The organism is Vibrio sp. 1F255 (assembly GCF_041439145.1).
Taxonomy (GTDB): Bacteria; Pseudomonadota; Gammaproteobacteria; order Enterobacterales; family Vibrionaceae; genus Vibrio; species Vibrio crassostreae_C.
The window spans coordinates 57672-115342 of sequence record NZ_JBGONQ010000008.1; the positions used below are offsets into that span (position 1 = coordinate 57672).

General features: G+C 45.9%; 54 protein-coding genes (1 of these 54 only partly in view). 28 read left to right on the forward strand and 26 right to left on the reverse strand.

Going from position 1 to position 57671, the window contains the following annotated elements; all coding sequences use genetic code 11:
• On the reverse strand, positions 1–748 hold the 5' portion of the coding sequence (locus ACED41_RS06995; protein WP_016767972.1) for an anaerobic C4-dicarboxylate transporter. Its footprint begins 560 nt before the window's first position; only the first 748 of its 1308 coding nucleotides appear in the window; the start codon lies at positions 746–748; its stop codon lies off the left edge, out of view.
• A 180-nt stretch (positions 749–928) separates the two neighbouring features.
• A complete protein-coding gene (gene aspA, locus ACED41_RS07000; protein WP_019821539.1) occupies positions 929–2380 on the reverse strand; it encodes an aspartate ammonia-lyase in 1452 nt (483 codons plus the stop codon).
• Positions 2381–2664: 284 nt separating this feature from the next.
• On the opposite strand from aspA, the gene ACED41_RS07005 reads away from it, so the two are divergent.
• On the forward strand, positions 2665–3189 hold the full coding sequence (locus ACED41_RS07005) for an FxsA family protein (RefSeq protein WP_004729712.1): 525 nt from the start codon (positions 2665–2667) through the stop codon (positions 3187–3189).
• Between the two features lie 193 nt (positions 3190–3382).
• Here the strand turns inward: ACED41_RS07005 and trmL are convergent, their stop codons facing one another.
• The 4 genes from trmL to ACED41_RS07025 all read right to left on the reverse strand — a co-directional run bounded on the left by trmL (position 3383) and on the right by ACED41_RS07025 (position 6708).
• Positions 3383–3862 (reverse strand): tRNA (uridine(34)/cytosine(34)/5-carboxymethylaminomethyluridine(34)-2'-O)-methyltransferase TrmL, encoded by a 480-nt coding sequence (trmL, locus tag ACED41_RS07010; RefSeq protein WP_009844716.1) that lies wholly within the window; start codon positions 3860–3862, stop codon positions 3383–3385.
• A gap of 83 nt (positions 3863–3945) precedes the next feature.
• Positions 3946–4563, reverse strand: a complete 618-nt coding sequence (locus tag ACED41_RS07015; protein ID WP_102320305.1) for a superoxide dismutase — start codon at positions 4561–4563, stop codon at positions 3946–3948.
• 76 nt (positions 4564–4639) lie between these two features.
• On the reverse strand, positions 4640–6019 hold the full coding sequence (gene cpxA, locus ACED41_RS07020) for an envelope stress sensor histidine kinase CpxA (protein ID WP_371724708.1): 1380 nt from the start codon (positions 6017–6019) through the stop codon (positions 4640–4642).
• Complete coding sequence (locus ACED41_RS07025) at positions 6019–6708, reverse strand: response regulator (RefSeq protein WP_017061163.1); 690 nt, start codon at positions 6706–6708, stop codon at positions 6019–6021. Before ACED41_RS07025 ends, cpxA begins: the two co-directional genes overlap by 1 nt.
• A 178-nt stretch (positions 6709–6886) precedes the next feature.
• On the opposite strand from ACED41_RS07025, the gene ACED41_RS07030 reads away from it, so the two are divergent.
• From ACED41_RS07030 to pfkA, 3 genes are all read left to right on the forward strand, one after another.
• Positions 6887–7396, forward strand: a complete 510-nt coding sequence (locus tag ACED41_RS07030) for a CpxP family protein (protein WP_371724709.1) — start codon at positions 6887–6889, stop codon at positions 7394–7396.
• Between the two features lie 164 nt (positions 7397–7560).
• Complete coding sequence (gene fieF / locus ACED41_RS07035) at positions 7561–8469, forward strand: CDF family cation-efflux transporter FieF (RefSeq protein WP_050649603.1); 909 nt, start codon at positions 7561–7563, stop codon at positions 8467–8469.
• A gap of 317 nt (positions 8470–8786) precedes the next feature.
• Positions 8787–9749, forward strand: coding sequence for a 6-phosphofructokinase (gene pfkA, locus ACED41_RS07040; RefSeq protein ID WP_017061160.1), 963 nt, complete (start codon positions 8787–8789; stop codon positions 9747–9749).
• A 149-nt stretch (positions 9750–9898) separates the two neighbouring features.
• Here pfkA and tpiA read toward each other — a convergent pair whose 3' ends face one another.
• The gene (tpiA, locus tag ACED41_RS07045) at positions 9899–10669 is read right to left on the reverse strand and encodes a triose-phosphate isomerase (RefSeq protein ID WP_371724710.1); all 771 of its coding nucleotides are present in this window, start codon (positions 10667–10669) and stop codon (positions 9899–9901) included.
• A gap of 249 nt (positions 10670–10918) precedes the next feature.
• On the opposite strand from tpiA, the gene ACED41_RS07050 reads away from it, so the two are divergent.
• On the forward strand, positions 10919–11266 hold the full coding sequence (locus ACED41_RS07050; protein WP_050632402.1) for a 5-carboxymethyl-2-hydroxymuconate Delta-isomerase: 348 nt from the start codon (positions 10919–10921) through the stop codon (positions 11264–11266).
• A 45-nt stretch (positions 11267–11311) separates the two neighbouring features.
• Complete coding sequence (locus ACED41_RS07055) at positions 11312–11740, forward strand: DUF805 domain-containing protein (RefSeq protein ID WP_048605424.1); 429 nt, start codon at positions 11312–11314, stop codon at positions 11738–11740.
• A 62-nt stretch (positions 11741–11802) separates the two neighbouring features.
• Here the strand turns inward: ACED41_RS07055 and ACED41_RS07060 are convergent, their stop codons facing one another.
• From ACED41_RS07060 to glpX, 3 genes are all read right to left on the reverse strand, one after another.
• A complete protein-coding gene (locus tag ACED41_RS07060; RefSeq protein ID WP_371724711.1) occupies positions 11803–12150 on the reverse strand; it encodes a DUF3135 domain-containing protein in 348 nt (115 codons plus the stop codon).
• A gap of 122 nt (positions 12151–12272) precedes the next feature.
• Positions 12273–12893, reverse strand: coding sequence for a metalloregulator ArsR/SmtB family transcription factor (locus tag ACED41_RS07065; RefSeq protein ID WP_017063674.1), 621 nt, complete (start codon positions 12891–12893; stop codon positions 12273–12275).
• Positions 12894–13091: 198 nt separating this feature from the next.
• Positions 13092–14099 carry a class II fructose-bisphosphatase gene (glpX, locus tag ACED41_RS07070; protein ID WP_017061153.1) on the reverse strand — a complete coding sequence of 336 codons (1008 nt, stop codon included), beginning with the start codon at positions 14097–14099 and terminating at the stop codon, positions 13092–13094.
• Between the two features lie 324 nt (positions 14100–14423).
• On the opposite strand from glpX, the gene zapB reads away from it, so the two are divergent.
• Positions 14424–14666: a cell division protein ZapB gene (gene zapB, locus ACED41_RS07075; protein WP_008219652.1), complete on the forward strand. Its 243-nt coding sequence runs from the start codon at positions 14424–14426 to the stop codon at positions 14664–14666.
• Positions 14667–14764: 98 nt separating this feature from the next.
• Here zapB and rraA read toward each other — a convergent pair whose 3' ends face one another.
• From rraA to hslV, 4 genes are all read right to left on the reverse strand, one after another.
• Positions 14765–15283, reverse strand: a complete 519-nt coding sequence (rraA, locus tag ACED41_RS07080) for a ribonuclease E activity regulator RraA (RefSeq protein WP_017061152.1) — start codon at positions 15281–15283, stop codon at positions 14765–14767.
• Between the two features lie 73 nt (positions 15284–15356).
• Positions 15357–16274 (reverse strand): 1,4-dihydroxy-2-naphthoate polyprenyltransferase, encoded by a 918-nt coding sequence (locus ACED41_RS07085; protein ID WP_017061151.1) that lies wholly within the window; start codon positions 16272–16274, stop codon positions 15357–15359.
• Positions 16275–16429: 155 nt separating this feature from the next.
• Positions 16430–17770 carry an HslU--HslV peptidase ATPase subunit gene (gene hslU, locus ACED41_RS07090; protein WP_371724712.1) on the reverse strand — a complete coding sequence of 447 codons (1341 nt, stop codon included), beginning with the start codon at positions 17768–17770 and terminating at the stop codon, positions 16430–16432.
• A 58-nt stretch (positions 17771–17828) separates the two neighbouring features.
• On the reverse strand, positions 17829–18377 hold the full coding sequence (gene hslV / locus ACED41_RS07095; protein WP_004729692.1) for an ATP-dependent protease subunit HslV: 549 nt from the start codon (positions 18375–18377) through the stop codon (positions 17829–17831).
• Positions 18378–18675: 298 nt separating this feature from the next.
• On the opposite strand from hslV, the gene ACED41_RS07100 reads away from it, so the two are divergent.
• Complete coding sequence (locus ACED41_RS07100; protein ID WP_017061149.1) at positions 18676–18936, forward strand: hypothetical protein; 261 nt, start codon at positions 18676–18678, stop codon at positions 18934–18936.
• Between the two features lie 108 nt (positions 18937–19044).
• Here the strand turns inward: ACED41_RS07100 and ACED41_RS07105 are convergent, their stop codons facing one another.
• The 3 genes from ACED41_RS07105 to priA all read right to left on the reverse strand — a co-directional run bounded on the left by ACED41_RS07105 (position 19045) and on the right by priA (position 23153).
• On the reverse strand, positions 19045–19584 hold the full coding sequence (locus ACED41_RS07105) for an SPOR domain-containing protein (RefSeq protein WP_017061148.1): 540 nt from the start codon (positions 19582–19584) through the stop codon (positions 19045–19047).
• Between the two features lie 122 nt (positions 19585–19706).
• Positions 19707–20711 carry a DNA-binding transcriptional regulator CytR gene (cytR, locus tag ACED41_RS07110; RefSeq protein ID WP_017061147.1) on the reverse strand — a complete coding sequence of 335 codons (1005 nt, stop codon included), beginning with the start codon at positions 20709–20711 and terminating at the stop codon, positions 19707–19709.
• Between the two features lie 240 nt (positions 20712–20951).
• Complete coding sequence (priA, locus tag ACED41_RS07115) at positions 20952–23153, reverse strand: primosomal protein N' (RefSeq protein WP_102429021.1); 2202 nt, start codon at positions 23151–23153, stop codon at positions 20952–20954.
• Between the two features lie 333 nt (positions 23154–23486).
• Between priA and rpmE the strand changes: the two genes are divergently transcribed.
• Both rpmE and ACED41_RS07125 read left to right on the forward strand, forming a co-directional pair.
• Complete coding sequence (rpmE, locus tag ACED41_RS07120; RefSeq protein ID WP_004737142.1) at positions 23487–23705, forward strand: 50S ribosomal protein L31; 219 nt, start codon at positions 23487–23489, stop codon at positions 23703–23705.
• Between the two features lie 334 nt (positions 23706–24039).
• A complete protein-coding gene (locus ACED41_RS07125) occupies positions 24040–25329 on the forward strand; it encodes a malic enzyme-like NAD(P)-binding protein (RefSeq protein ID WP_017061144.1) in 1290 nt (429 codons plus the stop codon).
• A gap of 166 nt (positions 25330–25495) precedes the next feature.
• On the opposite strand, the gene metJ is transcribed toward ACED41_RS07125, so the two are convergent.
• Positions 25496–25816 carry a met regulon transcriptional regulator MetJ gene (metJ, locus tag ACED41_RS07130; protein ID WP_004415993.1) on the reverse strand — a complete coding sequence of 107 codons (321 nt, stop codon included), beginning with the start codon at positions 25814–25816 and terminating at the stop codon, positions 25496–25498.
• 208 nt (positions 25817–26024) lie between these two features.
• Here metJ and ACED41_RS07135 point away from each other — a divergent pair, with 208 nt between their 5' ends.
• The 3 genes from ACED41_RS07135 to metF all read left to right on the forward strand — a co-directional run bounded on the left by ACED41_RS07135 (position 26025) and on the right by metF (position 30774).
• Positions 26025–27206: an O-succinylhomoserine (thiol)-lyase gene (locus ACED41_RS07135; protein WP_017063681.1), complete on the forward strand. Its 1182-nt coding sequence runs from the start codon at positions 26025–26027 to the stop codon at positions 27204–27206.
• Positions 27207–27208: 2 nt separating this feature from the next.
• Positions 27209–29620, forward strand: a complete 2412-nt coding sequence (locus ACED41_RS07140) for a bifunctional aspartate kinase/homoserine dehydrogenase II (RefSeq protein WP_371724713.1) — start codon at positions 27209–27211, stop codon at positions 29618–29620.
• 254 nt (positions 29621–29874) lie between these two features.
• Entirely contained in the window at positions 29875–30774 is a 900-nt protein-coding gene (metF, locus tag ACED41_RS07145; RefSeq protein ID WP_371724714.1) for a methylenetetrahydrofolate reductase, read from the forward strand.
• Between the two features lie 124 nt (positions 30775–30898).
• Here metF and ACED41_RS07150 read toward each other — a convergent pair whose 3' ends face one another.
• The 3 genes from ACED41_RS07150 to argE form a co-directional block, all read right to left on the reverse strand.
• Positions 30899–31438: a PadR family transcriptional regulator gene (locus ACED41_RS07150; protein WP_017061141.1), complete on the reverse strand. Its 540-nt coding sequence runs from the start codon at positions 31436–31438 to the stop codon at positions 30899–30901.
• 348 nt (positions 31439–31786) lie between these two features.
• Complete coding sequence (gene ppc / locus ACED41_RS07155; RefSeq protein WP_170962811.1) at positions 31787–34423, reverse strand: phosphoenolpyruvate carboxylase; 2637 nt, start codon at positions 34421–34423, stop codon at positions 31787–31789.
• A 252-nt stretch (positions 34424–34675) separates the two neighbouring features.
• Positions 34676–35812 (reverse strand): acetylornithine deacetylase, encoded by a 1137-nt coding sequence (argE, locus tag ACED41_RS07160; protein WP_009848891.1) that lies wholly within the window; start codon positions 35810–35812, stop codon positions 34676–34678.
• Between the two features lie 153 nt (positions 35813–35965).
• Between argE and argC the strand changes: the two genes are divergently transcribed.
• The 4 genes from argC to argH all read left to right on the forward strand — a co-directional run bounded on the left by argC (position 35966) and on the right by argH (position 41318).
• Complete coding sequence (argC, locus tag ACED41_RS07165; RefSeq protein ID WP_017063685.1) at positions 35966–36970, forward strand: N-acetyl-gamma-glutamyl-phosphate reductase; 1005 nt, start codon at positions 35966–35968, stop codon at positions 36968–36970.
• Between the two features lie 12 nt (positions 36971–36982).
• The gene (argB, locus tag ACED41_RS07170; RefSeq protein WP_017063686.1) at positions 36983–37771 is read left to right on the forward strand and encodes an acetylglutamate kinase; all 789 of its coding nucleotides are present in this window, start codon (positions 36983–36985) and stop codon (positions 37769–37771) included.
• Between the two features lie 113 nt (positions 37772–37884).
• Entirely contained in the window at positions 37885–39096 is a 1212-nt protein-coding gene (locus tag ACED41_RS07175; protein ID WP_017061137.1) for an argininosuccinate synthase, read from the forward strand.
• Positions 39097–39443: 347 nt separating this feature from the next.
• A complete protein-coding gene (argH, locus tag ACED41_RS07180; RefSeq protein WP_017061136.1) occupies positions 39444–41318 on the forward strand; it encodes an argininosuccinate lyase in 1875 nt (624 codons plus the stop codon).
• Between the two features lie 255 nt (positions 41319–41573).
• On the opposite strand, the gene ACED41_RS07185 is transcribed toward argH, so the two are convergent.
• Positions 41574–41822 carry a DUF3624 domain-containing protein gene (locus tag ACED41_RS07185; protein ID WP_029235423.1) on the reverse strand — a complete coding sequence of 83 codons (249 nt, stop codon included), beginning with the start codon at positions 41820–41822 and terminating at the stop codon, positions 41574–41576.
• Positions 41823–41909: 87 nt separating this feature from the next.
• Between ACED41_RS07185 and ACED41_RS07190 the strand changes: the two genes are divergently transcribed.
• A complete protein-coding gene (locus ACED41_RS07190) occupies positions 41910–42257 on the forward strand; it encodes a RidA family protein (protein ID WP_004729674.1) in 348 nt (115 codons plus the stop codon).
• 167 nt (positions 42258–42424) lie between these two features.
• Here the strand turns inward: ACED41_RS07190 and ACED41_RS07195 are convergent, their stop codons facing one another.
• The 3 genes from ACED41_RS07195 to ACED41_RS07205 form a co-directional block, all read right to left on the reverse strand.
• Positions 42425–43891 (reverse strand): dihydrolipoyl dehydrogenase, encoded by a 1467-nt coding sequence (locus tag ACED41_RS07195; RefSeq protein ID WP_017061134.1) that lies wholly within the window; start codon positions 43889–43891, stop codon positions 42425–42427.
• Between the two features lie 274 nt (positions 43892–44165).
• Positions 44166–44894: a glutathione peroxidase gene (locus ACED41_RS07200; protein WP_017099996.1), complete on the reverse strand. Its 729-nt coding sequence runs from the start codon at positions 44892–44894 to the stop codon at positions 44166–44168.
• A gap of 44 nt (positions 44895–44938) precedes the next feature.
• Complete coding sequence (locus ACED41_RS07205) at positions 44939–45118, reverse strand: hypothetical protein (protein ID WP_017096544.1); 180 nt, start codon at positions 45116–45118, stop codon at positions 44939–44941.
• On the opposite strand from ACED41_RS07205, the gene oxyR reads away from it, so the two are divergent.
• Positions 45117–46010 (forward strand): DNA-binding transcriptional regulator OxyR, encoded by an 894-nt coding sequence (oxyR, locus tag ACED41_RS07210; RefSeq protein ID WP_017061132.1) that lies wholly within the window; start codon positions 45117–45119, stop codon positions 46008–46010. The two genes, ACED41_RS07205 and oxyR, sit on opposite strands and share 2 nt — an antisense overlap.
• A gap of 111 nt (positions 46011–46121) precedes the next feature.
• Here the strand turns inward: oxyR and ACED41_RS07215 are convergent, their stop codons facing one another.
• Entirely contained in the window at positions 46122–48683 is a 2562-nt protein-coding gene (locus ACED41_RS07215) for a penicillin-binding protein 1A (protein WP_032546261.1), read from the reverse strand.
• 151 nt (positions 48684–48834) lie between these two features.
• On the opposite strand from ACED41_RS07215, the gene pilM reads away from it, so the two are divergent.
• The 9 genes from pilM (at position 48835) to ACED41_RS07260 (ending at position 57630) form a co-directional block, all read left to right on the forward strand.
• Positions 48835–49860, forward strand: coding sequence for a type IV pilus assembly protein PilM (gene pilM, locus ACED41_RS07220; protein ID WP_017061130.1), 1026 nt, complete (start codon positions 48835–48837; stop codon positions 49858–49860).
• A complete protein-coding gene (locus tag ACED41_RS07225; protein WP_371724715.1) occupies positions 49844–50443 on the forward strand; it encodes a PilN domain-containing protein in 600 nt (199 codons plus the stop codon). Before pilM ends, ACED41_RS07225 begins: the two co-directional genes overlap by 17 nt.
• Positions 50436–51047 carry a type 4a pilus biogenesis protein PilO gene (locus ACED41_RS07230; RefSeq protein WP_371724716.1) on the forward strand — a complete coding sequence of 204 codons (612 nt, stop codon included), beginning with the start codon at positions 50436–50438 and terminating at the stop codon, positions 51045–51047. The genes ACED41_RS07225 and ACED41_RS07230 overlap by 8 nt, the downstream gene beginning before the upstream one ends.
• Positions 51034–51552, forward strand: coding sequence for a pilus assembly protein PilP (locus tag ACED41_RS07235; RefSeq protein WP_371724729.1), 519 nt, complete (start codon positions 51034–51036; stop codon positions 51550–51552). The genes ACED41_RS07230 and ACED41_RS07235 overlap by 14 nt, the downstream gene beginning before the upstream one ends.
• A gap of 35 nt (positions 51553–51587) precedes the next feature.
• The gene (locus tag ACED41_RS07240) at positions 51588–53306 is read left to right on the forward strand and encodes a type IV pilus secretin PilQ (protein ID WP_371724717.1); all 1719 of its coding nucleotides are present in this window, start codon (positions 51588–51590) and stop codon (positions 53304–53306) included.
• A gap of 176 nt (positions 53307–53482) precedes the next feature.
• Entirely contained in the window at positions 53483–54001 is a 519-nt protein-coding gene (gene aroK, locus ACED41_RS07245) for a shikimate kinase AroK (RefSeq protein ID WP_017061125.1), read from the forward strand.
• Between the two features lie 25 nt (positions 54002–54026).
• Positions 54027–55115, forward strand: coding sequence for a 3-dehydroquinate synthase (gene aroB, locus ACED41_RS07250; RefSeq protein WP_371724718.1), 1089 nt, complete (start codon positions 54027–54029; stop codon positions 55113–55115).
• Positions 55116–55194: 79 nt separating this feature from the next.
• Positions 55195–56712: an AAA family ATPase gene (locus ACED41_RS07255; protein WP_017068836.1), complete on the forward strand. Its 1518-nt coding sequence runs from the start codon at positions 55195–55197 to the stop codon at positions 56710–56712.
• Between the two features lie 69 nt (positions 56713–56781).
• Positions 56782–57630 carry a Dam family site-specific DNA-(adenine-N6)-methyltransferase gene (locus tag ACED41_RS07260; RefSeq protein ID WP_017061122.1) on the forward strand — a complete coding sequence of 283 codons (849 nt, stop codon included), beginning with the start codon at positions 56782–56784 and terminating at the stop codon, positions 57628–57630.
• Positions 57631–57671: the final 41 nt, after the last annotated feature.

The following is a 57671-nucleotide window of genomic DNA, read 5'->3' on the forward strand; positions in this document are numbered from 1 at the left end:
CAGAGCTAGAGATAGCCGCTGCGTAACAAACCACGAAACCAATTGCAGCTAGAAAGATGTAAGTCGCTCTCTTTGCCGTTGGTAGAATTTCGCGTTTCTCTTCAGTTGCTAGCTTGATTAGACCTTTCTCAAGACGTTCTTGATAAACAGGATCGTCTTTCAATTCGCTACCCATGTAGTTAGCAACAACCGCACCAACCATACAAGCGATGAAGGTTGTTGGGATACAAACCATCAATAGCGTTAGGTAATCAACACCAAATGGTGCCAACATTGCTGCGAAAGCCACAACTGCAGCCGAGATTGGCGAAGCTGTGATCGCAATTTGAGAAGCGACAACTGCGATAGACAGTGGACGAGAAGGACGAACACCTTGGCCTTTCGCTACTTCTGCAATAACAGGAAGCGTAGAGAATGCTGTGTGACCAGTACCCGCCATTAATGTCATTACAAAGGTCACAATCGGCGCGTAAAAGGTGATGCGTTCAGGGTGTTTACGCAAAAAGTTTTCGGCAATTTGTACCAACCAGTCCATACCGCCAGCAACTTGCATTGCAGCAATTGCGGTGATAACTGACATGATGATCAAGATTACGTCGATCGGGATGAAAGATTGGCTTGTTGGAACGCCAAGAATAAGTGAAAGGGCAATAACACCAGCACCACCGGCAAAACCAATACCGATACCGCCAATTCTGGCCCCCAAAAAGATAAAGAGCAGGACGACAAACAGTTCTACTGCAATCATAAGTAACACCTCATTTAGATTTTATTATGTGAACATTCGCCGCTGGAATGTTCACATAATAGTTCTATGGTTTAGATTCAATTTGGCAAAAGCGCAACCAACGGAAATCCACAAAATAATCATGGTTAACCGTATTGGAGCCTAAAAAAGGGCTCCGTTTGGAACCCTTTCTCGCTAACTTTATTCGTAGCGCTTCGCTTTATACTGAGGATGCATCAAATTTTCAACAGAGAAAATGTCATCAAGTTCTTCTTCGGTTAATAAACCGCGCTCTAGAACCACATCACGAACGCTCTTACCTGTCTCAGCACAGATCTTACCAACAATGTCACCCTCGTGGTGGCCAATGTATGGGTTTAGGTAAGTGACGATACCGATAGAGTTAAATACGTGTGATTCACATACTTCTTTGTTCACCGTAATGCCGTCTACACACTTGTCGCGTAGGTTCACACAAGCGTTTGTTAGGATGTCTAGAGACTCAAACATGCTTTGTGCAATAACAGGTTCCATTACGTTCAGTTGAAGTTGACCACCTTCCGCAGCGAAAGAAACCGTGTTGTCGTTACCTAGAACTTTGAAGCAAACTTGGTTTACTACTTCAGGTACAACTGGGTTTACTTTAGCAGGCATGATTGAAGAACCTGCTTGCAGTTCAGGTAGGTTTAGCTCGTTCAAACCAGTACGTGGACCTGAAGAAAGTAGACGCAAGTCGTTACAGATCTTAGATAGCTTAACTGCTAGACGCTTAAGTGCGCCGTGCGTCATTACGTATGCGCCACAGTCAGACGTTGCTTCGATTAAATCTTCAGCCGCTACACACTCTAGGCCTGTTACTTCTGCTAGGTGTTTCACTGCTAGGCCTTGGTAACCCGGTGCTGCGTTCAGACCTGTACCGATAGCCGTTGCGCCTAGGTTTACTTCAAGCAGTAGTTTTGAAGTGTATTCTAGGTTTTTGATTTCTTCATTGATGGTTACAGCCCAAGCGTGGAACTCTTGGCCAACCGTCATTGGAACTGCGTCTTGAAGCTGAGTACGACCCATCTTCAAAATCGTGTTGAATTCTTGGCTCTTAAGCTCGAATGCACCTTTTAGGTATTCGATCGCATCAATCAGTTTACGAACGCTGTTGTAAACAGAGATACGGAAGCCAGTTGGGTAAGCACAGTTTGTAGATTGGCTGCGGTTTACATGGTCGTTCGGGTTGATGAACTCGTATTGGCCTTTTTCTTTGCCCATAAGTTCAAGAGCCACGTTCGCAACAACTTCGTTTGCGTTCATGTTTACAGAAGTACCAGCACCACCTTGGAAAACGTCCGATGGGAACTGATCCATGCACTTACCCGTGTCTAGAATTAGGTCACAAGCTTGGATGATGTATTTAGCCACTTCGCTTGGAATTACACCTAACTCTTTGTTTGCTAAAGCCGCCGCTTTCTTAGTCATCACCATACCGCGAACGAATTCAGGTACATCTGAGATCGTTACATTTGAGATGTTGAAGTTTTCAACTGCGCGTAGAGTGTGGATGCCGTAGTAAGCATCAGCCGGAACATGACGTTGACCTAATAGATCTTCTTCGAGACGAGTAGCTTGAGGAGCTTCAACTTGAGCTTCTGATTGAGTAGCCATAACAGGATCCTTAGAGAATTATTCTGATTATATAGTTAGTTATTAGCCTATTCTGTGTGCAAATACTCCGTTCGCTAGAATATTGGGCTGATAAATCCGTCCTGACTTATGTGGCACATGATACTGTACTTAGCGCATAAAAATATTAAGTTGATCACCTTTTTCGTTTTTGTTTCGTCAATATTTAGCAAACTTATTCCGGGTCAATAAACACGCTTATTTACAGGATAAATTTGAGATTGATAGGGCTTTCAGCGTAAACTGGATGTAACAAAGGAGGGCGTGTGTTTCCTATCTTATTATTACTATTTATCTTCGTACCCATCATTGAGATTGGGCTATTTATTCAAGTTGGTGGCTTCTTAGGATTGTGGCCAACTATCGCGTTGGTTCTGATCACTGCATTTGTGGGTGCATCGCTGGTTCGTAGCCAAGGCATTCAGACACTTATGTCTGTTCAAGGTCGGTTGCAACAAGGCGAAATGCCAGCACAACAGATTCTTGAAGGCGTGATGCTTGCGGTTGCAGGCGTATTGCTGCTGACTCCGGGTTTTATGACGGACGCACTCGGTATGTTGGTATTGTTACCAGCACCAAGAGCGATGATTGCCAAGAAAATGATGGAAAAAATGGTGGTGACCAATATGTCTGGTGGTTTTCATGCGGGTGGGCAAGCTGGTTTTGGCCAGAGCCCATTTGGACAAGACCCATTCAATTCAGGTCCATCTGACCAATCAAAAGACGGCAACACCTTTGAGGGTGAGTTTGAGAAGAAAGACGACGACAACGATCGTAACCGCTTAAATTAATCCGTTTTTTCTCTTTTCTTTATATAGAGGGAAAAACAGAAAAGGCTCTTACCGTTATCCTTCGCAAGAAAGTGATAATGGTAAGAGCCTTTTTTATTGTCTGTCGCTAGCTGTTACTTACTGTTTACTATCGATAACAGATAACAGATAACAGATAACAGATAACAGATAAAAGATAAGCTTGAGTGTTCGGTTATACCGCGCCTTCAAAGCCCATTTGTCGCCATGCTTCAAAAGCAATGATTGCCACTGCGTTAGACAGGTTGAGGCTGCGTGCGTCTGGCATCATTGGAATACGAATACGTTGCTCCATTGGCATGCTTTCAATGAACTCAGCAGGCAGGCCGCGAGTCTCAGGGCCAAACATCAGCACATCGCCTTGTTGGAATTTCGCATCAACGTGGTGGCCTGTCGTTTTTGTGGTGCAAGCAAAGATGCGGAAATCACCCTCACGTTCATTCTCTAGATACTCAAGGAAAGCTTCTAGGTTCTTGTGACGCTTAACTCGCGCAAGGTCGTGGTAATCCAATCCAGCACGACGAACCTTCTTCTCTTCAAAATCAAAGCCAAGCGGTTCAATCAGGTGCAGGTTTGCGCCGCAGTTAGCACATAGGCGGATGATGTTACCCGTATTGGGTGCAATTTCTGGTTCGTATAGAGCGATATCAAACATGTTGGTTCACAAGAGTAATCAAAGATAGCCCGAGTATACGGTGGCAAGCTGAGTGAGTACAGTTCGCCACCGTGACCATTCGCTTACGCTTGGTTCGTTAGTGCTTGCGCGTAGTTTTCAGATACGGCATTCCAATTCACCACGTTCCACCATGCATTGATGTAATCAGGACGACGGTTTTGGTAGCTGATGTAGTAGGCGTGTTCCCAAACATCGAGCGCGAGAATCGGTTCGCCATCACTCGCCACGGTATCCATCCACGGATTATCTTGGTTCGAGGTTGAGATGATCTTCAGTTGCCCTTGCTCTACCACTAGCCAAGCAAAGCCGGAGCCAAAGGTATTGATCGCCGCTTGGGCGAACTGATCTTGGAATGTCTCGAAATCACCGAAGGTACTCTTGATAGCCTCACCAAGCTCGCCCGTAGGTTCACCACCACCGTCTTGCGACATGCAATTCCAATACAAGATGTGATTGTAGTAGCCACCACCATTGTTACGCACGTCAGGGCTGTGCTGAGATATGTTGGCAAAGATCTCGGTCAGAGATTGCTGTTCTAGCTCGCTGCCAGACACCGCCGCAACAAACTTATCGTAGTAGGTTCTATGGTGCTTGCTGTAATGCACTTCCATTGTCTTAGCGTCAATGTAAGGCTCTAGGGCATCGTAAGCGTAGGGTAAAGCAGGGAAAGTGTGCGACATGGTAAATCCTCCTTAATTAGAGGATTTACCATAATGGTAATGATAATCATTATCAACTGCGATCTTTGTGGGGGTATTACACCGGTAAGATAGGCAGGGTGATTTCGAGTTGTAATCCACCGAGCTGGCTGCGGGTTGCGGTGATGGTTCCGCTGTGTTGGCGAATCGCACTTTCAGTAATGGTTAATCCAAGCCCTGTGCCGCCAGAGTTTCTGTCACGCGCTGTTGAGACACGGTAAAAAGGTCTGAAGATAGAATCGAGTTCATCCTCTGGAACACCATCACCATTATCATTGACGCAAATTGTTAGCTGATCTTGCACCACGTGGAACTGCACATCGACTTGGTCTTTGCCGTAGTAAATGGCGTTACGCGTAATATTGTCTAGCGCACTCATCAGTAGCTTAGGGTTACCCGAAATAGAACGCTCAGGGATCTCTGAGAACGTCAGCTGTTTACCCATCTGTTCGGCTTCAAACTGTGCGTCTTTTAAGATCTCTTCCCACAGGCTAGAGATAGGCTGAACCTCACGAGTAATGTGGCTGTCGACCTGCATGCGCGATAGCGTTAGCAGCTCACTGATCATCTGTTCCAAACGCTGTGCTTCGGTATCAATGCGTTCTAACTCTTGGCTCTCGCCTTGTTTACGAATCGCCAGTGCATTGGCCATGCGAAGACGTGTCAGTGGCGAGCGGAGCTCGTGTGAGATATCAGAGAGCAGGCGTTGTTGCCCCGAAATCATCTGGTTTACCGCTTCTACCATCTGGTTAAAGCTTTCACCAGCTTGTCTGAACTCTGAAGTACCTTTTTCGAGTGTTGGATCGACCTCGAATTGACCTTTCGCCACGCGTTGTGCCGCGCGTTCTAGCCTGCGAGCGGGTTGACTCAGTGCCCAAGCTAACCAAAGTAATAGCGGGGTACTCGCCAACATCACGGCAAGCAGTAGCTGCAGAGGTCTATCAAACAGGCGCAGTAAGAATGGCGGTGGTTGGTTCCACTTCACTCCGGCATACATCAGCAACTCTTCACCAGCGAGAGTAATTGGCACTGGCCCTGCGACCATGTAGTGTCCGTAGAGTTTTTGCTTCGGCATCTCAGGGTTATCAATCGAGGTAACAAAGTTACGAATCGCCTTTAGCTTATAGTCTGAATGCCTTTTCGAGGTAAGGACTGCGCCCTCAAGATCGGTCAGGTAGATGCGAGCTCTAGAATCCTTGCGGCTGCGTGGTGCCTCCAGTTGGAAGACAATCTTGCCCAGATTAGGTTCTTTGGCGTAGCGTTTCTCTGTGATTTTAGCGATACGCTCGAGTTTATCGAGGTGATCTGCGGGCACATCTCGCGCGACTCGAGGGTCTAAATGGGGAAGTGACAGCACCGACAAAAGCACCAGTAACATGGTGAACCAAAAGATAGCAAAGATACGTCCATATAAGCTGGTGATTTTAGGTATACGCATTAATCTTCCTCTACCAATAAGTAGCCACGGCCTCGTAAGGTTTTGATGCGTGATTTGCCGTCAGTGCGCTCAGGAATCTTCTTACGTAGATTAGAGATGTGCATGTCTATCGCGCGGTCAAACGCTGCGAGCCTTTTACCCAGCACATCCAAACTCAATGCTTCTTTGGTGATCACTTGCCCTGGGTTTTGGATAAGGTGACTCAGTAGAGCGAACTCGGTTGTGGTGAGGTCGATGAGCTCCCCATTGCAGTAGGCTTCTTGTTTGCCAGGGAAGACTTCGATGTCTTGATATTGAACTCTATCACTGGCCGCCTTAGGTGCGGTGTTGGTTTGAGTACGACGCAAGATAGCTCGAATACGCGCTAACAACTCTCGGTCACTGAAAGGTTTAGGCAGGTAATCATCCGCGCCAAGTTCAAGACCAATCACACGGTCGATCTCTTCGCCTTTTGCGGTCAGCATCAGCACTGGTGTTTCCCAATTTTCTCTCAGTTTCTTTAGTGTTTCCATGCCATTAAGACGCGGCATCATCACATCCAAAAGAATCAGGTCAATCTCATCATTGATAGCTTCCAGCCCTGCATAGCCATCATTGGCTTCGGAAACAGTGAAGCCCTCAAAGCTCAGAATGTCTTTGAGTAAGCTGGTTAACTCGGTGTCGTCATCAATAAGAAGAATGTTCGCCATTGGGAAGCCTTAATCATTTAGTTAGGTTAATAATACTGCTAATTATTCGTCAACTTTCACTCTTTACGATTCTTTACGCTTTCTAAACGTCACTTTACGAGGGAAAGACTAATCTATATTCAAGCGCTGAGAAACAGACGCAACACATGACTTATTATACCGAATTGAGGCAACAATTATGAAAATGACTAAGAAACTTGTACTAGCAGCTGCGGCACTTCCACTTATTTTTGGTACAGCAAGCGCGTATGCTTACGGTGGTGGTGATAAAGGTGACCACAAAGGTATGCACGACAAGTGTGGCGGTTTCGATAAAAAAGTAATGCGCCAACTAGACCTAACCGACGCTCAAAAAGAACAGTTAAAAGATATGCGTGAAGCAGACCGTGCTGAGATGAAAGCAAAGCGCGGTGCAAACAAAACGGCAAAAATGGCGCAAATGAAAGCGCATCACGAAAAGGTTCAAGCATTGGTACTTGCTGACAACTTTGACGAAGCAGCAGCAAACGACCTAGCAAGCCAAATGGTTGAGAAGCAAACTGAGCGTCGCGTAGCAATGCTTAAGAAGCAACACCAAATGATGAGCGTACTAACGGCTGAGCAAAAGACTCAACTGAAAGAAATCCAACAAGAGCGCATGACTAAGTGTGCTGACAAAATGGGAAAACGCATGAACAAAGACAAGTAATTCATTGTTTGAAAAATCAGCGTTGAATGAAAGTGTTTAGAAAGAAGCGGCCGAGTGTCGCTTTTTTTGATCCTTAAAAATGAATGTTTTACATCATGGCTGTCATATTCAATTGGTGGTTTGCAGGTTATACTTTGTGCTATCAGTCACTTTATAGCCAAGTCATGAAACAAGAATACGCACGTTTAGTTACGCTCGCCGCTTGGGCAGCCACCACCATCGCCACTATTTTATTGATAGTGAAAGTCGCAGCTTGGTGGGTGACAGGTTCCGTGAGTCTGTTGGCTTCCGTCGTGGATTCAATGCTGGATATCGCGGCCTCTGTCGTTAACCTTATCGTGGTTCGTTACTCTCTGCAGCCTGCCGACAAAGAGCACACCTTTGGTCATGGTAAGGCTGAATCTCTCGCTGCATTAGCGCAGGCAATGTTTATTTCAGGCTCTGCATGTTTCCTTATTCTCAATGGTATTGAGCGCTTCTTCCGACCTCATGAACTGAACTCTCCAGAAATTGGTATCTACGTCAGCCTGTTCGCGATAGTGATGACCTTTGGTCTGGTTCGCTTCCAAAAACATGTGGTCAACAAAACGGGCAGCCAAGCTATTGCGGCCGACTCTCTGCACTATCAATCAGACCTTTATATGAACGCTGCGATCATGCTGGCACTGGCATTGAGCTGGTTTGGGATTGGTCAGGCGGACTCAGTATTCGCGGTCGGTATCGGTATCTACATTCTGTACAGCGCTTATCAAATGGCGATGGAAGCGGTTCAGTCTCTGCTTGATCATAAGCTGCCAGATGATGAGCTGAAACAGATTAAAGAGACATCATTGAGCGTGGAAGGCGTGTTGGGTGTGCATCAATTACGAACGCGTCGCTCGGGGCCAATACGCTTCATCCAACTGCATCTAGAATTGGAAGATAATATCCCACTTATTGAAGCGCATCGCATTTCTGACGAAGTAGAGGCTAAGCTTATCTCCGTGTTCCCTGATGCTGATGTATTAATTCACCAAGACCCGTATTCGGTCGTATTTGGACCAGAGAAGCAGCAGAAATTCCACTCGTGGTAATGCGTGCTAAAAATCAGCGGGCAAATGGTAAGTGAGTGGCTTTTGAACTAAAGTGAGTAAAAATTATTAACTGTTAGGTGATTCAAAAACCACCTTAGTAACAATTAATGTTGATTCTGATGTGAATCAACAAAGTTATTGAGTAAAACTGTAATACTCTTACAGAAGTAGAAATGTTACATAATTTTACGCGATTTGAGTGCTATTCCTGTTGAGGAAATGTAACATAACGCACAAATATAGATTTAAAATCTTGTTGATATACAATCAGCAAGAACAAGAATTGAATAATAGATTCCCAAAAATCGAGGGTGAGCATGATTAAGAAGATCGGTGTTTTGACCAGTGGTGGTGACGCTCCAGGTATGAACGCAGCAGTTCGCGGCGTTGTTCGTACTGCGTTATCAGTTGGCATTGAAGTTTACGGTATTTACGATGGCTACCAAGGCCTTGTTGAAGACCGTATCGAAAAGCTTGACCGTTCAAGCGTATCTGACGTGATCAACCGTGGTGGTACTTTCTTAGGTTCTGCACGTTTCCCTGAATTTAAAGACGTTGCTGTTCGTGAGAAAGGCATTGAGAACCTTAAGAAGCACGGTATCGAAGCACTTGTTGTTATCGGTGGTGACGGTTCTTACATGGGTGCTAAGAAGCTGACTGAAATGGGTTACCCATGTATCGGTCTTCCAGGCACAATCGATAACGATATCGCGGGTACTGACTACACAATCGGTTACCTAACAGCGCTTAACACTGTTATTGATTCAATTGACCGTCTACGTGACACGTCTTCTTCTCACCAACGTATTTCTATTGTTGAAATCATGGGCCGTCACTGTGGTGACCTTACGCTTATGTCAGCAATCGCGGGTGGTTGTGAGTACATCATTACTCCAGAGACTGGCCTAGATAAAGAACAGCTTATCAGCAACATCCAAGATGGTATTGCGAAAGGTAAGAAGCACGCAATCATCGCTCTAACTGAGCTAATGATGGATGCTAACGAACTGGCTAAAGAGATCGAATCTTCAACAGGTCGTGAAACTCGTGCAACGGTTCTTGGTCACATCCAACGTGGTGGTCGTCCTACTGCATTTGACCGTGTATTGGCTTCTCGCATGGGTAACTACGCTGTTCACCTTCTTCAAGAAGGTCACGGTGGTCGTTGTGTGGGTATCGAGAAAGAAGAACTTGTTCACCACGACATCATCGATTGTATCGAGAACATGCAGAATCCAGACCGTTCTGAGCTGTTCCGCGTTGCAGAAGAGTTGTTCTAAGCCACGCTTAGCGTTCTCTTAAAGAATTTAAAAACCGCTGATTATTCAGCGGTTTTTTTGTGCCTGCCGTTTGGGTTTCAGAAACGACAGGTAATAAAAAAGGCCAACCTAAGTTGACCTTTCATCTAATCTAAACGGTGAGGTTTAAATTAAGCTTTTGCTTCAGCTGCTGCTTTAGCGATAGCTGCGAAGCTTTTCGCGTCTAGAGCTGCGCCGCCAACTAGAGCACCGTCGATGTCTGGTTGTGCGAAGTAAGCTGCTGCGTTTTCTGGCTTAACAGAACCGCCGTATTGGATAACAACTTTCTTAGCAACTTCTTCAGATTTCTCTGCGATGTGTGCACGGATTTGAGCGTGGATGCGTTGTGCATCTTCAGCTGTAGCTGCTTTACCAGTACCGATAGCCCAGATTGGTTCGTAAGCGATGATAGCGCCTTCAAGAGCTTCAACACCTTGAGTGTTGATAACAGCGTCAAGTTGACGAGCACATACTGCAACAGTTTCGCCTGATTCGTTTTGTGCTTCAGATTCACCGATACAAAGAACTGGAGTTAGGCCGTTCTCTTTTAGGAATGCGAATTTCTTAGCTACGAACTCATCTGATTCGTTGTGGTATTCACGACGCTCAGAGTGACCGATGATGATGTGAGATGCGCCGAACTCTTTAAGCATTGCTGGAGACATGTCGCCAGTGAATGCACCGCTGTTGTTTAGGTCAGAGTTTTGAGCACCTAGGATGATCGCGCTGCCCGCTTCAGTAAGCGTACGCTCTGCTAGATCAACGAAAAGTGCTGGTGGAGCAACTGCTACGTCTACGCCTGTTACGCCTTCAAGTTCAGCGTTAAGACCGTTTAGTAGATCAACAACCATTTCTTTGCTGCCGTTTAGTTTCCAGTTACCCATAACTACAGGATGACGCATAGGAATATCTCCAAAGTATTTAAATAAATCGAATGTAAAAAAGTAAACTTTATTACGAAATAATATAACAGATTAATATCAACAGATCATGACTGTGGTCATGACTTTCTTGGATCTTACTCAATGGTCAGAGTAGATTTTGAGCATATATCAGTGATCCGGCAGACAGAATAATAGCTAACTTCTCGGATTTTTCATCGTTAGTTGTTATTAAGGGACAAACGATTGCGTTAACAACAGGAAGTAACAATGCCGAATTTAGTTCTAGAGTACTCCAATTCAGTGGATGAGCGAGTCAATATCCAAGGCTTACTGGAAGATCTCCACCAAGTCGCTCTCACATGTGGCTTGTTTGATGTGCCGTCAGTGAAGTCTCGTTCACTGCGTTGCCATAATTGGTTGGTCGGTGATGAGGAAGATAGTGTAGACTTTATTCATATCAGCTTTGAGTTACTTTCGGGACGAACGGAAGAGCAAAAGCGAGAATTGTCACGATCGTTAATGCAGGTCCTGCAAGAACAAGCGAGTCATGTAAGAAGCTTAACGGTGAATATTCGTGATATGGATAAAAGTTGCTTTCAAAAAGTAATAAACTAACCATTGCTGCTGACTTTTAGCGGCGTATAAATTTGAGTATTTAAGATGTCGATGAAAGAATTACTGCTCTCTTTCAAGGGGAGAATTGGTCGTAAGACTTACTGGATTTGGAATATTTTCTACTACATAGCGATTACCGGCTTTGCTTCTGGTATTTCTGTGTTGTTCCCTGCTTACTCTTATATCCTGCTACCAATCTTCTTATTGATGCTTGTGATCCCAGATCTTGCGGTAACCGCTAAGCGCTGGCACGACCGCAATAAGTCTAATTACTGGCTACTATTGAATGTGCCATTAGTCTTGGGTCGTTTAGCTTCGCCAATGGCTGCAACGACGACAGAGCCGGTATCACCAATTCATATGGCGGCAACCGTCGCGGCATTAGTGTGTGGTTTGTGGATTCTGATTGAGTGTGGCTTGTTGAAAGGCACAGAAGGCCGTAATGACTACGGCGAAGACCCATGTAAATATTGAACAGCGAATTAATAAGAAGGGAGCATTACGCTCCCTTTTTTCTTTTTAATGCTTTGCTACTTTCAGTACATTTTAGGTTCGGTATTCGGCTTAAAAGGCACGACATTTTCAGGCAGAGATTCTTCAAAGCCGCAGCGCCCTTCGAGTGCATCTTGGAACTTACAGACCTGACAGCGCAGCTCTTGCATGAGTACGACATTGGCGTGGTGTGGGTTTTTACAACGGCTAACCACTAAGTCGATGTGACTTTGTTGTGCGCGAAGTCTGTCTTGCATTACTTCTGAAGCCGAACAGATCATCTGTTCGCACATCTCGTGTTTGAATTGATTGAATGCTTTCGGATCGCTTTTCGCGAGTTGGACAAGTTCATCAAAGGGTGGCAGTTTTTGAGCGGGTTGTGGATGCGCCATCATTCCTTCCTTAGCATTAAGCGTGTTTCATATGCTCTAAGCTTAAGAAAGAAATCTGTACAAATTTTAATCTATTTGTATTTTCTCAATATTGAGACGGTATTAATCGCTTACCGTTAAAATCAAAGTGCGGGTGTTAAGGTGTAAGTACAGCGTCGTTCGCCAGCAATGATGTGCTCTGTACGGCTCACGTGACACTCATCTTTTAGTAACTCAGTAAACACGTTGAGCTCAGATTGGCACAGGCTAGGGCAGCGAGTTGCAGCCTTACAGATAGGGCAGTGGTTCTCAATCAAGATGTAGTGATCATCATGCTCTTGAAGCTCAGCCATGTAGCCTTCGTCTTCACGAAGCTGGGTGAGTTTTTTAAGCTTGCTGATGAGTGAATCACAGCCAGACAGCGCAGTTTGATACTGCTTAAGAGTGTGTTGTTCACGCTCGGCAGCAACCTTAGCCAGCCCTTCTTTACCAAATAGATTCTCGACAGCATCAATCACTTGAATGGTGAGTTCACCATGTCGGTCTGAAAATTGGTTATGACCTTGTTGAGTCAGGGACCAGTGGCGAGTCGGGCGACCCACTTTCACTTTCACATCATGAAACGCAAGAATACCGTCATCTTCCAGGCTTTGCAGATGTTGCCTTGCCCCCATTGTCGTCATGCCAAATTCTTCTGACAGTTGTTTCGCGGTTACCGCGCCTTGACGCTTAATGGTCTGTAAGATTCTGTCGCTTGTTTTCATACTATCCCTACCTAATGAACCTTACTATTATGAGGCAAGGTGTTTATAAAGCAAACCATTTACTATATTGATGATAATTTACTCTATAGATAGCGTTTTACTCTATTGGCTGCCATGGTCAGATTCTGGTGCGCTAATAAAACAAAAGGCTGATACTAGGTATCAGCCTTGGAATATTCTGTTTCACCGAATTTAGGCTTACAGGATATGACCTACTACTTCTGGATCTTTACGCTCTAGGTAGTGGATAGATTTGATGCGGCGAATTGTACGGCAGCGGCCACGGATAAGCAGGGTTTCTGTGGTTGCGATATTACCTTGACGAGAAATACCTTCTAGCAAGTCACCCTTAGTGATGCCTGTTGCTGAGAATACAACGTTGTCGCTGCGTGCCATGTCTTCCATCTTCAACACGATACCCGCCGTTACGCCCATTTCTGCGCAGCGCTCAAGTTCAAGTTCACCGTGCTTGCGGTTCTCTTCTGTGTCGCCTTTCACTTCGTGGCGAGGTAGAAGACGACCGTGCATGTCGCCGTCGAGTGCGCGAATTACCGCCGCCGAGACCACACCTTCAGGTGCGCCGCCGATGCAGTACATGACGTCTACTTCACTGTCTGGCATACAGGTTAAGATAGAAGCCGCAACATCACCGTCTGGCACAGCAAATACACGAACGCCCATTGCTTGCATGTCGGCGATGACTTGATCATGACGAGGCTTAGCAAGCGTGGTTACGACTAGAGTATCAAGTGTTTTACCTAGTGCTTTAGCGATGTTTTCTAGGTTTTCTGTTAGTGGCAGTTCTAGGTCAATCACGCCTTTAGCGCCAGGGCCAACAACCAACTTTTCCATGTACATATCAGGCGCTTTAAGGAAGCTGCCTTTTTCGCCCGCAGCCAATACAGCCAATGCATTTGATTGGCCCATTGCTGTCATGCGTGTCCCTTCAATTGGGTCAACTGCGATGTCGACAGCGTCGCCGCCCACACCTACGTTTTCGCCGATGTATAGCATAGGTGCATCATCGATTTCACCTTCGCCGATAACAATCTCACCGCTAATTTCGGTTTTGTTTAATAGGCTACGCATTACTTCTACAGCAGCGCCATCTGCAGCGTTTTTATCGCCACGGCCAAGCCACTTGTAACCAGCTAGTGCTGCACCTTCTGTGACACGAGAGAATGACATTGCTAAATCGCGTTTCATGCGGACTCCAAAATTTTCAAAGGGGGAATAGAAATTTCGCGGCGAATTTTACCATATCCAAAAGGAAACGTTTGCCTTTTTGTTTTTTGGAGATTGCTCTCGATCAATTCGCAGTGGAAAACAGTTATTATTCATCAAAATAATCGGTTTGCCGTTGTGGCGGTAATCGTTCACGTCAATATTCGGTAAAAAGTGCTGTTTTTTTCATCGAATGGCGCAAAATATCGAATATATTGAGTGTTTATCCTTGCTCTGCTGAGTAGAATGGGGAAATAAGTGGAGTGAACCTTCACCATCAAACGGATAACTTAAAGGTAGGCCAGAATGTCTTTTGAAGTACTAGAGCAGCTAGAAGCAAAAATTCAAACAGCAGTAGATACAATTGCACTTCTTCAAATGGAAGTGGAAGAGCTTAAAGAAGAGAAACAAGCACTAGCAACAGAAGCTGGTGAGCTTAAAGCAAGCCGTCACGAGCTAGAGCAAAAAACTCAGCAAATGCAGGAAGAGCATTCAGCATGGCAAGATCGCATCCGTAACCTTCTTGGTAAAATGGATGAAGTAGAGTAATCGACTCTTCAGATTTAAAAAAAACGCCCGCTACTCAGTAGCGGGCGTTTTTGTTTGTGTTCTTATGATTTGTTTTATTATTTGAAGCTGAGTGAGAGTTACTCGACGTCTTCTTCCTCGACATCCAAATCGAGTTCTACATCTAGAGGTTCGGCAGAAAGAATGATGCCAGTGTTGTCTGCGTAGAGGTAATCTTCAGGTAAGAAGGTCACGCTGCCAAAGTTCACTGGAACGTCTAATTCACCGACACCTTCTTGGCTCGCACCAACAGGGATAGAAGCCAAGGCTTGGATACCTAGGTTCATGTCTTCAAGCTCATCGACTTCACGAACGCACCCGTAAACCACAATCCCTTCCCACTCATTGTCTTCGGCAAGTAGGGCTATCTCAGCATCGATCAGCGCTTTACGTAGTGAGCCGCCCCCATCGATTAACAACACACGCCCCAGACCGTCTTGCTCTAGTACAGAGCGAATCAAAGCGTTGTCTTCAAAACACTTTAATGTCGTGATCTGTCCTGCGAAGGATGCACGTCCACCGAAGTTGCTGAACATTGGCTCCACGACATCAACTTGATCCAAATATATGTCGCACAGTGCTGAAGTGTTGTATTCCATTAGTATACCTTTTGAACAATGAGCTTACTTTGAGTATATCGGCGCTTGATCCCTTTGCAATGATTAGTCTCATTTAACTCAATAGAGTTTGAGCTACGACAACCCCTGCAAACAATAGGTTAGTGACCAGTGAGCATTTCACAATCACGGGCATCATTGGTGCAATTTGCGCTGGCTTTTCGGTTTCCCAAACGGCTTTGCCATGCTTGTAAACAATAATAATGCTCAGCAAAAACGGCAGGCTGATCCAGACCGGTTTTTCTTGAATAAGCAGGTAGATAGCGAAAGACGCAAGGGCGAGGCCAAGCAGAGCAAAATGATAGTGTTTGGCTTTGCGTTGTCCTAGGCGAACCGCCATGGTGCGCTTACCACATTCGCTGTCGTTTTCGATATCACGCATGTTGTTGATATTGAGTACCGCAACCGCCATCAAGCCACAGCCCAATGCCGGAAGGAATAGGCTTGGTTCAACATGGCCAGTGTGCAAGAAGTAAGTCCCTGAAACACCTAATAAACCGAAGAAGATAAATACCGATAAGTCGCCAAGGCCAATATAGCCATAAGGCTTATTACCGACGGTATAAGCGATGGCAGCAACAATGGCTAATATGCCTAACGCAATGAAAGATAAGATACTTTCAATCGAGGTTAAGGCATGAAAAATAAGAATCAGCCCAGCGACCATAGTAAACACGATGTTGAGGATGATCGCTTGCTTCATGGTTTTCGCTGTTACCGCGCCAGATTGCATGGCACGTGTTGGCCCCAGACGATTTTCGTTGTCTGTGCCTTTTACGGCGTCGCCATAGTCATTGGCTAGGTTCGATAAAATCTGTAATAGGGTGGCGGTTAAAAATGCCAGTAGGGCTATCGATAAAGAAAACTGACCACCGGCGAACGCTAAACTACTTCCTGTAAGAATAGAGACAAGTGCGAGAGGCAGAGTTTTTGGTCGTGCGGCATCAAGCCAGATCAGTAGAGATTGTTTCATCGTAGGTCTAATTCTTTGTAAGTCTTCGTTTCATACTGTGATTTGAGTATACGCCCATTTTTCGGGTAATAAAAAGCCCACTCGAAGGTGGGCCTTGAATTCGCTTATTAGCTGCTATTTCTTTGAGATAGAGCAATAAGTTAGAGTTTGGTGTGCTACAGGATGAAGCGGCTTAGGTCTTCGTCTTCAACGAATTCGCCAAGTTTCGATGTTACGTAAGCTTCATCAATCACTAGCTTGCTGCCAGCTTTGTCTGTTGCTTCGAATGAAATCTCATCCATTAGACGCTCCATCACTGTGTGTAGACGACGCGCACCGATGTTCTCAGTGGTTTCGTTTACGCGCCATGCTGCGTCCGCAATCTGGTTGATGCCATCTTCAGTGAACTCAATGTTGACATCTTCTGTTTTCATTAGGGCAATGTATTGCTCTGTTAGAGATGCTTTTGGCTCAGTTAGGATGCGTTTGAAGTCATGTGCTGATAGTGCTTCAAGTTCTACGCGGATTGGTAGACGACCTTGTAGCTCAGGGATCAGGTCAGATGGCTTAGCCACTTGGAATGCGCCTGATGTGATAAACAAGATGTGGTCAGTTTTAACCATACCGTGCTTGGTTGATACTGTGCTGCCTTCGATAAGAGGCAGTAGGTCACGCTGAACACCTTCGCGAGATACGTCTGGGCCTGAGCTGTCGCCACGCTTACAGATTTTGTCGATCTCATCGATGAATACGATGCCGTTGTTTTCAGCGTTGAAGATCGCGCTCTCTTTCAGCTCTTCTTGGTTCACAAGCTTCGCAGCTTCTTCTTCCGTCAGTGCTTTGAATGCGTCTTTGATTTTCATCTTACGCTTTTTCTTGGTGTCGCCCGCTAGGTTTTGGAACATGCCTTGCAGCTGGTTTGTCATCTCTTCCATGCCTGGAGGTGACATGATTTCAACGCCCATTTGCGGTGCGGCTACATCAACTTCAATCTCTTTGTCATCTAGCTTACCTTCACGCAGTTTCTTGCGGAAAATCTGACGAGTGTTTGAAGAGGTTGTGTCTTCAGTTGATTGCTCGTTCTGACCCCAAGCATCACGCGCTGGTGGTAGAAGGGCATCAAGAATGCGTTCTTCAGCTTGTTCTTCAGCGCGGTATTGTACTTTTTCCATCGCTTGTTGGTGCGTCATCTTGATCGCAACGTCCGTTAGATCACGGATGATGGTTTCAACTTCTTTACCAACGTAACCCACTTCGGTGAACTTAGTCGCTTCTACCTTGATGAAAGGCGCGTTTGCTAATTTCGCTAGGCGGCGAGCGATTTCAGTTTTACCTACACCCGTTGGGCCAATCATCAGGATGTTTTTTGGCGATACTTCAACACGTAGGCTTTCTTCAAGCTGCATACGGCGCCAGCGGTTACGAAGAGCGATAGCCACTGAGCGCTTAGCGTTGTCTTGGCCGATAATGTGGCGATTGAGTTCGTGAACAATTTCGCGAGGAGTCATCTCAGACATGGTTTTTCCTTAATTCTTTAATCACTGTTGAATACAACGTTATTGATGGAAGCGGTCGTTACTCTGGCTTTGGCAGCTCAACGGTGCTTTCTAGTTCTTCAATAGTGTGGTGATGGTTGGTGAAGACACAGATGTCGCCTGCAATGTTCAGCGACTTCTCTGCGATTTCACGCGCATCTAAATCAGTATTTTCTAATAGTGCAGTAGCGGCTGCTTGAGCGAAGTTTCCGCCCGAACCGATCGCAATCAGGTCGTTCTCAGGTTGAACTACGTCACCGTTACCTGTGATGATCAGTGAAGCGGTCTCATCCGCTACTGCTAACAGTGCTTCTAACTTACGTAGAGCACGGTCGCTACGCCAATCCTTCGCTAGCTCAACTGCCGCTTTGGTGAGATGGCCTTGGTGCATTTGCAGCTTGCTTTCAAATTTTTCGAATAGCGTGAAAGCATCAGCCGTACCGCCAGCAAAACCGGCCAGTACTTTGTTGTTGTATAGGCGACGTACTTTACGGGCGTTGCCCTTCATTACTGTATTGCCCAGAGATACTTGTCCATCACCCGCGATGACGACTTTATTATTACGACGTACAGATACAATGGTAGTCACGAGTCGACCTCTTTTGATTATTATTTATGGTTACTACTTATATGTGGCTCCACTATCATGAATTCAAGTGCCACTTTTAATGGTATGTCATATTAAAAAAACTAAATGTTACCAGTTGTTTCAAACATCCATTACCTGTTGAGCCTATGTGTGGCAAGGGTTGGTGGGTTACTAGTTTGTGATAAATATAAAAAAAGATAAAACAAATTTCTAACGTGAAATGGTTAACACTTTTTGTTTGATTTATAAGGAATGATGTTCACTAATCAGTGGTATTCACTGCATAAGGAGTAGTGTGATGAATAGTGACAATATCAGTTTTTTTAATAGAGATATGGATCTGGATGAGCTGTCTATACTGCATCATCTGATGTATCAGGAGGCGGGCGAGTGTTCAACAGAACATCTAAAAAACTCGGTCAACGTTTTTCTTAAACGTCCATTTCCTAACGTTTTAGCGCACTTGGATTTTTTTGGTTACATCGAGATAAATAAGGAGCAGGTCTACCTGACTGACTTTGGGCTTGAGTACTACGAACAAGTACCTCAGTTTCGTTAAAACGCACTCTTTTGATTAACATACTGGTATTGCTTGTGCGATGAACTATTGAACGCTTTCAAACAGCAATAGGGGGAATCCTCTTCCCCCTATTATATATTGAGTTGATTAAGACCCGTCTTTCCAAATAGCGCAAGGTTCAATTTTCGCTCGTTGCAGCTTATGGCGATCGCGTTCTGCGTCACGCTTCAACTTGTATGGCCCTAAAACCACACGGTACCAGCTACTGCCATCTTTCTTGCGGATCTCACTTGAGATACCTTGGAAGGCAATATCCAACTTACGTGCTTCTGCCTGCGACGAGGTTTTGTAAGCGCCACACTGCATGATGTAAGGGATCTTAGAGATCTGTTGCTCTTTGGCTTTTACTTCAATCTCGCGGCTTGGCAGCGTTTCAACGTAGTCCCACTTCTCTTCAGGAGGTGGCGGAATCACTTTCGCTGGTTTTGGCTTAGGTTTTGGTTTGGTTGCCACAGGCGTTGGTGCAGGCGGCTCAGGATCATTACTCAATAGGTAAAGTCCGTAACCAAAACCACCGGCAAGGAGGATCGCCAAAAGACCACTGCGCCAAGGTTTACGGCGAGGGGCTTGTTTTTTGGTCGGTTTTTTCGTGCCACGACCGCGCTTTACATAATCTCTATTAGCCACAAGACAATTCAATAGTTGCTGATTCTGCCCTCATGGTAATCCAGATTGCGCGAGGATAATAGTGCAGAAATGGAAGCGGCACATCAAAATGTGCCGCAGATTTATAAGGGTATTTCTAAGGGTTATATTCGAGGTGGCGCTGTACTGCCTCGAACCACTAATTTAGCTTCAAGCAGACGCGAACCTGCTTGCACATCGTTGCCTTTTAATAGATCAAGCATCATCAACATCGCTTGGCGTCCAATCTCATAACGAGGCTGAGAAATGGTGGTTAGCGGTGGATCGCAGTATTGAGCGAATTGGATGTCATCGAAGCCGACAATCGATAGGTCTTGAGGAACGCGCAAGCCCAGCTTCTTCGTTTCTTGAATCGCACCAATCGCCATCGCATCGTTGTGACAGAAGATAGCTGTAGGTTGTTCAGGAAGTGCCAGTAATTGACGAACCGCTTGAGCGCCCGCTTCAAAGGTGAAGTCACCGACCGTGCTATAGGCTGGATTCATTGAGACTCCGGCGCGACGCAGCGCTTGCTGGTAGCCTTGTTGGCGGAACTTACACAGTGTTGCCGATACTGGTCCTGAAATTTGAGCAATACGCTTATGACCTAACTGAGCTAGGTAGTTCACCGCTTCAAAGGCAGAGGTCAGGTTATCGATGTGTACCGTAGGCAGTTCAAGCTCAGGGGCAAACTCACACGCCATTACCATCGGCGGTAAATTCTTTTGTTCAGGTTTGCTGACATCAAACGGATGGTCAGTACCCAGCAGCAACATGCCGTCGGCTTGTTTGGTGAAAACTAAGTTAACAAACGAAGACTCGCGCTTCTTTTGCTGGCCGCTATCACCCAGTAGAACAAGGTAATCATTTTCTACTGCGGCATCTTCGATACCACGAATGATCTCGGCGAAATAAGGGTCACAGATATCAGGAACAATAGTGATGATGGTTTTTGATTCGTTGCGACGTAAGTTTCTAGCTAATGTATTGGGTGAGTATCCAGCTTCAAGTACTGCTGTTTCCACTCGTTTGCGAGTCGAAACTGAGACTTTCTCAGGGTTCATCAATGCACGTGATACCGTGGCTGTTGAGACGCCTGCTAGCTGGGCAACATCCTTCATTGTCGCCATAAATTAAACCCTCTTTTAAGTTCCTTTGCCGCCTAAGCATCTAAGGCGTGAATAATAAATGTAATCGAATAGATATTATGAAAGTGTTGCTAACACTTTTTTTATTGCAATATTTTATTCGTTTAATCCGTGTAAAGTTACGGCTAGATTAACAAAAATCACATGACTAGTGTGAAGTTGCTCACGAGAAATATGAAATATTTGTGAACAAACTTATCATTATTTTTAACCCAAGTGGGTTTAACTCAAATCTTGCGGCTCAATATCGAGTGACCAGCGAACTTTTTTCGCAGCAGGTAACATATTGATGGCCGGCTTGGCACTCATCAATAGCTTCTGCATTAACGAGCGCGTCTGAGTTTGTAAGATTAACTGCCAGCGCGATTTGCCCGCTCGTTTTGCTAACGGAGCCGGGGTTGGCCCTAACACCATGCAATATTGGTCAAACAGCGGGTGCGATTCCAATGTGTGACGAACCTGACGCAAGAACTCTTCCACCAAGCGAGTGTCATTGGCTTCTGCTCTAAACAGCGTCATAAAGGTATAGGGCGGTAACATTGCCTGCTTACGTTCTGCCAGCGCCGTCTGAGCAAAGTGGTTATAGTCTTTGTGTAGCAAGGCTTGCAACAACCCATGTTCTGGGTGGTGAGTCTGTAAGATCACTTCACCGGGTTTGCTTGCTCGTCCTGCGCGTCCCGCTACTTGGATGAATAGCTGCGCAAGACGTTCAGAGGCACGGAAGTCACTACTATATAAAGAGCCATCCACATCCAATAACGCCACAAGTGTCACGTCAGGGAAATGGTGACCCTTAGCAAGCATCTGCGTGCCGATAAGAATTTGGAATTCACCCTTACGAATCGACTCGAGTGCGCTTTCTAAGCTGCCTTTACGGCGGGTGCTGTCGCGGTCAATACGAATGGTTTTGTATTCAGGGAATAGTTGACCAAGTTGAGCTTCTAACTGCTCGGTCCCGACACCCACTGTCACTAAGTTTGCAGACCCACAGCCTTGGCAATTGTGCACGATATGCTGCTGAGAACCACAGTGGTGGCAGCGCATCTCATTGCTGTATTGGTGATAGGTGTAGTAAGCATCGCAACGTTTACACTCGGCTGTCCAACCACAATCGTGACACATTAATGCCGGAGAAAACCCTCGACGATTGAGGAACAGCATCACTTGGTTGCCAGCTTTGAGGTGTCTTTGCATCTCTGCAATTAACGACGCAGACAAACCACTTTCTAGATATTCACCTTTAACATCCAACACCTTATTGGTGGTCGGCAGTGCGACACCTGCACGTGAAGTCAGGGTGAGATAACTGTATTTACCTATTTGAGCGTTGTGCAGTGTTTCAAATGCTGGAGTTGCAGAGCCTAACACAACCGGGATCTGCGCTTTGTGCGCACGCATGATCGCCACATCACGAGCGTGGTAGCGCAGGCTATCTTGCTGTTTATAAGACGCGTCGTGTTCTTCATCGACAATGATAATACCTAGGTCAGCAAATGGCGTGAACAGAGCTGAACGGGTACCAATCACGATGCCTGCTATTTTATCGCGCGCCGATAACCACGCATTCAGGCGTTCTGAATCGTTTAAACCTGAGTGGATAACCTCAACAGGCACATTAAAGCGTCGCTTAAAGCGGTTAATCGTTTGAGGAGTGAGACCAATCTCGGGCACGAGCACTAACGCTTGTTTACCTTGATCGAGAATCGGCTTAATCATATTCAGGTAAACCTCGGTCTTACCTGAGCCAGTAACGCCCTCTAACAGGAAACAACCAAAGTCGGTTTGGCTATTTACGGTCGCAATCGCGATGGCTTGTTCGGCATTGAGCTTAGGTTTGTCTTGGTCATTCTCAAGTTCAACTGGCCATGGCTGACGTTTTGGCTTTTTCTCTACTGATTCAATCCAGCCTTTCTCTTCTAGCGTTTTGAGTACGGCACTGCCAACTTCTTCATCAATGAACTCTTGATGAGGAACCGGACCGTGCTCAAGCATGTGCATCACTTTGGCTTGCTTGACCGCGCGACCAAAACCTTGCATCAGTTGGTCTTTGCCTGATGGTGTTAACTGCCACTCAACCAGCGTCGCGAAGTCGGCGGCTTTGCCTTTTCTTAGAGCGCTCGGAAGGGCGTTAGCAAAGGTTTCGCCAAGAGGGTACTGATAAAACTGACTGCACCACATTAATAGTGAATAGACAGATTCCGGCCAAACAGGCTGATTATCTAACAAGGCTTTAATCGGTTTGAGCTTGTCTAGCTCGAATTCAGATTCGTTAACCAGAGCCGTGACAATCCCAGTTAAGGTTTGTCGTCCAAAAGGCACAGAGACGCGACCACCAATAATCGGGAATAGGTGGTTTGGAATCTTGTAATCGAACTGCTTGTCGAGTGGAACAGGCAGCGCCACACGGGCAATCATTGGACGCATAAAGGGACGGCTTTATCTGAATTGACGAGAGCGAACAGTCTAAAGGATAAGGCGGTTAAATTCGAGAAGCAGTTTGAATGTGATGTGGCAGAGAAGCGGGTGAGGTTGGGGCCAAGCCAAGAATCACAGCCAGCGAAGGAAATAACGCCGATATTGGCGAAAAATGTATCAAATCAGTTGATCCTGCTTTATAGATTCATTACTATACTGCGCCTTAAAGGTATGGCTTCATCACTCTTTTGTGTCGATGCGGTGTCTTTATTTCTTTTTTTAAACTACGTGTGGTGTGCGGCTTAGAATCGTATAGCGACACGGCCTACTTGAGGTTATCCCATGAAAGCTGGAATCCACCCAGAATACAAAGCAGTTACTGCAACTTGTTCTTGCGGCAACACATTTGAGTTCAACTCAACGCTAGCAAAAGAATCAATCCACCTAGACGTATGTGACAAATGTCACCCGTTCTACACTGGTAAGCAACGTATCGTAGATACTGGCGGCCGTGTTGATCGCTTCAACAAGCGTTTCGGTGCTCTTTCTAGCAAGAAGTAATTCTCGCTATTTAGACATGAAAAAGGACACTTCGGTGTCCTTTTTTGTTGCCTGTAATTTGAGAAAGCACTGACTTCTATTCAAGCATCACTCTCACCCAACGATAAGTTGCCTCTCTATTCTATTTCAGGGCAATTCCTTGCGTATCTCTCTTCACCAAAATTCAGCACGAAACTTCAACAAGCGATAGTAATTTCAACTGCTCACTGGTCTTATTAGTAGTGAAATCTCGTTTTTTAATGAGACAGAGGCTTCAACCACCTAGGAACTTTGAAGTACATCCATTAACATGAACAAGATCCCCCAAATAATAATATCCTAGGAACCTACACCTATGTCTGAAGACAGCAGCCAAGCTCAATCCTCTCAAGAATTATCACCTCAAGAACAATTCCGTCAGCAAGCTCTTGATTACCATGAGTTCCCAATTCCAGGCAAAATTGCCGTAGAACTGACGAAGCCTGCAAACTCTGCAGAAGACCTAGCACTTGCATACAGCCCAGGCGTGGCTGAGCCTGTTCGCGAGATCGCACAGAACGTTGATAACGTTTATAAGTACACAGGTAAAGGCAACATGGTTGCAGTTATCTCTAACGGTACAGCGATTCTTGGCCTAGGTAACCTTGGCCCTATTGCTTCTAAACCTGTTATGGAAGGCAAAGCGCTCCTGTTTAAGCGTTTTGCTGGTTTAGATTCTATCGATATTGAAGTAAAACACCGCACAATCGATGAGTTCGTTGATACAGTTGCGAATATCGCAGATACATTCGGCGGTATTAACCTGGAAGACATCAAAGCACCAGACTGTTTTGAGATTGAACGCCGCCTGATTGAACGTTGTGATGTTCCGGTATTCCACGATGACCAACACGGTACTGCGATTGTAACGGCAGCGGGTATGCTGAATGCGATCGAGCTTCAAGGTAAGAAACTTGAAGAGTGTAAGATCGTTTGTTTAGGTGCTGGCGCAGCGGCGGTTGCTTGTATGGAACTACTGATTAAGTGTGGCGCTCAGCGTGAAAAAATCTACATGCTTGACCGTAAAGGTGTGATCCATACTCGTCGTGATGACCTAAACGAATACAAAGAGCTGTTCGCAAATAACACTGATAAGCGTACGCTTGAAGATGTTATCGAAGGCGCTGACCTGTTCTTGGGTGTATCGGGGCCGAATCTACTGCCTGCTGAAGCACTAACGCTGATGGCTGATAAGCCTGTTGTGTTTGCATGTTCAAACCCAGATCCAGAGATCAAGCCTGAGCTTGCACACGAAGTTCGTTCTGACCTAATCATGGGTACAGGCCGCAGTGATTACCCTAACCAAGTAAACAACGTACTTTGTTTCCCATTCATTTTCCGTGGTGCACTAGACGTGCGTGCGAGCGAAATTAATGACGAAATGAAGCTAGCGGCGGTTAAAGCGATTCGTGAACTGGCGAAAGAAGAAGTTCCAGCTGAAGTACTAGCAGCTGCGGGCGAGACTGCACTGGAGTTCGGTAAGGGTTACATCATTCCTAAGCCAATGGACCCACGTCTACTTCCTCGCGTAGCACGAGCAGTTGCGGAAGCGGCTGTTGAATCTGGCGTAGCTCGTATCGAGATGCCTGCTAACTATATGGCTTAATAGCTGTTGCTCTATTGAGCCAAAAAGAATAATAAAAAACCGACTCATCTGGAGTCGGTTTTTTTATGTCTATCATTCACAGCGCAATCATAAAAAGCTATGCGCGATGTGATAAATAAGGTTCAGCTAGAGCGAATCAATAATGAAGGCAGTGACTGAGTTGTTTTTATTCTTCGTCAAACGCTTCGAACTCGATACCCATCTCTGTCATCAGCTTTTTCACTTCAGCAGGAATATCGTCTGGGCGGTCTTTACGAAGGTCTTCATCCGTTGGTAGTGGTTGGCCTGTGTACGCATGTAGAAAGGCTTCGCACAGTAGCTCACTGTTTGTTGCATGGCGTAGGTTATTAATCTGGCGGCGAGTACGCTCGTCAGTAAGAACCTTTAACACTTTTAGAGGGATAGAAACTGTAATTTTCTTTACTTGTTCGCTTTTCTTTCCATGCTCAGCATATGGGCTTATGTATTCACCATTCCAGTCGGCCATTGCGTACCTTCATCACTTTAGTTGTTAGAATAAATTAATAGTGGTGATTTTAGCGGGATTTACTGCCATAAGCAAAGACATATAGACGTCTAGAAGTGTTGACGTCTCACGTTTATGAAAGTAAAGTGAATAACATATATCTAACACAGCCGCAAAATGCCGACAAGCCGCTGTGATTCTCAGACGCAAAACTTGTAAGGAAGCACCTATGAGCAGCCGGAAGCCAGCAACAATCGCAGTACGTACTGGTATCGAGTCAGACACGCAACACCATGCCGTTGTCCCACCCATTTATCTTTCGACTAACTATGGGTTTCCCGCTTTTGGTGAAGTGCCAAAGTACGATTACACCCGTTCTGGTAACCCAAACCGCGGTTTATTAGAGACGGCACTGTTTGAGCTTGAATCAGGCAAAGGCGCGGTTGTGACTAACTGTGGTACTTCGGCGCTTAACTTATGGGTTTCGGCTTTCTTAGGCGGCGATGATCTTATTATTGCACCGCACGATTGCTACGGCGGTACTTACCGTCTGTTTAACACTCGCTCGCTAAAAGGTGACTTCAAAGTTCTGTTCGTTGATCAATCGGATCAAGCAGCGCTGGATGCGGCGCTCGCGCTTAAGCCAAAGTTGATCTTAATTGAAACCCCATCGAATCCACTGGTTCGCGTGGTTGATATTGCAGAAACTTGCCGTAAAGCGAAAGAGGTTGGTGCTCTGGTTGCTGTCGACAACACGTTTTTGACACCTGTGTTCCAAAAGCCTTTAGAGCTGGGTGCTGATTTTGTTATCCACTCAACCACTAAGTACATCAATGGACACTCAGATGTTATTGGTGGCGTTGTGGTCACTAAGACAGAAGAACACGCTGAAGAGTTAGCATGGTGGGGCAACTGTATTGGTGCGACCGGCACACCATTTGATAGCTACATGACTTTACGTGGTATTCGTACGCTAGGTGCGCGTATGCGAGTTCACGAAGAAAGCTCACGTGAAATTCTAGCGTCTCTGCAGCAACAAGATCTTGTTGGCACTATTTACCACCCAAGCCTTCCTGAACATCCGGGTCATGATATCGCGAAGAAACAGCAATCGGGCTTTGGTTCCATGCTCAGTTTTGAGTTTGCGGGCTCATTCGAGGCGCTTAAATACTTTGTTGATAAGTTAGAGCTGTTTTCTTTGGCAGAATCATTGGGCGGTGTTGAAAGCCTGATTTGTCACCCTGCGTCGATGACTCACCGCGCGATGGGTGAAGAAGCCTTAGCAGAAGCGGGTGTTTCTCAGCAACTACTGCGTCTATCTGTTGGCCTTGAAGATGCAGAAGACCTAATCGATGACCTCAAGCAAGCGTTTGAAAGAACACAGCGCTTTATCGCTGAAGGGGAGGGTTAATAATGGCAACCTTTCGCCAGCTACATAAATTTGGTGGCAGCAGTTTAGCGAATCCTGAATGTTACCAACGCGTGGTCAACATTCTTAGAGAATACTCATCAGCATCTGATTTGGTGGTGGTATCGGCAGCAGGCAAAACAACCAACCGTTTGATTGAATTTGTTGAAGCGCTCGACAAAGATGGTCGTATTGCCCATGAATGCCTACAAGCACTTCGTCAGTTCCAACTCGATCTGATTGAAGCACTGCTTGAGGGTGAATCAGCCGCACAACTTACTTCAACCATTCAACAAGAATTTACCGCTTTGGGTGAGCTAACGGCTCCCTTGAGCGAAGCACAAAAAGCAAAAGTGCTTGGACACGGTGAGGTTTGGTCTTCACGTCTACTCGCGGCTTTGTTGTGCCAGCATGATTTACAAGCCGTTGCTCAAGATGCGCGTGCTTTTTTACGTGCAGAAGTGGGCGCTCAGCCTGAAGTCGACCGCGCACGTTCTTACCCTCTGATCAAAGAAGCCTTGGCGCAGCATGCACATTGCCGCGTGGTGATTACGGGCTTTATGGCTCAGAACTGCGAGGGTGAAACGGTATTGCTTGGCCGTAACGGTTCGGATTACTCAGCAACCGTGATTGGTGCTTTGGCTGAAGTTGAACGCGTGACGATTTGGAGTGATGTGGCAGGCGTTTACAGCGCTGACCCTCGTCTGGTTTCAGATGCGTGTCTATTGCCTCTACTTCGCCTTGATGAAGCCAGCGAATTGGCTCGTCTTGCCGCTCCAGTGCTTCACAGCCGAACGCTACAGCCTGTGGCTCAAAGTGCTATGGATCTCAGCTTACGCTGCAGCTATCAGCCGGAGGCGGGCTCTACACAGATCGAGCGTGTACTGGCATCGGGTCGTGGCGCAAAAATCATTACCTCTTTGGATGAAGTGCTTATCGTGCAACTGACCTTTGGTCACGGCCATGATTTCGACCGTCTAGAGAGTGAAGTGCTTGAAGGGCTTAAGCGTGCTCAACTTGAGCCGCTTGCTTATGAGCTTGAACCGGATCAACACTGTTTGCGTCTTGCCTACACAGAAGAGATCGCTGGTGGTGCATTAGAATATCTCCAAGACCATGCGATTGAAGCTGAGATTAAGCTAAAAGAAGGTTTCTCTCTGATTGCTGCAGTGGGTGCGGGTGTGACTAAGAACCCTAATCATTGCTACGGTTTCTACCAGCAGCTTAAGAGCTCGCCGGTTGAGTTCATCTCAGAAGCGAACTCAGGCTTAAGCTTGGTGGCTGTGATTCGTAAGAGTGAAACATCAAGTCTAGTGAAAGGCATTCATTCTCAACTGTTCCAAGCGCAGAAGCGTGTTGCGATTGCCTTGTGTGGTAAGGGCAATATTGGTTCAAGCTGGTTAAGCCTGTTTGCTGAGCAAAAAGCGGAACTTGAAAAGCGCCGTGGAATGAACTTTGAATTGGTTGCCGTGGTTGATAGCCAAACCTATTGGTTTGACGATCAAGGCATTGATGCGACGTCTGTTAGTAAGCGTTTTGATGATGAAGCGATTGCTAATAATGGTAACGATTGGTTAGAGCGCTTAGGTTCGATTCAGGGTTACGATGAAGCGGTGGTTCTTGATGTTACAGCGAGCCCAGTGCTTGCAGCAAAATATCTGCAAATCGCACAACAAGGCATTCATTTGATCTCGGCCAACAAGGTTGCAGGCTCTGCATCAAGTGAGTATTACCATCAGGTGCAAGATGCGTTTGCTAAGATCAGCCGTCACTGGTTATACAACGCGACCGTTGGTGCAGGTTTGCCGATTAACCACACGGTACGCGACCTGCGTGAGAGTGGCGATGACATCATTGCGTTGTCTGGCATTTTCTCAGGCACGTTGTCTTGGTTGTTCCAACAGTTTGATGGCACAGTACCGTTCAGTGAGTTGGTCGACTTAGCATGGCAACAAGGCCTTACTGAACCAGACCCACGTGCTGACTTAGATGGTTCAGACGTAATGCGTAAGTTGGTGATTCTAGCGCGTGAATCTGGTTTGGATATCGAACCTGAAAACGTAAAAGTGGAATCGCTCGTACCTGCAGAGCTGCAAGATCTATCTGTGGATGACTTCTTCGACAAAGCTTCTGTACTGAGCGAAGAGCTGGCTGAGCGTTTAGAAAAAGCGCACTCTCAGCAGAAGGTTTTACGTTACGTAGCGCGTTTAGAGAAGAACGGCAAGGCAACGGTCGGTGTGGAGGCGTTGTCGAAAGAGCATGCGCTGGCTAACTTACTGCCTTGCGATAACATCTTTGCGATTGAGAGCAAATGGTACAAAGATAATCCATTGGTTATTCGTGGCCCAGGAGCGGGGCGTGAAGTGACGGCAGGTGCAATTCAATCTGATCTAAACAGAATGTCTAGCCTGTTTTAAATTCTAAATAGCATACTATTCACTAAGATAAATAAGGCTGGAAGCACGATGTGTTTTTCAGCCTTTTTTTTACATTATTTCTTCTTGGCAACTCACCTATCGACTTGAGTTTTTCTCACGATCTACTTGAGAAAAATTCATAATGGATCTGTTGACATTAAATCGTATTCAATACATTCTACAGACATATAGACGTCTAAACGTCGTTTGAGGATTTGAGTTTTAGTGGTTGTTTTTGCCACAGGGAGAGTAAGATGGGATACACACACGCAGGCCATATCGACGCTTTAAATCAGAATATCGCTGAGCTTTCTGACAACATCAATGTGTCATTTGAGTTTTTTCCACCAAGCAGTGAGAAGATGGAAGAGACCTTGTGGAATTCTGTTCACCGTCTTAAAACACTCCAACCAAAATTTGTATCAGTAACCTACGGTGCAAACTCGGGTGAGCGTGATCGTACCCACTCAATTATTAAAGAAATTAAGAACCAAACAGGCCTAATTGCTGCACCACACTTAACGTGTATTGATGCTAGCCGTGAAGAGCTGATTCAAATTGCTGATGATTACTGGGCAAATGGCATTGAGAGCATTGTTGCGTTGCGTGGTGATATCCCAGCAGGCGGTGGCGCTCCAGATATGTATGCATCTGACTTGGTTGAGCTGCTTAAATCTCGCCACGACTTTGATATCTCTGTTGCAGCTTTCCCTGAGGTTCACCCTGAAGCAAAAAGTGCTCAATCAGACCTTATTAACCTGAAGCGTAAAGTGGATGCTGGCGCTAACCGTGCCATCACGCAATTCTTTTTTGATGTAGAAAGTTACTTACGTTTCCGTGATCGCTGTGTGGCGGCAGGTATCGATGTTGAAATCGTACCGGGCATCTTACCTGTTTCTAACTTCAAGCAAGCATCTCGCTTTGCTGCGATGAACAACGTAAAAGTACCGGGCTGGATGGCGAAGCAGTTTGAAGGTTTGGATGATGATCCAACGACTCGTCAGCTTGTTGGTGCTAGCCAAGCAATTGATATGGTTCGTACACTGAGCCGTGAAGGTGTGAAAGATTTCCACTTCTACACGCTAAACCGTGCAGAAATGACTTATGCACTTTGCCATACGCTAGGTGTTCGTCCGCAAGTCGCTGCGCTGTAAGAAAAGTCTAAGAAGTAAAGCCTAAGCACTTGTAAAAAGCCTCTGGCAGTAACATTTCAAATCCTATAGATACAAAAAAGGCTTGGACTCATAGAGTTCAAGCCTTTTGCTTTTCTAGCTTAACTTAAGCTAGAGCGCCAAGTTCAAGCAGTACTTCTTCAGCCCATACAATCCATGCTTCACGGATAAGTAGGTTACGACGAAGTGTTAGACGCTCAAGGCGTGCTTGCTTGTCTAGTGTCGATGGCGTTGCGTAGTAAGCTGCTTCGATTTCACGGTAGTGAGAAACCAGTTTGCGAGACTCTTCTACTAGCTCAGCAAGTTGTACACGGTAAGCGTCAGAAGGTTGTACAGCACAAGCCATTAGCTTAGCTGAGAACTCGTCACGAACGGTTGGGTGTGCAGTTGGTTGTTCAAACCATTCACCTAGCGCGCCACGGCCAGCATCAGTGATAGAGTAAACTTTACGATCAGGTTTGCCTTCTTGAGGCTCAAGCACGCAAGTTACCTGGTCGTTCTGAGCCATTTTATTTAGCTCGCGGTAAACTTGTTGATGGCTAGCTTTCCAGAAGTAACCAATGCTTGCGGAGAATTCTTTTGTGATATCGTAACCAGTAGCATCGCGTGTACTTAAAACGGTTAGAATTACGTGTGGTAATGACATGTCTGAAATCCAAATGGTAAACAGTAAACAAATACTTAAACAACAAGTGTGCTTCTAATGGCACGTTATATTGGTTATGTCTAAGTAGCACCAACTCATCGGTTGGTTATGTCACCTTACAAAGCCGTTTATCACCTAGGTTGACCAGTTTATTGGTCAAGATGCTGCAGATTATTTTTTGGAGTGTTTCCGCAGCGGAGCAGTAGTATATCTAAATAATAAGCATAAAGTAGAATACATGGACAAAATAACCCAAAAAACTGACAAAAAACTCACTATTGCTTATTTTGTGAAATAAAAAGGTCGCACTAGGCGACCTTTTGTCTGTTGAATGGTAGGAATCACTAATTAACCAGTGTTTCGCATGCCTGCTGCAATGCCTGCAATCGTCACCATTAGCGCTTCTTCAAGCTCTGCTGGTGGTGTTTCACACTTACGAGTACGGTAAAGCAGTTCAGCTTGAAGCATGTTTAGTGGCTCAACGTAGATGTTACGTAGGCGGATTGACTCAAGTCCCCAAGGGTCGCTCTGCATTAGGTTCTCGTTGTTCTCAACATTTAGCACGGCTTTGATGTCTTTTTGCAGCTGTTCACGCAGTAACTCACCTAATGGTAATAGCTCTTCGTCAACAAGGCGTTGGTCGTAGTACTTAGCGATTTCCATGTTGCACTTCGAGTACACCATTTCCAACATACCGAGACGGGTAGAGAAGAACGGCCACTCGCGACACATCTCTTCGAGCAGGGCTTGATGGCCTTGATCTACAGAGTACTGAATCGCTTCACCAGCGCCTAACCATGCAGGCAGTACCAAACGGTTTTGGCTCCAAGAGAAGATCCATGGAATCGCACGTAGGCTTTCTACGCCGCCGTTCGGGTTACGTTTCGCAGGGCGAGAGCCAAGAGGCAGTTTACCTAGCTCCAGTTCAGGTGTCGCTTGACGGAAGTAAGGTACGAATTTCTCTTCGCCACGAACCACGTTGCGGTAAGCCTCACAAGATACTTGAGATAGCACTTCCATTAGGTCGCGCCACTCTTGTTTTGGCTCAGGTGGCGGCAGAAGGTTCGCCTCTAGAATCGCGCTTGCGTAAAGGTTGAAGCTGTTTACAGCAACGTCTGGTAAGCCAAGTTTAAAGCGGATCATTTCGCCTTGCTCTGTTACACGTAAACCGCCTTTCAAGCTCTTAGGTGGCTGAGAAAGAAGAGCAGCGTGCGCCGGAGCACCACCACGACCAACTGTACCGCCACGACCGTGGAATAGAGTCAGTTCAATGCCTTCTTCGTCGCAAACCTTAACCAGCTTGTCCATCGCATCGTATTGCGCCCAACCTGCAGACATTACGCCCGCATCTTTCGCTGAGTCAGAGTATCCAATCATCACCATTTGATGGTTTTGGATAAAGCCACGGTACAAGTCGATGCTCATTAGCTGCTTCATTACCGCTTCTGAGTTGTTCAAGTCGTCTAGCGTTTCGAACAGTGGGCACACGTCCATGCGATACGGGCAACCACACTCTTGCAGTAGTAAGTGAACAGCCAGTACATCTGATGCAGTACGAGCCATAGAAATTACGTAAGCACCGAAGGCTTCACGAGGTTGAGCAGCAATAACCTTGCAGGTGTCTAAAACCTCTTTAACCTGTTCAGATGGCTCCCAATCGCGAGGAAGAAGCGGACGCTTAGAGCTTAATTCATTGGTTAAGAAAGCAATCTTGTCTTGCTCGTTCCATTGGTCGTAGTCGCCAATGCCTAGGTAGCGAGTCAGTTCAGACAGTACATCTGAGTGACGAGTACTTTCTTGACGAACATCGAGACGAACTAGGTGTACACCGAACGCTTTTAGGCGGCGCAGAGTATCAAGCAGAGAACCGTCTGCGATTACGCCCATGCCACATTCGTGCAGCGATTGGTAACATGCGTAAAGCGGTGTCCAAAGTTGGTCGATGTTCTGTAGTGTTTCTTTCTTCGGAACCTCTGTGTCATGCAATTTTGCATCCAGCACTTCTAGCGTGTTGTTCAGTAGAGTGCGTAGGTTCTTCAGGATTGCACGGTAAGCTTCGTGTTCATCACCTGCTAGCTCACGAACGGCATCATTACACTTAGTCATCGACAGTTCGGTAATCAGCTCGTTTACGTCGCCTAAGTAAAGATCGGCAGCTTTCCAACGAGATAGGCGCAGAACTTCCTTAGTGATGGTGTGCGTTACGAATGGGTTACCATCGCGATCACCGCCCATCCAAGATGAGAAGTGTACCGGGCGCGCATCAATTGGTAGACCTTCACCAAGATAACCTTTTAGTCGGCCATCCATTTCACGTAGGAAGTCAGGAACGGCTTCCCATAGAGAGTTTTCTACAACCGCAAAGCCCCACTTAGCTTCATCAAGTGGCGTTGGGCGTTGTTGACGAATCACATCTGAGTGCCAACCTTGAGCGATCAGTTGCTCTAGGCGGCGTTCGGTTTTCACGCGCTCTTTGTGTGATAGGTCGCTTAATTCTAATTTAGACAGACACTCGTTGATCTTAACTAGCTTGTTGATCATGGTGCGACGAGTGATTTCTGTTGGGTGTGCAGTCAGAACGAGTTCAATGTTCAGGTCGCGAACGGCTTGAGCCGCGTCTAGCTTGCTGATGTCATTCTGGTTTAATTTGGAAAATAGAGATTGCAGCACGTCTGGTTCACAAACATGCTCCTCACAGTGGCGAGAGATGGTGTGGTACTGCTCTGCCATGTTGGTGAGGTTGAGAAATTGGTTAAATGCACGAGCAACAGGAGTGAGTTGTTCGTTCGGCAGGTTTTTGATTTCTTCAACTAGGCTGTCACGGTCAGCTTTGTTGCCTGCGCGGGCGGATTTGGAAAGTTTACGGATAGTCTCCACTTTCTCTAAGATAACGTCACCATGTGCATCTTGGATTGTGTTACCTAGCAAGCGTCCCAGCATGCTTACGTTACTCTTGAGAGCGGCGTATTTCTCGTTCATTGTCATCCTGCCTCGTAAAAAAATTACATCCATTGTTCCTTGTTAAGTACACAATCTAGCGAAAAGTGCTGTATCTAGTCAAATAAAGCATTCTAAGTTTGCAATTATTAGTTTTCGAAATGCGGGAGGAGTAAATTTCCCAATAGTTCGGAATTAAAGTGAAATTTAATTACAAGATCAGGCTGTGTCTGGGATAACAGAATAAAAGCCACCTTTTCGGGTAGCTTTTATACGAAAATATTGGAAGAAAAGTAATAACTAGAAACAATATTTGCGGATCGACTTACTCAGAACATCAATCGTTGGATCGATAAAATCGAAGCTTAGGAACTCATCTGGTTGGTGAGCTTGGTCGATTGAGCCTGGACCCAGCACTAAGGTTGGGCAAAGTTCTTGAAGGAAAGGTGCTTCTGTACAGTAGTTCACGGTTTGTGATTCAGTTTCGCAAACTGATTCCATGCCACCGATAAATGGATGGTCATGTTGGCACTCGTAACCCGGGATAGGTTCGTGCAGTGGCGTAATCTCAATTCTGCCCGGCCATTTTGCTTCTACTTCTTTGAGTGCGCTGCGCAGCATGTTATCCAAACCATCTAAGCTGATACCCGGTAAAGGACGTACATCGTAGTGCAGCTCACAGCAACCACAGATACGGTTCGCGCTGTCGCCACCGTGAATATGGCCAAGGTTTAGAGTGGGGCTTGGAATTGCGAAACCCGGGTGGTGATATTCTTTGACTAGCTTGTCACGCAGTTGCATTAAAGCGAACAACACTTCATGCATGATCTCGATGGCGTTGACACCTAATGCAGGATCAGAAGAGTGACCTGATTTACCCGTTACTCGCACAGCGTTAGCAACATGGCCTTTATGGCCACGAATCGGCACAAGGCTGGTTGGCTCACCAATAATGCAGTAATCCGGTTTAAACGGTGCATTTTCAGTGAAATGACGCGCACCCAGCATGGTGGTCTCTTCGTCACAGGTTGCCAATACATATAGCGGCTTGGTCTGTTTGCTCCAATCCATCTTCTTTGCCGCTTCATAAACGAAAGCGAAAAAGCCTTTCATATCGGCTGTGCCTAATCCATAGAAGCGATTGTTGTGTTCTGTTAGTGCGTGAGGGTCGAAGTTCCAACGTCCTTCATCAAATGGCACTGTGTCGCTGTGTCCTGCGAGTAGCAAGCCACCTTCGCCCGATCCCATCTTAGCGACCATATTATGCTTGCCGGGTTCGACTTCCACGACTTCAACGCTAAAGCCTACGTCTTTAAACCATTGAGCCATTTTTTCGATCACTTTCTCGTTGCCATGATCCCAGCTTGGATCGGTCGAGCTAATAGAGTCTGTGGAAATTAGGCCTTTGTAGACCTCAAGAAAACTCGGTAATTGCATAATAACTTCACTTCTACTATTGACAGGAAAACCATAAGTCGGTAAAACACATATTAAATCATATTTAATGCATAAGAAATCAAATAAAGCTAAAAATTAAGTATGAATAGTCAAATTTGAAATGTAACTTACCTCAAAAATGGATGTGTTGAGATGTTGAAAACCACGATCATTGGCGCAAGCGGCTACACAGGAGCAGAACTGGCTCTAATGATAAACAGACACCCTGAGCTCACGCTATCAGGTTTATATGTCTCAGCCAATAGTGTAGACGCAGGTAAACCTATTGCGGCACTGCACGGTAAGTTAGCTGGTTTGATTGATATGCCAGTACAACCTTTAACAAATCCGGAAGAAGTAGCTAAACAGTCTGATGTGATTTTCTTAGCAACGGCACACGAGGTTAGTCACGACCTAGCGCCAATCTTTCTAGAGAACGATTGCCAAGTCTTCGACCTATCGGGAGCATTCAGAGTTAAAGGCGAAAACTTCTATCAAGAGTTTTACGGTTTTGAACATCAACACGAACAATGGCTAGACAAAGCGGCTTACGGTTTAGCGGAATGGAACGAACAAGAAATTAAAGAAGCTCAGCTTGTCGCTGTCGCGGGTTGTTACCCAACGGCATCACAACTGGCGATTAAACCTTTGGTTGAAGCCAAGTTACTGGATGAAAACCAATGGCCAGTGATTAACGCGACTAGCGGTGTGACTGGTGCAGGCCGCAAGGCGACGATGGTTAACAGCTTCTGCGAAGTAAGCCTGCAAGCTTATGGCGTCTTCAATCACCGTCATCAACCTGAAATGGCTGCACATTTAGGATGTGATGTGATTTTCACTCCACACCTCGGCAACTTTAAGCGCGGTATTTTAGCGACCATCACCATGAAACTGGCTGAAGGCGTGACAGAACAACAGATACAAGATGCCTTTGAACAAGCTTACCAAGGTAAACCAGCAGTGAGACTACTCGAAGAGACACTGCCAAGAATTCAAGATGTAGAACAGACACCTTTCTGCGACTTGGGTTGGAAGGTTCAAGGTCAACACATCATCGTTGTTTCAGCGATTGATAACTTATTAAAGGGTGCATCTAGCCAAGCGATGCAGTGTTTAAATTTACGTTATGGTTTTGCGCCATTAACTGCGTTAGTGTAAGGAAATCTAGATATGAGCCTTAATAATCAACCATTAATCATAAAGTTAGGTGGCGCAGCGCTATCTTGTGGTGAAACACTTAGCAAGTTATTTGGTGCTATCTCTGCTTACCAACAACAGGCACAACGACCAATCGTGATTGTTCACGGTGGCGGTTACCTTGTTGATGATTTGATGAATAAGTTGAACCTAGAAACCGTTAAGAAAGAAGGGCTACGTGTTACTCCTTATGATCAGATCCCTGTTATCGCTGGCGCGCTAGCGGGCACGGCCAACAAACTACTTCAAGGTCAGGCAATTAAAGACGGTATCAATGCCGTTGGTTTGAGCCTTGCAGATGGTGGTTTATGCAAAGTGAGCGAACTGAACCCTGAACTGGGCGCGGTAGGAAAAGCGGAGCCGGGCGACTCAACCGTTCTGCAAGCGATTCTTAATGCGGGCGCACTGCCAATCATTAGCTCAATTGGTCTTACTGAGCAAGGTCAACTGATGAACGTCAATGCCGACCAAGCTGCGGTTGCCGTTGCGGGCGCACTTGATGCTGAACTGGTACTGCTTTCTGATGTAAGTGGTGTGTTGGATGGCAAAGGCCACCTCATTCCAAGTCTTAATCAACAGCAAGCCGATGACCTTATTGCCGGCAAAGTGATTACCGACGGCATGATCGTTAAGGTTCAAGCTGCACTAGAAGCCGCTAACGACCTTGGACGACCAATCGAAGTTGCCACTTGGCGATACCCAGAAAAGCTAACACAACTGTTTTCAGGTAAAAGCATAGGAACACAGTTTTTACCTCAGTAGGTCTCACAACGAGTCACTACTTAAAGAATTTAGACAAATTAAATAAACATATAATTATGAAGTCATTTCCAACGCTGACCGCCATGTGCAGTATGGAAACTAGGAGAAAGAAAATGAGCAAAGTTAACGTAAAGAAAGTTGTAGTAGCCTACTCTGGCGGTCTAGACACATCAGTAATCATTCCATGGTTGAAAGAGAACTATGACTGTGAAGTGGTTGCGTTTGTTGCGGATGTTGGTCAAGGCGACGAAGAGTTGATTGGTATCGAAGAGAAAGCAAAAGCTTCTGGTGCATCTGAGTGTTACATCGCAGACCTTAAAGAAGAGATGGTTGCTGACTACATCTACCCAACGCTGAAAACGGGCGCTTACTACGAAGGTAAATACCTACTAGGTACGTCGATGGCGCGTCCAATCATCGCGAAAGCACAGGTTGAAGTCGCACGTAAAGTAGGTGCAGACGCACTGTGTCACGGCTGTACTGGTAAAGGTAATGACCAAGTTCGTTTTGAAGGCGCATTTGCTGCACTAGCACCTGATCTACACGTAATTGCACCATGGCGTGAATGGGATCTAGTGAGTCGTGAAGAGTGTCTAGATTACCTGGCTGAGCGTAACATCCCTTGTACGGCTTCTCTTACTAAGATTTACTCGCGTGATGCAAACGCATGGCACATCTCAACAGAAGGCGGCGTTCTAGAAAACACATGGAATGCACCTAACGAAGATTGCTGGGCTTGGACTGTAGACCCTGAGCAAGCGCCAAACGAATCTGAAACAGTGACGCTTAAAGTTGAAAAAGGCGAAGTGGTTGCGGTTGATGGCGAAACAATGACGCCATACAACGCACTGGTTTACCTAAACGAGAAAGGTGCTAAGCACGGTGTTGGTCGTATCGATATCGTAGAGAACCGTCTTGTTGGCATGAAGTCTCGTGGTTGTTACGAAACTCCGGGTGGCACAATCATGATGGAAGCACTGCGTGCAGTAGAGCAACTGGTTCTTGATAAAGCGGCATTCGAATTCCGTGAAGAGCTCGGTGTTAAGGCTTCTCACCTTGTATACGATGGTCGTTGGTTCACTCCACTATGTAAGTCAATCCTTGCCGCGACAGAAGAGCTAGCACAAGACGTGAATGGTGAAGTGGTTATCAAGCTTTACAAAGGCCATGCAACGGTGACTCAGAAGCGTTCTGACAACAGCCTGTACTCAGAAGAGTTTGCAACCTTTGGTGAAGATGAAGTTTACGACCAAAGCCATGCTGAAGGCTTCATCCGCCTTTACTCGCTATCAAGCCGTATCCGTGCTTTGAATAGCCAAAAGTAATCCTAACAATGAGTTAGTGAGCTAGCCTTTGATGAAAGATTGAAGGTTAGTAAACAGACATTATTATGCAAAGCCCATTCACTATTGATTAGTGAGTGGGCTTTTTACTTTCTATTTGCCTAATAAATCAGCTTCGGTTTTTCCTATCGGATGGCATATAATTCGCGCTCCACGCTAAAAATAATCAATGGATTGAACTGTTGGTGAATAAATATGTGAAAATAATGAATTAATACTTTATTTTCATTTTGAATTGCCGTAAGTTTAAACCATCAGAAAAATACTGAATCTTAATCAGAATTATCATTTGCAAAAACAGTGAGCACTGTGCAATTAGGAGATACACAATGGCATTATGGGGCGGTAGATTTACCCAAGCAGCAGACACCCGGTTCAAAGATTTTAACGATTCTCTTCGTTTTGATTACCGATTGGCTGAGCAAGACATTGTGGGCTCAATTGCCTGGTCTAAAGCTCTACTGTCGGTCAACGTATTAACAGAAGAAGAGCAACAGAAGCTTGAGTTAGCGCTGAATGAGCTAAAACTTGAGGTGATGGAAGATCCTGAACAGATTCTACGTTCTGATGCAGAAGATATTCACAGCTGGGTTGAGCAGCAACTTATCGGCAAAGTCGGTGACTTGGGCAAAAAACTTCACACTGGCCGTTCTCGTAACGACCAAGTGGCGACAGACCTGAAACTATGGTGTCGTCAGCAAGGTAACCAACTGCTACTGGCATTGGATCGCCTACAAAGCCAAATGGTGAACGTTGCTTCTCAGCATCAAGAAACCGTGCTTCCTGGCTACACTCACTTACAACGTGCTCAGCCGGTAACTTTTGCTCACTGGTGCTTGGCTTACGTTGAAATGCTTGAGCGTGATTATTCACGTTTGAATGATGCGATTAAGCGTCTAGACACATGTCCGCTGGGTTCTGGTGCCCTTGCTGGAACAGCTTACCCGATGGACCGTGAAGAGTTAGCTCACAACTTAGGTTTCCGTCGTGCAACGCGCAACTCTCTAGATTCAGTTTCTGACCGCGACCATGTGATGGAGCTAATGTCGATTGCTTCTATCTCTATGCTTCACCTTTCGCGTCTTGCAGAAGATATGATTTTCTACAACTCAGGTGAATCAAACTTCATCGAGTTAGCGGATACCGTGACGTCAGGTTCATCTCTGATGCCACAAAAGAAAAACCCAGATGCGCTAGAGCTTATCCGTGGCAAAACTGGCCGTGTTTACGGTTCATTAGCGGCAATGATGATGACAGTAAAAGCTCTGCCTTTGGCGTACAACAAAGACATGCAAGAAGATAAAGAAGGTCTGTTCGACGCTTTAGATACTTGGAATGATTGTATGGAAATGGCAGCACTCTGTTTTGACGGCATTAAAGTGAACGGCGAACGTACACTTGAAGCCGCGAAACAAGGCTACGCGAACTCAACTGAATTGGCTGATTACCTAGTAGCGAAAGGGATTCCTTTCCGTGAAGCTCACCATATTGTTGGTGTGACGGTAGTGGCGGCGATTGCTAAAGGCTGTGCATTAGAAGAATTAACCATCGCAGAGATGAAAGAGTTCTCTGAGGTGATTGAGGAAGATGTGTATGACATCCTGACCATTGAATCGTGTCTTGAAAAACGTAGCGCGCTAGGCGGTGTATCTCCACAGCAAGTGGCTTACGCGGTTGACCAAGCTGAGAAACGTTTATCACAGCGTGATACGTCCATCGTCAAGGTTCGTCCTGCTCGTCTGACCGATATTGAAGCGTTGGAAGGTATGGTCGCTTACTGGGCGAACATGGGTGAAAACCTACCTCGTTCTCGTAATGAACTGGTGCGTGATATTGGCTCGTTTGCGGTCGCAGAGCATCATGGTGAGGTGACAGGTTGTGCATCACTCTATGTGTATGACTCTGGCCTAGCGGAAATCCGTTCACTGGGTGTCGAAGCTGGCTGGCAAGGTCAAGGGCAGGGTACCGCAATTGTGCAGCACTTGGTTGAGAAAGCGCGACAAATGGCCATCAAGAAGGTGTTTGTGCTGACTCGTACTCCAGAGTTCTTTATGAAGCATGATTTCTTACCAACATCGAAATCTCTGCTGCCTGAGAAGGTACTGAAAGATTGTGACCAGTGTCCTCGTCAACATGCGTGTGATGAAGTGGCATTGGAAGTGAACTTGGTAGAGCAGATAATTGCTAAGGTTAATGTTGCATAAGGCATTGATTTTATAGCTCCTAAAAAAAAGATCAAAAATCTGATCTTTTTTGGGAACAAACTAAGAAAAGCCCGGTCTATTAAAGTACCACTGCTTTTTCTTAGAATTTTCTAAGAAAGCCCTAGAATCGATTGGTTCTGGGGCTTTTTTCTATCTGCTGTTCGGGAAATGACAATAGCTCGAAAATTATGATGAATTATCGGATTGTTTAGCCCTGTCTCTAATCACTACTCTTTATCCAATAAAGACTTCCAGCTAACGTTTTTTGCCCTTTAACGGTAGCACCACAAACTTCATGACCCAATGCAACGACAGCAAGCCACTGAACGCGAAAGCGGCCATCATCAACGCGATGGCATTGATGGTTTTTGGGTCTTCTCTGAAAAACAGCCACCATACTCCCCAACTCAAAATCGACAACACCATCAGCTGATTCATGCAACGCTGGCAGCGACCGAGTTTGTTACGGATTTTTTCACTTTTATTGCAATGAATGCATGTCATCTTGGGTTTGATTCGCGTTATGCTTGTTGCCCTGATAATAACACGTCACAAGATATTGGATCACGGTGACACAGAGAGAGAAAGTCGATGATTGAGCGCCAAGAAACCAAGCAACGTATGAGCCGTATTGTTAAACACAACGGTACTATCTACCTATGTGGCCAAGTTTGTGCTGATGCAACTAAAGACATCACTGAACAAACTCAAACCATGTTAGATAAAGTAGAAGCGCTACTTGAGCAAGCAGGCAGCGACAAAGAGCACATGCTGTCAGCAACGATTTACTTGAAAGACATGAAAGACTTCCAAGAAATGAACGCAGTTTGGGATGCATGGGTTCCAGAAGGCCACGCTCCAGCTCGCGCATGTGTGACAGGCGACATGGCTCGCGAAGCGCTACTTGTTGAGATCTCTGTGATTGCTGCTGAGAAGTAATTGCTTAAAGCTTTTAGTGACGCAATGGCTTCAAGAAATTCCAGATACCTCGTCCCTCGGTTCTGGAATGACGATGCTCGAAGCCAAAAACAAAAAGGAAAGCCAATGGCTTTCCTTTTTAGTATCTAACGTTTGTTAACTGCTAATTGACTGGCGCTAGTCTGAGATTAACAACCAGGGCCACAATCTAGGCAGTGTTTCACCATCTCTGGGCCTAGGTGCAGTTTCGCATTCAGGTCACGTAGGGCAGTTCGTACACCCTCTTCGATTACTGGGTGGTAGAACGGCATGTCTAGCATCTCAGAAACCGTCATCTTGTTCTGGTGTGCCCATGCTAACAAGTGAGCCAAGTGTTCTGCGTTTGGTCCCATCATCTCAGCACCAAGGAAGCGGCCTGTACCTTGCTCGCCGTATACGTGCAGAATACCTTTGTTGCGCAGCATCACTCGAGAACGACCTTGGTTTTCGAAAGACACTTCACCCGTTGCGAAACAGCCACATGTGCCCAAGCGTGTGGTGATCTCTTTGTAGGTTTCACCAACCATCGCGATTTGCGGGTCAGAGAATACTGCCGAGATTTTAGAGCGGCGTAGGCCTGCACGAATCTCTGGGAAGCGACCTGCATTGTCACCCGCAATACGAGCTTGGTCTGCTGCTTCATGCAGTAGAGGCAGTTGGTTACTCGCATCACCAGCGATAAATATTGATGGTAGTGATGTTTGTAGCGTGTAGTGGTCTGCGATTGGCACACCACGTTCATCAAGCTCTAGAGAGGTATTCTCTAAGCCAAGCTTGTCAGTGTTAGGGCGACGACCTGTTGCTGCTAGTACGTATTCAACGACGTTAGTTTCTAATTCACCTTGTTTATTGATGAACTGGATTTCGACACGTGGCTCACCCGATTCAGTGGTAATGCGCTTCATGCTTTCGATTTTCACGTCGGCATCGAGATAGAACTCTTCATTGAAAGCTTTATCTGCATAAGCCATGATCTCTGGATCAGTTACTGGGCCAACTTGACCACCCAAACCGAACAGTTTGGTCTTCACACCTAAGCGGTGCAGTGACTGACCAAGCTCAAGACCAATAACACCAGGGCCAAATACCGCAACCGATTCTGGTAAATCATCCCAGCTGAACACGTCGTCGTTAATGATCAGGCGATCGCCAAGCTCATTCCAAACGGCAGGGTATGCAGGGCGAGAACCGGTCGCGATAACAATACGCTTAGCGGTGACAACCGTGTGGTCATCAATTTGTAGTGTGTTGTCATCTAAGAACTTTGCGTAGCCAGAGATCTTGTCTTGCTCTGGGATTTCATCAACACCTTCTAAAACAAAACCAACAAAACGGTCACGCTCAAACTTCACTCGGTCCATCACTTCACGGCCGTTAATCACGATATCACCTTGTGGGTGAACGCCAAAAGCCGGAGCTTTCTCGATTTGGTGTACGCTTTCCGCAGCTGCAATAAGCAGTTTAGATGGCATACAACCAACACGAGCACAGGTTGTACCGTAAGGGCCACCTTCAATCATCACGACACTGTCAGTGTGTGCTTTTGCAGCGCGGTAAGAACCTAAACCTGCCGTACCGCCCCCGATAACTGCTACATCTACATTGACTTGTTTCATAATAATTTTCTCGCAATGGCTAAATTTGGTTTGAACGAACCCCTCCAACTCTGATGATTTTTTGAGAGTCAGGATTGCGGGTCAGTTTTGTGATTCTGTTTTATTAGGTTTAGCTTGTGACTCTGCTTTTATTGCTAACTATAGGTTAGTAAAAGACAGGCGAGTCACCAGCTATATTCTTTTTCCCAAAACTCAGATAAGAGTGTTTGGATTAGCTAACCCACAAGAGGGTGGGTTAGCTGATACTTCTAAGCCTATATCGGCGATGAAGCGATTAGCCTAGGAAAGTTTCTAGTTCTTCACTACCACCGATGTGTTTGCCACCGATGAATACTTGAGGAACGGTAGTGCGACCAGAGATTGCACGTAGGCTTACTGTTGTTGCATCTTTACCTAGAACCACTTCTTCGTAGTTCAGACCTTTGTCGATTAGGTTCTGTTTTGCTTTCATACAGAAAGGACAGCCTGGCTTAGTGAATACTGTGATCGACTCTTGCTCTTTGTGCTCAGGAGCAATGTAGTTAAGCATAGTATCTGCATCAGAAACCTTGAACGGGTCGCCTGGTACATCTTCTTCGATGAACATTTTTTCTACCACGCCGTTTTTAACCAGCATGCTGTAGCGCCATGAACGTTTGCCGAAGCCGATGTCGTTTTTCTCAACCAGCATACCCATGCCGTCTGTGAAGTCACCGTTGCCATCTGGGATGAATGTGATTTTTTCCGCTTCTTGGTCTGCTTTCCATGCGTTCATTACGAATGTGTCGTTTACTGAAACACACAGAATGTCATCAACACCGTTTTCTTTGAATACAGAGTGTAGCTCGTTGTAACGAGGTAGGTGGCTTGACGAACATGTTGGCGTAAACGCACCTGGTAGGCTGAATACGATAACTGTCTTGTCTTTGAATAGCTCTTCAGTAGTTACGTTAACCCATGCATCACCTTGGCGAGTTGGGAATGTTACTTGAGGGATTGATTGACCTTCTTTAGATGCAAACATATTGATTTCCTTAAATAGTATTTTTAATTTTGTTCTATCAGAGCTTAACGTTTTTCTTCGCTCTGTTTCGTTTCGTTGAGCCCATTATTAGATAAATCCTTTGATAGCTCTAATCGTTTGATGTTATGGTTTTGATAGGTAAATTCTATCAAGAGCATTTTTCTTTTAAATGTTTCTATTAGAACCCTTGTTCTTATTAAAACCTGAGGTAAGAGACTGATCATGAACATTCGTGACTTTGAATACTTGGTGGCGCTCGCAGAGCATAAACACTTCCGAAAAGCGGCAGAAGCGTGCTTTGTCAGTCAGCCGACACTAAGCGGTCAAATACGCAAACTCGAAGATGAAATTGGACTTCAGTTAACCGAGCGTAGTCCAAGGAAGGTAATATTTACAGAATCAGGGTTACAACTTGTTGAACAAGCCAAGCGTATTCTCAATGAAGTGAAAACTTTTAAAGATATGGCGAGTGGACACGGTGAAGCGATGACGGGGCCAATGCACATTGGTTTTATTCCAACCGTGGGTCCTTACATCTTGCCTAAGATTGTTCCTCATCTTAAAGAGAGCTTCCCAGATCTTGAGCTTTACCTGCATGAAGCTCAGACCCATCAGTTAGTGAGTCAACTTGAAGACGGCAAGCTTGATTGCTTGGTACTGGCTGCGGTTGATGAAACGGCGGTGTTTAAAGAGATTGATGTGTATGACGAGCCGTTAAGTGTTGCCGTTCCATGTGACCACGAGTGGGCTCAACAAGACACTGTCGATATGCTGCAGCTAAATGGACAAACCGTACTGGCGCTAGGTGACGGTCACTGTTTAAGAGACCAAGCCTTGGGTTTCTGTTTTGCTGCGGGTGCCAAAGATGACGAGCGCTTTAAGGCAACCAGCTTAGAAACGCTGCGTAACATGGTCGCGGCGGGGGCGGGCATTACCTTGCTACCTCAGTTATCGGTGCCAAAGGAAAAGCAGAAAGATGGTGTGTGTTACGTACCTGCGGTGAATCCAACACCTTCACGTCGAATTGTCGTGGCTTATCGTCCGGGCTCTCCATTGAAGGGACGTTTCGAGCAATTGGCTGAGACGATTCGAACTCAACTGGAGAAGACGGCTTAGCGCTTGAATTTAGAGCCTAGTCTGGTCAGATATAGATATAAAAAAAGGGTTGATATGAATGCATATCAACCCTTTTTGTTGGTTCATGTTACTAGGTTCTACAAACCTTAGTTAGAACAGTTCTTCTACTGCTTCACCTGATGAGGTTGAGTAGATGTCATCATTGAAACGTTCAGTGATGTACTCGGTTGGCTCTGTGCCTTTCTCGAAGTACTCGAACATTGATGAGCTATCGAACTTGTTGGTCAGTAAGCCAGTTTCACGGTCGATACGAACACGGACGATGTTCTCAGGAATCTCTTTACGCTCAGCAGGAACACCCGCTAACGCCGTACCCATGAAATCAACCCATGCAGGTTCTGCTGTTTTCGCGCCAGCTTCTGCACCAGTAATCTGATTTTTACCAAGGTTCGAGTTCGCTTTAGTACGGCCTAGGTTTCGGTTGTGGTTATCAAAACCAACCCATACCGTAGCCACCATGCCAGGGCCGTAGCCGCTGTACCAAGTATCTTTAGAATCGTTGGTGGTACCCGTTTTTCCGCCAATGTCACGACGCTTCAACGGTTGTGCACGCCAACCAGTACCGTTCCAACCAGTGCCAGCGCTCCAATCACCGCCACCCCAGATGTTGCTGTACATCATTTCACGAACAAGGAATGCGTTCTGTTCAGAGATAACTTGAGGTGCGTATTGTACTTTGGCATCCACATCTTGCTCTGCAAACTCATCAGCCATTGGGTCTGAGGTCATTTGCTGTTGGCAATCGTCTTTACAAACCACTTTTGGTGTCGCTTCAAATTCAGTCTCACCAAATGGTGTCTCAATGCGACTGATGTAGAAAGGTTCAACGTAGTAGCCGCCATTAGCGAATACTGAGTAACCTTGAGCTACTTTCATTGGCGTTAAGCTACCCGCACCCAGAGCAATGGTTTCAGAGCGCGGAACTTCATCAATATCAAAGCCAAATCGAGTTAGGTAGTTACGAGTATCATCTAGACCTACTTCGCGCAGTACACGTACCGCCATTACGTTTTTAGACTGAGCTAAGCCAATACGTAAACGAGTTGGACCCACGTAAGTCGGTGGCGAGTTCTTTGGTCGCCATGCGGTACCTTGGCTCTTATCCCATTGGTTAATCGGTGCATCGTTGATCAGTGAGGCTAGCGTTAAGCCTTTCTCAATCGCTGCTGAGTAGATAAAGGGTTTGATACCAGAACCCACCTGACGAATAGATTGCGTTGCACGGTTGAACTTGTTGTGGACAAAGTTAAAGCCACCGACCATCGACAATACCGCGCCGTTGTTCGGGTTCATTGCAACAAATGCTGTGTTCGCATTCGGTACTTGGCTTAGTCGCCATACAATCGGTGTTTCTGATTCTGCAGTCGCTGACTCTTCTGTCGGCTCTTCAGAGACTTCATCGCCGGTAACGGCTTCATGGCGAACCCAGATTTGTTCACCAACCGCCAGAATTTCTTTCGCTTGAGAAGGCGCTGGTCCTTGGCGGTTATCCGTTAGGAATTTACGCGCCCAGTTCATGCCTTGCCATTCGATAGTGCCTTCACCTTGGTTCTTAACCCAAATTTGAGCACTTTTCGAATCAACCGCGGTAACAACAGCAGGGACTAGGTCACCATAGGTTGGTTGAGACTTAAGGTGTTTAACGATTTGTTCTTGATCCCACGCTGATTGCGCAGTCTGCCACAATACTTTTTCAGCACCACGGTAGCCGTGACGCTCATCGTAGCCAAGTAGGTTCTTAATTGCGGCTTGGTTCGCTGCTTTTTGCAGTTTCGAATCAACGGTCGTGTAGACCTTCATGCCTGATGTATAAGCTTCTTCACCATAGCGTTCCACCATCCAAGCACGTGCAACTTCAGCAACATATGGCGCGCTCAGTTCGATCTCTGCACCGTGGTATTTCGAGATAAGCTCTTCGCTACGAGCGTCATCGAACTCTGCTTGAGTGATGTATTTCTCGTCTAACATACGACGCAATACAACGTTACGACGGTTAGTCGCGCGCTCAACAGAGTAAATAGGGTTCATTGTCGAAGGTGCTTTTGGCATACCCGCAAGGGTCGCAATTTCACTCAGCGTGAGATCAGGAAGATCTTTACCGAAGTAAACACGTGCTGCCGCGCCAAAACCATACGAACGGTGACCAAGGAAGATCTTGTTGACGTAAAGCTCCATGATCTCTTCTTTACTAAGAAGTTGCTCAATGTGGATCGCAATGAAGATCTCTTTGATCTTACGCATAATCTTTTTCTCATTAGATAAGAAGAAGTTACGCGCAAGCTGCTGAGTAATGGTACTAGCACCTTGTTTGGCTGAACCCGACATTGCAACCACGAGTGCTGCACGTGTGATACCGATTGGGTCAATACCTGGGTGTTCATAGAAACGGCTATCTTCGGTGGCAATCAGAGCCTCAACTAAGTGGCGAGGAATCTCGTCATAAGTGACTGGATTACGACGCTTTTCACCAAATTGAGAGATCAGCTTACCGTCTTGACTGAAGACTTGCATTGGCGTTTGGAGTTCTACGTCGCGCAAAGTGGCAACATCAGGCAACTCTGGTTTTACGTAAAAATAAAACCCGAAAATTGTACTGACTCCAAGAATCATGCAAATCAATGTAAATATGAATAATCGCTTTATGAACTTCACCGGATAATCCCTGATTAGTTAAGGCTGATAAGCAGCAAACCCTTGTACTCTAGGCTAAAAACTTAGCTTTCGTTTATTAACGCTTATTTAACTAATAATCACAACCCCTAGATAATCAACGAAATGCTTGGCACTTCAGGAGCTAGGTCACATGGGTTCATCATTAATTACAGGTATAGATATAAATCATCACAGCATCAAAGCCGTGGTACTAAAACCCGTGGGGGAGTTGTATGCCCTAGTGGGATACAAAGAGCTGCCGATTTCGGACGACATTTTTACAGCTAACCATACTTTGGAGTATCAGAAAACTGTTAAGAAACTTAAAGAACTTAGGAAAGGACTGCCTTTTGGCTGTCGCAACGTCGCCATTTCGGTACCTGATAACACGGTGATCAGCAAAGTACTGCAAATAGAGAGTGAGTTAGAAGACAGAGAAAAAGAGTTTTCTATCTATCAAACCTTCGCCCATCAATCTCCCTTTCCTATCGAGGAGCTGAGTTTAGATTTTGTAAAGCTGGAAGACAAACGATTTGGTAAAGGTTCGACAAGCAGTTATCAGGTATACGCCACTCGTAAAGAAGTTGTGGATAGCCGAGCGGATGCATTAACCAAGGCTGGCTTCAAACCTGTGGTGGTGGATACACAGGCGCATGGGCTACTTAATATCTGGCAATTGGCCTCGCGCCTGTATCCCGATAAGAAAAACTGGTTGCTAGTGGATGTTGGAATCGACCAAACCTCGCTAGGGGTTATCCCGCAGAATTCGGCGCCTTTCTATAAAGACATCGCCTTTGGCACTCAAGATCTTCGCAGCTCAGATGACCCGAGTGATATCGAGAGCGTGTTCGGTACTATGGAAGAGACACATCAATTCATTGTTAACCTGATTGAGAAGCTCAAGCGTCAATTGCAGCTCTATTCATCGGGAAATGCGCAGCAACCTATCTCAGGGATTTGGTTGATGGGCGAGGGCGCCAGCATCCCTATGGTAACCGAAGAGCTAGAACGCCATTTTCAGTTGAGCTGCGAGTCATTGAATCCTTTGTCTTTATTTGAGAATAAGGTCGCCAAGAGACGCCGACTGCCGATTGACTGGCAACACTTTGGTATCGCGGCGGGTATGGCGATGAGTGGGCTCAAGTGGCAGGGAGAGAAGCATGTTGCATCAAATTAACCTGCTGCCGTGGCGTGATGAGATTCGTGCTCAGCACAAGAAGCGTTTTATCCATCTGGTCATTCTTGGCGTCATCATTGCGCTTATAGGGCAATGGGCGGTTGGTCACTATTTTCACGATCAACAAGCCAAGCAGCAAGCTCGCCTCAATTACCTCAATCAGTACATTGCTGAGCTCGACCGACAAATTCAGTCGTTAAAAGTCGCAGAGCAAGAACACAAAGCCATTCTGACTCGACTTGATGTGGTTGAGTCGCTGCAGCTTGGCCGTAATAAGACCACCGACTTCATGAACTTGATGCCGGAGCTGATTCCAGAGGGTGTCTATGTCGACAAGATAAAGATGAATGGTCAGGAGATTGAAATGTCGGGCATCAGCGACAGCACTGCTCGTCTCGCCACCATGTTGGACAACCTCGAACGTTCAGATTCTTTGAAAGGGGTCGAGATGCACTCTATCGTTCATAACCGCAAGCGCTTCAATAAAGAGTTTCAGACCTTCAAGGTCTCTTTTGTGTTTAGGCCTGTGTCTTTAGAAAACACAACCGCGAGCAGAAAAGAGAAGGAGGCACATCATGGCTAACCTTCAAAATAGGATGAGCTTGCAAGATCTCGATGTTGATGAGATCACCGAATGGCCATTGCTGCCTCAGCTTCTCGTGATTCTGGTGTTGATAGTGTTAATCCAAGGTGTAGGCACTTGGCTTTATGTGTTGCCAGTCGACGATGAACTGCAACAGATGAAGCAACAAGAACAAACCTTAAAGACGACCTTGCGAATAAAGGCCAACAAGGTTGCAGCCTTGCCTAAATTGCAGAGTCAGCTGGATGAACTAACCAGTCGCTACGATTACCTGTTAGAGCAGCTGCCTGTTCAAAAAGAGCTAGCAAGTATGTTGGCGTCTGTGAATGAACTCGGCTTGGATAATTCGCTGACCTTTACTCGAATCGATTGGGGACAAAAACAGAACAAGGAGTTTCTCTATCGTTTACCGCTCAATATCGAGCTGACGGGTGACTACCATGAGATTGGTGACTTTTCGGCTGCCATCGCTAAGCTGCCGCGCATCATTAGCTTTGATGATGTGAACTGGCAGCGAGTTAGCCAAGAAAGTAGCACTCTGCACTTTAGGGTTCGAGCTTATACCTACCAGTTTAAATCGGAGGTCAATGATGAAACCCAATAGCGCGTTTTACTCAATCGTATTGATGCTTGCGTTGTCAGGCTGCAAAGCTAATCAAGACTCACTGCAAGATTTTGTGGCGCAGGTTGAAGCCAAGGCGAGAAAAGACGTCGAGCAACTTGTCCCAGCAACTGAATTCACGGCGGCGACTTATCAGCGCCGTGCCTTTCGTCCTCCCTTTGAATTGCCTAAAGAAGCCATTGTGCAAAACCAGCCTTTGGTGAAGAAAGACTGTTGGCAACCCAGCGCCCGTTCTCGTAATGGCAAGTTAGAGAGGTACCCGCTGAGTAAGCTTCGTTTAAGAGGCGTGATGGGCAGTGGCTCAAGCGTGTTCGGCTTAGTGCAAACACCCAAAGGCAACGTGGTAAACGTCAAGAAAGGCCAGTTTATCGGCTTAAACAATGGCCGAGTTACTAAAGTGACGAGCCAATACGTTCAGATTAATGAAACTCTTCCAGATGGCTTAGGTTGTTGGCATAAGCGCAACGTTAGGCTGGCTCTGAAGTAAACCAATGTCACATGATGTGGATATGAGATGTAAATATGATTGAAGGAATAAGTGGATTAGTGAGCAAGGCTCTACAAGGTTTTGCTGTGTCTGTGATGTTGGTTGTTAGCGTGCTCAGCCATGCCGAGAGCTTACCGAACAAATTGGAGAATATTGATTTTAGGGTCAATAAGGATAAAGACGCCGTCATCATTATTGAGCTGGCGACCAGCACAGCAGTGGTGGATGTTCAACGAGCTCAGGAAGGGTTAAGTATCGAGCTAATCAATACTCAAGTTGATGATGACAAGCTCTACCTGCTGGATGTGAAGGATTTCGCTACCTTGGTTGAAGGCATTGAAGTCTATAAAGAGACACCAAGCACTCGGCTTCTAGCGACGATTAGCAATGACTATCAGTATGAATACAACCTAAAGGGGCGCTTTATTGAGGTGGTGATCAGCAAACCGGTGCTCGATGAAGCGACCAAAGAAAAAAGCGTTCTAGAGAAAGAGGGCAAGCTGATATCGATTAACTTCCAGGATATCCCGGTACGAAATGTCCTGCAACTGATTGCCGATTACAACGACTTCAATCTCGTGGTGTCTGATTCGGTAGCCGGAAACCTGACGTTACGCTTAGATGGCGTACCTTGGCAGCAAGTTCTCGACATTATCTTGCAAGTTAAAGGCTTGGATAAGCGTGTTGATGGCAATGTTATCTTGGTCGCGCCGAAAGCGGAGCTCGACCTTCGAGAGCAACAAGCGTTAGAGAAATCGCGCTTAGAAGATGAGTTAGGGGAGCTTAAATCGGAAATCATCAAGATTAACTTTGCTAAAGCCACCGATATCGCTGACATGATTGGAGGTGAAGGTGCGGTCAGCATGTTGTCCGATCGTGGTTCGATTACCATTGATGAGCGCACCAACTCACTGCTCATTCGTGAATTGGAAGAAAACATTGCCGTGATCCGAGGCATCATTGAATCGTTAGACATTCCCGTGAAGCAGGTACAGATAGAGGCACGTATTGTCACGGTTACTGAGGGTAATCTTGATGAGCTTGGCGTGCGCTGGGGCGTTTCCTCAACCAACGGAAGCTTCACCGTTGGTGGCTCAATCGAAGGTAACCACCCATCAGCGATTACGCCGTATGACGACGATAGCGGCAGCAGCGTGATTGATGACTATCTCAACGTCAATTTAGGGGCAACATCGCCGAACGCCTCGAGTATTGCGTTTCAGGTGGCCAAACTGGGTTCAGATACCTTACTCGATCTTGAACTGTCGGCACTGCAACAAGAGTCAAAAGCTGAAATCATTTCTAGTCCACGCTTAATCACCACCAATAAAAAGCCGGCTTATATTGAGCAAGGTACTGAAATTCCTTACTTAGAGTCATCTTCAAGTGGCGCTACGTCGGTTGCATTTAAGAAAGCCGTGTTGAGTCTTAAGGTGACACCGCAGATCACGCCCGATAATCGTTTGGTATTGGATTTGAGCGTGACTCAAGATAGGCCAGGGCAAGTGGTAAAAACTGGAACCGGTGAAGCGGTCGCCATTGATACGCAAAGAATAGGTACGCAAGTGCTTGTTAATAATGGTGAAACTGTCGTGCTTGGCGGGATATTTCAACACAGCGTAAGCAGCACGGTGGATAAAGTTCCTCTGTTGGGAGACCTGCCAGTTTTGGGCGCATTGTTCCGTCGCAGCTATGAAAATGTGGGTAAAAGTGAACTACTTATTTTTGTCACACCCAAAGTTGTGATTCAGTAATGAACAATTAGATTAAAAATAAAGTTGCATTAGTGGCACCTAACCTTGATAATTTCGGGTCTTATCACGAATTATCTGTGAGGAATCGGTGCCACGGGCCTTTTAATTTCAGTACTTGTACTGACCTACCTTGTGGCGATGTCATTGAATTAACGTTGTAAATTACTGCTAAAAACATGGCTGAGAAACGCAATATTTTTCTTGTTGGCCCAATGGGCGCCGGCAAAAGTACAATTGGTAGACACCTAGCTTCCCAACTTCATATGGAGTTTCTAGACTCTGACACTGTGATCGAAGAGCGCACTGGCGCAGACATCGCATGGGTTTTTGATGTTGAGGGCGAAGAAGGTTTCCGTAAGCGCGAAGAATCTGTAATCAATGATCTGACAGAAGAACAAGGTATTGTTCTTGCGACAGGTGGTGGTTCAGTGTTGAGCAAAGAAAACCGTAACCGTCTATCTGCACGAGGCATTGTTGTATACCTAGAGACAACAATTGAAAAGCAACTTGCTCGCACTAACCGCGACAAGAAACGCCCTCTACTTCAAACAGACAACCCGCGTGATGTGCTAGAAGATCTAGCTGTATCTCGCAACGCACTATACGAAGAAGTGGCGGACTACACAGTTCGTACTGACGACCAAAGTGCAAAAGTGGTAGCCAACCAGATCGTAAAAATGCTAGAAGAACGTTAAGTTCATTTTTTCGGAGAGCAAACCCATGGAACGGATTACGGTCAATCTAGCTGAGCGTAGCTACCCCATCTCTATTGGCGCCGGGTTATTTGAAGACCCGGCGTACCTTTCTTTTTTATCAGGCAAACAGAAAGTTGTTGTTATCAGTAATGTGACAGTAGCGCCTCTTTATGCAGATAAAATTTTATCGCTATTGGCTCAAGTAGGCTGTCAGACATCTCTTCTCGAGCTGCCAGACGGTGAACAGTACAAAACCCTTGAAACGTTCAATTCAGTGATGAGCTACATGCTTGAAGGAAATTACAGCCGCGATGTGGTGGTGATTGCTTTAGGTGGTGGTGTAATCGGTGACTTGGTCGGTTTTGCTGCCTCTTGTTACCAGCGCGGTATTGATTTCATTCAAATCCCGACGACCCTTCTTTCTCAAGTGGACTCTTCTGTTGGTGGTAAAACCGCAGTAAACCACCCTCTTGGTAAGAATATGATCGGCGCTTTTTACCAACCGAAATCTGTGATCATCGATACTAACTGTTTATCAACGCTTCCAGAGCGTGAGTTTGCAGCTGGCATTGCTGAGGTGATCAAATACGGCATCATTTACGATGAAGCCTTCTTTGATTGGTTGGAGCAGAATCTAGAGAAACTTTATCAACTTGATGAAGAAGCACTGATTACCGCGATTGCTCGTTGTTGTGCAATTAAGGCTGAAGTGGTGGCTCTAGATGAAAAAGAGTCAGGAATCAGAGCGTTATTGAACCTAGGTCATACATTTGGTCATGCGATTGAAGCAGAACTAGGCTATGGTAATTGGCTACATGGTGAAGCTGTGTCGTCAGGCACTGTAATGGCAGCTAAAACAGCTCAATTACAGGGACTGATCTCTCAGCAGCAACTTGAGCGAATTATTTCTATACTCAAGAATGCGAAACTACCAATCCATACGCCAGAAAGCATGTCTTTTGAAGACTTTATGAAGCACATGATGCGCGATAAAAAAGTGCTGTCTGGTCAGTTGCGTTTGGTATTACCAACAAGTATTGGTACTGCTGAAGTGGTTGCTGATGTGCCTCAAGACATCATTAAACAAGCGATCGATTTCTGCCGTACTCTTTAAATTTGGTTGTGAGGTTGCCTAGCTAAACTCTAGGCAACTGAAGCGTTTTACTGATCGATCTTATCAGTAGGGATCCCCAATGAGTTTGGCTCATGAATTAAGAGTATTAGAGTTAGAATCTCAAGTTGAGCTGCTAGAGCGCTTACAGCTTTTGACTAACTTTGGTTCAAACCTTGTGACGGTGGCGGGCAAAGCTGGCTCTGGCCGATCTTGGTTGGCTCAGCGTTATCTTGAAGCATGGTCGACAGAAAAAAATCAGTGTTTACTGCTTTGTCATCCAAGCCAAGACGATCAACAACGCCGTGCGCTCATTCTTAGCCAAATTGTTTCTGATCCCCTGTTTAATCAACATGATTCCTTATCGGATAGCCTAACAAGGTTACTGGATGGAGAACCGTGTAATGTGGTTATCGTCGTTGATGATGCCCAACGACTTTCTGAGCTATTGGTATCCGAATTATGGATGTTGGTACTGGAAGCTCAATCAAACCCTCAATGGACGATCAATATCGTTCTCTTCTCGGAACCTGGCCACTTAGATACGTTATTAACGCGTTTGAGCTACGGTCAACAACACAAACCTATCGATCTTGAGATCGATGACCTTTCGCAACCAGAAGCTGAACATTTCTTTGAATCACTGGTGATTCGATATGTTGATGATGAGTCTGAAACTTGCGTGCGACGTGCGTTTAATAAAGCGCAACCTCTGCCCGGTGAGTTAATGGCTTTAGGAGAATTGAAAGTGGAAAAAAGGATTATTATTCGCTCAATTATTGGCTCACCCATCAATATCGCGATTGTGGTGGCCTTGCTGTTGATTTTAATTGGTGGTGGTTATTGGTGGATGTTCAGTCAACCAACCCCTGACGATAAAGCGCAATCTCTTATCGCTCCGATTGAACAGACAGCTATCCCAACTTTTGAAGTGGAAAGTGGTACCGAGCAAGCTGGAATCGACGGAATGGACGATTCTGAAGCCGAAGCTGACATGAGTTATCAAGGTGCTGATGACGACAGCTCATCTTTGCCACCGACTGTCGTTGAAGATACCGCGAGTGTTGGAGAAGTCGAACAAGATCAGCAGCGTGTCGTAATCACCTCTGATGTGGTTGATGCCTTGCTTGATGATAAACCTGAAAGTGCCGATACCAGTGCGATTGATGCTGCTGTTGAAGAAAACACAGGTGCCGCGGTGAGTTCGCAATCAGATGCAGACAAAGTGGAGTCACAGCCTTCAGCCGATGAAGCAACAGACCTAACACAGTCCACGCCACCGACTAAGAAAATTACATTCTCATTTTCTCGCGAAGAGTTACAAGCTATCTCTCCGCGAGCTTATACTTTGCAGTTGAGTGCGATGACCTCATTGGACGACGTACAGTCTTTCATTGAAGAGTATGACCTTGAGAACAAGGTTCGTATTTACCCAACACTTCGCAACGACACCAAGTGGTTTATTATCACTTATCAAGATTACCCAACGATTCAAGTGGCGAGAGACGCGGTAAGTGCGTTATCAAAACCCCTTCAACAGTTGGAACCTTGGGCAAAATCGATGAATCAAGTGCATCGAGAGATAGAACGTGCGAAATAACCCTGAGCTTAGCCTCAAAATATGTTACATTCCGCAGCCTTATTTTTGAGTTGATAGATAGAGCAGTAAATGAAAAAGCAGCGTGCCTTTCTAAAATGGGCTGGTGGTAAATATGGCCTAGTTGAAGACATCCAACGTCACCTGCCACCTGCTCGTAAATTGGTAGAACCGTTTGTCGGTGCCGGCTCAGTATTTCTGAATACTGACTTTGAACAGTACCTGCTTGCAGATATCAATCCCGATCTTATCAACCTGTACAACCTGCTTAAAACCGATCCTGAAACTTATATCACGGAAGCGAAGCGCTGGTTCTGTCCTGAGAACAACCGTAAAGAAGCCTTCTTAGATATTCGCGCTGAGTTCAATGGTACAGATAACGTCATGTATCGTTCATTGGCTTTCTTGTATATGAACCGATTTGGCTTCAATGGTCTATGTCGTTACAACAAGAAGGGCGGTTTTAACGTTCCATTTGGTTCTTATAAAAAACCTTACTTCCCAGAAGCTGAGCTGGAATTTTTTGCCGAGAAAGCGAAAAAAGCCACTTTCGTCTGTGAGGGATACCATGAAACCTTTAGCCGCGCGCGCAAAGGCTGTGTGGTTTACTGCGATCCTCCATACGCACCACTGTCGAACACGGCAAACTTTACCTCTTACGCAGGTAATGGCTTTAGCTTAGATGACCAAGCTGCACTGGCGGATGTTGCTGAAAAAGCAGCGATGGAACGAGGCATCCCTGTCTTGATCTCAAACCATGACACCACCTTAACGCGCCGTTTATACCATGGTGCAGAACTGAACGTGGTCAAGGTTAAGCGCACCATTAGCCGTAATGGCGCAGGGCGCAATAAAGTCGATGAGTTACTGGCACTTTTTCATAAAGAGAAAAACCAGCAACACGCTTCAGAAGAATTGTAGCGGCCAACATAACCCTCGAACTCATTAAATTGAGTGACCAA

Bases quoted from the DNA above. Each gene is read 5' to 3' on its own strand.
- aspA (WP_019821539.1), bottom strand. From the start codon at position 2,380: ATGGCTACTCAATCAGAAGCTCAAGTTGAAGCTCCTCAAGCTACTCGT.
- trmL (WP_009844716.1), bottom strand. From the start codon at position 3,862: ATGTTTGATATCGCTCTATACGAACCAGAAATTGCACCCAATACGGGT.
- ACED41_RS07015 (WP_102320305.1), bottom strand. From the start codon at position 4,563: ATGTCGCACACTTTCCCTGCTTTACCCTACGCTTACGATGCCCTAGAG.
- cpxA (WP_371724708.1), bottom strand. From the start codon at position 6,019: ATGCGTATACCTAAAATCACCAGCTTATATGGACGTATCTTTGCTATC.
- ACED41_RS07025 (WP_017061163.1), bottom strand. From the start codon at position 6,708: ATGGCGAACATTCTTCTTATTGATGACGACACCGAGTTAACCAGCTTA.
- ACED41_RS07030 (WP_371724709.1), top strand. From the start codon at position 6,887: ATGAAAATGACTAAGAAACTTGTACTAGCAGCTGCGGCACTTCCACTT.
- fieF (WP_050649603.1), top strand. From the start codon at position 7,561: ATGAAACAAGAATACGCACGTTTAGTTACGCTCGCCGCTTGGGCAGCC.
- pfkA (WP_017061160.1), top strand. From the start codon at position 8,787: ATGATTAAGAAGATCGGTGTTTTGACCAGTGGTGGTGACGCTCCAGGT.
- tpiA (WP_371724710.1), bottom strand. From the start codon at position 10,669: ATGCGTCATCCTGTAGTTATGGGTAACTGGAAACTAAACGGCAGCAAA.
- ACED41_RS07050 (WP_050632402.1), top strand. From the start codon at position 10,919: ATGCCGAATTTAGTTCTAGAGTACTCCAATTCAGTGGATGAGCGAGTC.
- ACED41_RS07055 (WP_048605424.1), top strand. From the start codon at position 11,312: ATGTCGATGAAAGAATTACTGCTCTCTTTCAAGGGGAGAATTGGTCGT.
- ACED41_RS07060 (WP_371724711.1), bottom strand. From the start codon at position 12,150: ATGGCGCATCCACAACCCGCTCAAAAACTGCCACCCTTTGATGAACTT.
- ACED41_RS07065 (WP_017063674.1), bottom strand. From the start codon at position 12,893: ATGAAAACAAGCGACAGAATCTTACAGACCATTAAGCGTCAAGGCGCG.
- glpX (WP_017061153.1), bottom strand. From the start codon at position 14,099: ATGAAACGCGATTTAGCAATGTCATTCTCTCGTGTCACAGAAGGTGCA.
- zapB (WP_008219652.1), top strand. From the start codon at position 14,424: ATGTCTTTTGAAGTACTAGAGCAGCTAGAAGCAAAAATTCAAACAGCA.
- rraA (WP_017061152.1), bottom strand. From the start codon at position 15,283: ATGGAATACAACACTTCAGCACTGTGCGACATATATTTGGATCAAGTT.
- ACED41_RS07085 (WP_017061151.1), bottom strand. From the start codon at position 16,274: ATGAAACAATCTCTACTGATCTGGCTTGATGCCGCACGACCAAAAACT.
- hslU (WP_371724712.1), bottom strand. From the start codon at position 17,770: ATGTCTGAGATGACTCCTCGCGAAATTGTTCACGAACTCAATCGCCAC.
- ACED41_RS07100 (WP_017061149.1), top strand. From the start codon at position 18,676: ATGAATAGTGACAATATCAGTTTTTTTAATAGAGATATGGATCTGGAT.
- cytR (WP_017061147.1), bottom strand. From the start codon at position 20,711: ATGGCGACAATGAAGGATGTTGCCCAGCTAGCAGGCGTCTCAACAGCC.
- priA (WP_102429021.1), bottom strand. From the start codon at position 23,153: ATGCGTCCAATGATTGCCCGTGTGGCGCTGCCTGTTCCACTCGACAAG.
- rpmE (WP_004737142.1), top strand. From the start codon at position 23,487: ATGAAAGCTGGAATCCACCCAGAATACAAAGCAGTTACTGCAACTTGT.
- ACED41_RS07125 (WP_017061144.1), top strand. From the start codon at position 24,040: ATGTCTGAAGACAGCAGCCAAGCTCAATCCTCTCAAGAATTATCACCT.
- metJ (WP_004415993.1), bottom strand. From the start codon at position 25,816: ATGGCCGACTGGAATGGTGAATACATAAGCCCATATGCTGAGCATGGA.
- ACED41_RS07135 (WP_017063681.1), top strand. From the start codon at position 26,025: ATGAGCAGCCGGAAGCCAGCAACAATCGCAGTACGTACTGGTATCGAG.
- ACED41_RS07140 (WP_371724713.1), top strand. From the start codon at position 27,209: ATGGCAACCTTTCGCCAGCTACATAAATTTGGTGGCAGCAGTTTAGCG.
- metF (WP_371724714.1), top strand. From the start codon at position 29,875: ATGGGATACACACACGCAGGCCATATCGACGCTTTAAATCAGAATATC.
- ACED41_RS07150 (WP_017061141.1), bottom strand. From the start codon at position 31,438: ATGTCATTACCACACGTAATTCTAACCGTTTTAAGTACACGCGATGCT.
- ppc (WP_170962811.1), bottom strand. From the start codon at position 34,423: ATGACAATGAACGAGAAATACGCCGCTCTCAAGAGTAACGTAAGCATG.
- argE (WP_009848891.1), bottom strand. From the start codon at position 35,812: ATGCAATTACCGAGTTTTCTTGAGGTCTACAAAGGCCTAATTTCCACA.
- argC (WP_017063685.1), top strand. From the start codon at position 35,966: ATGTTGAAAACCACGATCATTGGCGCAAGCGGCTACACAGGAGCAGAA.
- argB (WP_017063686.1), top strand. From the start codon at position 36,983: ATGAGCCTTAATAATCAACCATTAATCATAAAGTTAGGTGGCGCAGCG.
- ACED41_RS07175 (WP_017061137.1), top strand. From the start codon at position 37,885: ATGAGCAAAGTTAACGTAAAGAAAGTTGTAGTAGCCTACTCTGGCGGT.
- argH (WP_017061136.1), top strand. From the start codon at position 39,444: ATGGCATTATGGGGCGGTAGATTTACCCAAGCAGCAGACACCCGGTTC.
- ACED41_RS07185 (WP_029235423.1), bottom strand. From the start codon at position 41,822: ATGACATGCATTCATTGCAATAAAAGTGAAAAAATCCGTAACAAACTC.
- ACED41_RS07190 (WP_004729674.1), top strand. From the start codon at position 41,910: ATGATTGAGCGCCAAGAAACCAAGCAACGTATGAGCCGTATTGTTAAA.
- ACED41_RS07195 (WP_017061134.1), bottom strand. From the start codon at position 43,891: ATGAAACAAGTCAATGTAGATGTAGCAGTTATCGGGGGCGGTACGGCA.
- ACED41_RS07200 (WP_017099996.1), bottom strand. From the start codon at position 44,894: ATGTTTGCATCTAAAGAAGGTCAATCAATCCCTCAAGTAACATTCCCA.
- oxyR (WP_017061132.1), top strand. From the start codon at position 45,117: ATGAACATTCGTGACTTTGAATACTTGGTGGCGCTCGCAGAGCATAAA.
- ACED41_RS07205 (WP_017096544.1), bottom strand. From the start codon at position 45,118: ATGATCAGTCTCTTACCTCAGGTTTTAATAAGAACAAGGGTTCTAATA.
- pilM (WP_017061130.1), top strand. From the start codon at position 48,835: ATGGGTTCATCATTAATTACAGGTATAGATATAAATCATCACAGCATC.
- ACED41_RS07225 (WP_371724715.1), top strand. From the start codon at position 49,844: ATGTTGCATCAAATTAACCTGCTGCCGTGGCGTGATGAGATTCGTGCT.
- ACED41_RS07230 (WP_371724716.1), top strand. From the start codon at position 50,436: ATGGCTAACCTTCAAAATAGGATGAGCTTGCAAGATCTCGATGTTGAT.
- ACED41_RS07235 (WP_371724729.1), top strand. From the start codon at position 51,034: ATGAAACCCAATAGCGCGTTTTACTCAATCGTATTGATGCTTGCGTTG.
- ACED41_RS07240 (WP_371724717.1), top strand. From the start codon at position 51,588: ATGATTGAAGGAATAAGTGGATTAGTGAGCAAGGCTCTACAAGGTTTT.
- aroK (WP_017061125.1), top strand. From the start codon at position 53,483: ATGGCTGAGAAACGCAATATTTTTCTTGTTGGCCCAATGGGCGCCGGC.
- aroB (WP_371724718.1), top strand. From the start codon at position 54,027: ATGGAACGGATTACGGTCAATCTAGCTGAGCGTAGCTACCCCATCTCT.
- ACED41_RS07255 (WP_017068836.1), top strand. From the start codon at position 55,195: ATGAGTTTGGCTCATGAATTAAGAGTATTAGAGTTAGAATCTCAAGTT.
- ACED41_RS07260 (WP_017061122.1), top strand. From the start codon at position 56,782: ATGAAAAAGCAGCGTGCCTTTCTAAAATGGGCTGGTGGTAAATATGGC.